The 56,334-nt window shown below is 67.3% G+C and carries 48 protein-coding genes, 4 pseudogenes and 1 other annotated feature (2 of these 53 cut by a window edge); of the genes and pseudogenes, 20 read left to right on the top strand and 32 right to left on the bottom strand.

What is annotated here, in order from left to right; translation table 11 throughout:
• Positions 1-224, bottom strand: a pseudogene (locus ACRQ5B_RS02310) (transglycosylase family protein); it reaches 429 nt to the left of the window's first position.
• 220 nt (positions 225-444) lie between these two features.
• Entirely contained in the window at positions 445-3,084 is a 2,640-nt protein-coding gene (locus ACRQ5B_RS02305; RefSeq protein WP_432396557.1) for an ABC transporter, read from the bottom strand.
• A gap of 48 nt (positions 3,085-3,132) precedes the next feature.
• On the opposite strand from ACRQ5B_RS02305, the gene ACRQ5B_RS02300 reads away from it, so the two are divergent.
• Positions 3,133-4,284: an adenosine deaminase gene (locus ACRQ5B_RS02300; protein ID WP_432396554.1), complete on the top strand. Its 1,152-nt coding sequence runs from the start codon at positions 3,133-3,135 to the stop codon at positions 4,282-4,284.
• Positions 4,285-4,355: 71 nt separating this feature from the next.
• Here the strand turns inward: ACRQ5B_RS02300 and ACRQ5B_RS02295 are convergent, their stop codons facing one another.
• Together ACRQ5B_RS02295 and ACRQ5B_RS02290 are read right to left on the bottom strand one after the other, a co-directional pair.
• Entirely contained in the window at positions 4,356-5,330 is a 975-nt protein-coding gene (locus ACRQ5B_RS02295) for an aldo/keto reductase (protein ID WP_432396551.1), read from the bottom strand.
• A 109-nt stretch (positions 5,331-5,439) separates the two neighbouring features.
• On the bottom strand, positions 5,440-5,880 hold the full coding sequence (locus ACRQ5B_RS02290) for a DUF2177 family protein (RefSeq protein ID WP_432396550.1): 441 nt from the start codon (positions 5,878-5,880) through the stop codon (positions 5,440-5,442).
• Positions 5,881-6,021: 141 nt separating this feature from the next.
• Between ACRQ5B_RS02290 and ACRQ5B_RS02285 the strand changes: the two genes are divergently transcribed.
• Both ACRQ5B_RS02285 and ACRQ5B_RS02280 read left to right on the top strand, forming a co-directional pair.
• Positions 6,022-6,888 carry a DUF1295 domain-containing protein gene (locus ACRQ5B_RS02285; RefSeq protein WP_432396547.1) on the top strand — a complete coding sequence of 289 codons (867 nt, stop codon included), beginning with the start codon at positions 6,022-6,024 and terminating at the stop codon, positions 6,886-6,888.
• A gap of 107 nt (positions 6,889-6,995) precedes the next feature.
• A complete protein-coding gene (locus ACRQ5B_RS02280) occupies positions 6,996-7,865 on the top strand; it encodes a glycosidase (protein WP_432396544.1) in 870 nt (289 codons plus the stop codon).
• Positions 7,866-8,245: 380 nt separating this feature from the next.
• Here the strand turns inward: ACRQ5B_RS02280 and ACRQ5B_RS02275 are convergent, their stop codons facing one another.
• Together ACRQ5B_RS02275 and ACRQ5B_RS02270 are read right to left on the bottom strand one after the other, a co-directional pair.
• The gene (locus ACRQ5B_RS02275; RefSeq protein ID WP_432396541.1) at positions 8,246-9,433 is read right to left on the bottom strand and encodes a mechanosensitive ion channel family protein; all 1,188 of its coding nucleotides are present in this window, start codon (positions 9,431-9,433) and stop codon (positions 8,246-8,248) included.
• 70 nt (positions 9,434-9,503) lie between these two features.
• Positions 9,504-9,773 (bottom strand): YegP family protein, encoded by a 270-nt coding sequence (locus ACRQ5B_RS02270; RefSeq protein WP_356903580.1) that lies wholly within the window; start codon positions 9,771-9,773, stop codon positions 9,504-9,506.
• A 164-nt stretch (positions 9,774-9,937) separates the two neighbouring features.
• Between ACRQ5B_RS02270 and ACRQ5B_RS02265 the strand changes: the two genes are divergently transcribed.
• Entirely contained in the window at positions 9,938-10,255 is a 318-nt protein-coding gene (locus ACRQ5B_RS02265; protein ID WP_432396539.1) for an acylphosphatase, read from the top strand.
• Positions 10,256-10,306: 51 nt separating this feature from the next.
• Here the strand turns inward: ACRQ5B_RS02265 and ACRQ5B_RS02260 are convergent, their stop codons facing one another.
• Positions 10,307-12,061, bottom strand: a complete 1,755-nt coding sequence (locus tag ACRQ5B_RS02260) for a RecQ family ATP-dependent DNA helicase (RefSeq protein ID WP_432396536.1) — start codon at positions 12,059-12,061, stop codon at positions 10,307-10,309.
• 178 nt (positions 12,062-12,239) lie between these two features.
• Between ACRQ5B_RS02260 and ACRQ5B_RS02255 the strand changes: the two genes are divergently transcribed.
• Entirely contained in the window at positions 12,240-13,604 is a 1,365-nt protein-coding gene (locus ACRQ5B_RS02255; RefSeq protein WP_432396533.1) for an MFS transporter, read from the top strand.
• 31 nt (positions 13,605-13,635) lie between these two features.
• Here the strand turns inward: ACRQ5B_RS02255 and ACRQ5B_RS02250 are convergent, their stop codons facing one another.
• The 12 genes from ACRQ5B_RS02250 to ACRQ5B_RS02195 form a co-directional block, all read right to left on the bottom strand.
• Positions 13,636-14,352 carry a YoaK family protein gene (locus tag ACRQ5B_RS02250; RefSeq protein WP_432396530.1) on the bottom strand — a complete coding sequence of 239 codons (717 nt, stop codon included), beginning with the start codon at positions 14,350-14,352 and terminating at the stop codon, positions 13,636-13,638.
• A 50-nt stretch (positions 14,353-14,402) separates the two neighbouring features.
• Positions 14,403-15,629, bottom strand: a complete 1,227-nt coding sequence (locus ACRQ5B_RS02245; RefSeq protein ID WP_432396527.1) for an amidase family protein — start codon at positions 15,627-15,629, stop codon at positions 14,403-14,405.
• Complete coding sequence (locus ACRQ5B_RS02240) at positions 15,626-16,405, bottom strand: acetamidase/formamidase family protein (RefSeq protein WP_432396524.1); 780 nt, start codon at positions 16,403-16,405, stop codon at positions 15,626-15,628. The genes ACRQ5B_RS02245 and ACRQ5B_RS02240 overlap by 4 nt, the downstream gene beginning before the upstream one ends.
• 361 nt (positions 16,406-16,766) lie before the next feature.
• The gene (locus tag ACRQ5B_RS02235) at positions 16,767-17,546 is read right to left on the bottom strand and encodes a FadR/GntR family transcriptional regulator (RefSeq protein WP_432396521.1); all 780 of its coding nucleotides are present in this window, start codon (positions 17,544-17,546) and stop codon (positions 16,767-16,769) included.
• A gap of 89 nt (positions 17,547-17,635) precedes the next feature.
• Complete coding sequence (locus tag ACRQ5B_RS02230; RefSeq protein WP_432396518.1) at positions 17,636-19,054, bottom strand: MFS transporter; 1,419 nt, start codon at positions 19,052-19,054, stop codon at positions 17,636-17,638.
• Between the two features lie 224 nt (positions 19,055-19,278).
• The gene (locus ACRQ5B_RS02225) at positions 19,279-19,857 is read right to left on the bottom strand and encodes a histidine phosphatase family protein (RefSeq protein ID WP_432396515.1); all 579 of its coding nucleotides are present in this window, start codon (positions 19,855-19,857) and stop codon (positions 19,279-19,281) included.
• A 58-nt stretch (positions 19,858-19,915) separates the two neighbouring features.
• Entirely contained in the window at positions 19,916-20,587 is a 672-nt protein-coding gene (locus ACRQ5B_RS02220) for an AAA family ATPase (protein ID WP_432396512.1), read from the bottom strand.
• Positions 20,588-20,761: 174 nt separating this feature from the next.
• The gene (locus tag ACRQ5B_RS02215; protein ID WP_364138547.1) at positions 20,762-21,961 is read right to left on the bottom strand and encodes a TerC family protein; all 1,200 of its coding nucleotides are present in this window, start codon (positions 21,959-21,961) and stop codon (positions 20,762-20,764) included.
• 114 nt (positions 21,962-22,075) lie between these two features.
• Complete coding sequence (locus ACRQ5B_RS02210) at positions 22,076-22,855, bottom strand: DinB family protein (RefSeq protein ID WP_432396510.1); 780 nt, start codon at positions 22,853-22,855, stop codon at positions 22,076-22,078.
• 67 nt (positions 22,856-22,922) lie between these two features.
• Positions 22,923-24,530, bottom strand: coding sequence for an alpha-amylase family glycosyl hydrolase (locus ACRQ5B_RS02205; protein WP_432396507.1), 1,608 nt, complete (start codon positions 24,528-24,530; stop codon positions 22,923-22,925).
• Positions 24,531-24,609: 79 nt separating this feature from the next.
• The gene (locus ACRQ5B_RS02200; RefSeq protein ID WP_432396504.1) at positions 24,610-26,295 is read right to left on the bottom strand and encodes a thiamine pyrophosphate-binding protein; all 1,686 of its coding nucleotides are present in this window, start codon (positions 26,293-26,295) and stop codon (positions 24,610-24,612) included.
• 111 nt (positions 26,296-26,406) lie between these two features.
• Entirely contained in the window at positions 26,407-26,919 is a 513-nt protein-coding gene (locus ACRQ5B_RS02195; RefSeq protein ID WP_432396501.1) for an Lrp/AsnC family transcriptional regulator, read from the bottom strand.
• A gap of 93 nt (positions 26,920-27,012) precedes the next feature.
• On the opposite strand from ACRQ5B_RS02195, the gene hisC reads away from it, so the two are divergent.
• Both hisC and ACRQ5B_RS02185 read left to right on the top strand, forming a co-directional pair.
• Positions 27,013-28,110, top strand: a complete 1,098-nt coding sequence (hisC, locus tag ACRQ5B_RS02190) for a histidinol-phosphate transaminase (RefSeq protein WP_432396498.1) — start codon at positions 27,013-27,015, stop codon at positions 28,108-28,110.
• A 56-nt stretch (positions 28,111-28,166) separates the two neighbouring features.
• Positions 28,167-29,579 (top strand): amino acid permease, encoded by a 1,413-nt coding sequence (locus ACRQ5B_RS02185; protein WP_432396495.1) that lies wholly within the window; start codon positions 28,167-28,169, stop codon positions 29,577-29,579.
• Between the two features lie 410 nt (positions 29,580-29,989).
• On the opposite strand, the gene ACRQ5B_RS02180 is transcribed toward ACRQ5B_RS02185, so the two are convergent.
• The gene (locus tag ACRQ5B_RS02180; RefSeq protein WP_432396492.1) at positions 29,990-31,138 is read right to left on the bottom strand and encodes a hypothetical protein; all 1,149 of its coding nucleotides are present in this window, start codon (positions 31,136-31,138) and stop codon (positions 29,990-29,992) included.
• Between the two features lie 378 nt (positions 31,139-31,516).
• On the opposite strand from ACRQ5B_RS02180, the gene ACRQ5B_RS02175 reads away from it, so the two are divergent.
• Both ACRQ5B_RS02175 and ACRQ5B_RS02170 read left to right on the top strand, forming a co-directional pair.
• Positions 31,517-32,143, top strand: a complete 627-nt coding sequence (locus tag ACRQ5B_RS02175; RefSeq protein WP_432396489.1) for a hypothetical protein — start codon at positions 31,517-31,519, stop codon at positions 32,141-32,143.
• 160 nt (positions 32,144-32,303) lie between these two features.
• On the top strand, positions 32,304-32,564 hold the full coding sequence (locus ACRQ5B_RS02170) for a hypothetical protein (protein ID WP_432396486.1): 261 nt from the start codon (positions 32,304-32,306) through the stop codon (positions 32,562-32,564).
• A gap of 3 nt (positions 32,565-32,567) precedes the next feature.
• On the opposite strand, the gene ACRQ5B_RS02165 is transcribed toward ACRQ5B_RS02170, so the two are convergent.
• The 5 genes from ACRQ5B_RS02165 to ACRQ5B_RS02145 all read right to left on the bottom strand — a co-directional run bounded on the left by ACRQ5B_RS02165 (position 32,568) and on the right by ACRQ5B_RS02145 (position 41,504).
• Positions 32,568-35,717, bottom strand: a complete 3,150-nt coding sequence (locus ACRQ5B_RS02165; RefSeq protein WP_432396483.1) for a UvrD-helicase domain-containing protein — start codon at positions 35,715-35,717, stop codon at positions 32,568-32,570.
• Positions 35,714-38,215 carry a PD-(D/E)XK nuclease family protein gene (locus ACRQ5B_RS02160; RefSeq protein WP_432396482.1) on the bottom strand — a complete coding sequence of 834 codons (2,502 nt, stop codon included), beginning with the start codon at positions 38,213-38,215 and terminating at the stop codon, positions 35,714-35,716. The genes ACRQ5B_RS02165 and ACRQ5B_RS02160 overlap by 4 nt, the downstream gene beginning before the upstream one ends.
• 284 nt (positions 38,216-38,499) lie before the next feature.
• Positions 38,500-39,909 (bottom strand): hypothetical protein, encoded by a 1,410-nt coding sequence (locus ACRQ5B_RS02155; RefSeq protein WP_432396479.1) that lies wholly within the window; start codon positions 39,907-39,909, stop codon positions 38,500-38,502.
• Positions 39,879-40,184 carry a nuclease-related domain-containing protein gene (locus ACRQ5B_RS02150; protein WP_432396476.1) on the bottom strand — a complete coding sequence of 102 codons (306 nt, stop codon included), beginning with the start codon at positions 40,182-40,184 and terminating at the stop codon, positions 39,879-39,881. Before ACRQ5B_RS02150 ends, ACRQ5B_RS02155 begins: the two co-directional genes overlap by 31 nt.
• 21 nt (positions 40,185-40,205) lie before the next feature.
• A complete protein-coding gene (locus tag ACRQ5B_RS02145) occupies positions 40,206-41,504 on the bottom strand; it encodes a TY-Chap domain-containing protein (RefSeq protein WP_432396473.1) in 1,299 nt (432 codons plus the stop codon).
• Here ACRQ5B_RS02145 and ACRQ5B_RS02140 point away from each other — a divergent pair.
• The 6 genes and pseudogenes from ACRQ5B_RS02140 to ACRQ5B_RS02115 all read left to right on the top strand — a co-directional run.
• Positions 41,503-42,767 (top strand): IS3 family transposase gene (locus ACRQ5B_RS02140; protein ID WP_432395381.1). Its coding sequence is split into 2 segments (ribosomal slippage): positions 41,503-41,776 and positions 41,776-42,767, totalling 1,266 coding nucleotides; the frame shifts between segments, so codons are not numbered across the junction. The genes ACRQ5B_RS02145 and ACRQ5B_RS02140 overlap by 2 nt on opposite strands.
• Positions 41,772-41,906: a sequence feature (AL1L pseudoknot), on the top strand. (Overlaps the previous gene by 135 nt.)
• Before the next feature lie 798 nt (positions 42,768-43,565).
• On the top strand, positions 43,566-44,003 hold the full coding sequence (locus tag ACRQ5B_RS02135; protein ID WP_432396470.1) for a hypothetical protein: 438 nt from the start codon (positions 43,566-43,568) through the stop codon (positions 44,001-44,003).
• Entirely contained in the window at positions 44,003-44,422 is a 420-nt protein-coding gene (locus ACRQ5B_RS02130; RefSeq protein ID WP_432396467.1) for a hypothetical protein, read from the top strand. Before ACRQ5B_RS02135 ends, ACRQ5B_RS02130 begins: the two co-directional genes overlap by 1 nt.
• Entirely contained in the window at positions 44,423-45,670 is a 1,248-nt protein-coding gene (locus ACRQ5B_RS02125; protein ID WP_432396464.1) for a site-specific DNA-methyltransferase, read from the top strand.
• A 243-nt stretch (positions 45,671-45,913) separates the two neighbouring features.
• On the top strand, positions 45,914-47,206 hold the full coding sequence (locus tag ACRQ5B_RS02120) for an ISL3 family transposase (RefSeq protein WP_412883490.1): 1,293 nt from the start codon (positions 45,914-45,916) through the stop codon (positions 47,204-47,206).
• A 44-nt stretch (positions 47,207-47,250) separates the two neighbouring features.
• Positions 47,251-47,733, top strand: a pseudogene (locus tag ACRQ5B_RS02115) (zinc-binding dehydrogenase); the annotation flags it as partial.
• A gap of 25 nt (positions 47,734-47,758) precedes the next feature.
• On the opposite strand, the gene ACRQ5B_RS02110 reads toward ACRQ5B_RS02115, so the two are convergent.
• From ACRQ5B_RS02110 to ACRQ5B_RS02100, 3 genes and pseudogenes are all read right to left on the bottom strand, one after another.
• A complete protein-coding gene (locus tag ACRQ5B_RS02110) occupies positions 47,759-48,766 on the bottom strand; it encodes an NAD(P)-binding domain-containing protein (protein ID WP_432396460.1) in 1,008 nt (335 codons plus the stop codon).
• Between the two features lie 108 nt (positions 48,767-48,874).
• Positions 48,875-49,024: an FAD-dependent monooxygenase gene (locus ACRQ5B_RS02105; RefSeq protein WP_432396457.1), complete on the bottom strand. Its 150-nt coding sequence runs from the start codon at positions 49,022-49,024 to the stop codon at positions 48,875-48,877.
• Positions 49,025-49,026: 2 nt separating this feature from the next.
• A pseudogene (locus ACRQ5B_RS02100) lies at positions 49,027-49,415 on the bottom strand (TfoX/Sxy family protein).
• Between ACRQ5B_RS02100 and ACRQ5B_RS02095 the strand changes: the two are divergent.
• A pseudogene (locus ACRQ5B_RS02095) lies at positions 49,339-49,809 on the top strand (SRPBCC family protein); the annotation flags it as partial. The pseudogenes ACRQ5B_RS02100 and ACRQ5B_RS02095 overlap by 77 nt on opposite strands.
• 103 nt (positions 49,810-49,912) lie before the next feature.
• Complete coding sequence (locus ACRQ5B_RS02090; RefSeq protein WP_432398805.1) at positions 49,913-50,056, top strand: hypothetical protein; 144 nt, start codon at positions 49,913-49,915, stop codon at positions 50,054-50,056.
• A gap of 64 nt (positions 50,057-50,120) precedes the next feature.
• On the opposite strand, the gene ACRQ5B_RS02085 is transcribed toward ACRQ5B_RS02090, so the two are convergent.
• From ACRQ5B_RS02085 to ACRQ5B_RS02070, 4 genes are all read right to left on the bottom strand, one after another.
• Positions 50,121-50,894: a DeoR/GlpR family DNA-binding transcription regulator gene (locus ACRQ5B_RS02085; protein ID WP_432396454.1), complete on the bottom strand. Its 774-nt coding sequence runs from the start codon at positions 50,892-50,894 to the stop codon at positions 50,121-50,123.
• A gap of 128 nt (positions 50,895-51,022) precedes the next feature.
• Positions 51,023-52,027: a 4-hydroxythreonine-4-phosphate dehydrogenase PdxA gene (gene pdxA / locus ACRQ5B_RS02080; protein ID WP_432396451.1), complete on the bottom strand. Its 1,005-nt coding sequence runs from the start codon at positions 52,025-52,027 to the stop codon at positions 51,023-51,025.
• Between the two features lie 10 nt (positions 52,028-52,037).
• Entirely contained in the window at positions 52,038-53,231 is a 1,194-nt protein-coding gene (locus ACRQ5B_RS02075) for a four-carbon acid sugar kinase family protein (RefSeq protein ID WP_432396448.1), read from the bottom strand.
• Entirely contained in the window at positions 53,228-54,217 is a 990-nt protein-coding gene (locus ACRQ5B_RS02070; protein WP_432396445.1) for a 2-keto-3-deoxygluconate permease, read from the bottom strand. Before ACRQ5B_RS02070 ends, ACRQ5B_RS02075 begins: the two co-directional genes overlap by 4 nt.
• A 192-nt stretch (positions 54,218-54,409) precedes the next feature.
• Here ACRQ5B_RS02070 and ACRQ5B_RS02065 point away from each other — a divergent pair, with 192 nt between their 5' ends.
• The 3 genes from ACRQ5B_RS02065 to ACRQ5B_RS02055 all read left to right on the top strand — a co-directional run.
• Positions 54,410-55,654, top strand: a complete 1,245-nt coding sequence (locus ACRQ5B_RS02065) for an acyltransferase family protein (protein ID WP_432396443.1) — start codon at positions 54,410-54,412, stop codon at positions 55,652-55,654.
• 234 nt (positions 55,655-55,888) lie between these two features.
• Positions 55,889-56,092, top strand: coding sequence for a cold-shock protein (locus ACRQ5B_RS02060; protein ID WP_208747914.1), 204 nt, complete (start codon positions 55,889-55,891; stop codon positions 56,090-56,092).
• Between the two features lie 142 nt (positions 56,093-56,234).
• Positions 56,235-56,334, top strand: the 5' end (the start) of a protein-coding gene (locus ACRQ5B_RS02055; RefSeq protein WP_432396439.1) for an alkaline phosphatase D family protein. It continues 1,511 nt past the right edge of the window; only the first 100 of its 1,611 coding nucleotides appear in the window; the start codon lies at positions 56,235-56,237; the stop codon falls past the right edge of the window.

Genomic DNA, 56,334 nt, shown 5'->3' with positions numbered 1-56,334 from the left:
CCAGGTGCTCTGGGTGAATTGCAGGCCGCCGGAGAAGCCGTTGCCGGTGTTGGTGCTCCAGTTGCCGCCGCTCTCGCACTGGGCCAGGGCGTCCCAGGTGGAGGTGGACGTGGCGGCGGGGTCGCGGCGCTGGCGGCCGTGGCGGAGAGTGCGACGCCGGCGGCGGAGATGGCGGCGAGGGCGGCGCCGCGGCGCGCGGCAGTGGTGATGGTTGAGGTCTTCATGTGGTTCAGCTGCTCCTGAGGGCCACCTGCGCTCGGCCCGTCCCCGGGCGTTGTCGCGCCACTGCCCGCCCCTGACAATAGAGGTCATCTGCGGTGTCTGCCGATCGGGCAGTTCTGGTGGAGGCAGCACCGGGCATGCGATCGCCCGATTTCGGGCATCCGCCCACGCTAGGGCAGACCCCCGCAGGTTTCAACCCCGCCGCCTGCCCCAGCGCTTCCCTTAGTGCCGGGCGCGGCTTCCGAGGGCGGACTTCAGGTACGGCGCGGTGCGGCTCTTGGCGGAGCGGGCGACGGCGGCCGGCTCGCCCGCGGCGATGATCCTGCCGCCGGCGTCCCCACCGGCCGGGCCGAGGTCGATCACCCAGTCAGCGGCGGCCACCACGTCCATCTCGTGCTCGACCACCACCACCGTGTTTCCGGCGTCGACCAGGCGGTGCAGTTGGGCCATCAGCAGCTCGACGTCGGCCGGGTGCAGCCCGGTGGTGGGCTCGTCCAGCAGGTAGAGCGAGTGCCCGCGCTGGGCGCGCTGGAGTTCGGTGGCAAGCTTGATCCGCTGCGCCTCGCCGCCGGAGAGCTCGGTGGCGGGCTGGCCCAGCCGTAGGTAGCCGAGGCCCACCTCGCGGAGCGTCTGCAGGGCCCGGGACGCGGCCGGCACGGCGGCGAGGAATTCGGCGGCGGCGTCCACCGTCATGCCCAGCACCTCGGCGACGTTCCGGCCCTGATAGGTGACCTCCAGGGTTTCCGGGTTGTAGCGGGAACCGTGGCATTCGGGGCAGGGGCCGTAGCTGCCGGGCAGGAAGAGCAGTTCGACGGCGACGAAGCCCTCGCCCTGGCACGTCTCGCAGCGGCCGCCGGCGACGTTGAAGGAGAACCGGCCGGCACCGTAGCCGCGGGCCTTGGCCTCGTCCGTGCCGGCGAAGACCTTCCGGACTGCGTCGAAGAGGCCGGTGTAGGTGGCCAGGTTGGAGCGCGGCGTCCGGCCGATCGGCTTCTGGTCCACCTTGACGAGGCGGTCGATCAGTTCCAGGCCGGTCACGGGCCCGACGGTCAGCGGTTCGGCGAGCTCCCCGGCATCGTCGGCATCGTCTAGGTCACCGGCGGATCCGGCGGCGGTGGCAGCGCCGCCGCCTGTGCCGCCGGACGTGACGTCGCCGTCAGCACCGCCGTTGTCCCCGTGCAGCCAGCGGCCGGTGACCTCGGCGAGGACCTGGCTGACCAGCGTGGATTTCCCGGACCCGGAGACACCGGTGACGGCGGTGAGGACGCCCAGTGGGAACTCGGCGTCGAGGTGCTGAAGGTTGTGGCGGCTGATGTCGCGCAGCTTGAGCCAGCCGGACGGTACACGGGCGCCGCCGCTGTCGCCGCGCAACCCCGCACCGCCGTCGTCGTCACCGGGCCCCGAACCACCCGGGAACAGGTACGGCCGCGTGACCGAAGCGTCCACGCCGGCGAGCCCGTCCACCGGGCCGCTGTAGAGCACCTCGCCGCCGCCCTCGCCGGCCCGCGGACCCACGTCCACCAGCCAGTCCGCCCGGCGCACCACGTCCATGTTGTGCTCCACCACGAACACCGAGTTTCCGGCGGATTTCAGTTGGTCCAGCACGGCCAGCAGCGGCTCAGCGTCGGCCGGGTGAAGGCCGGCGGAGGGCTCGTCCAGGACGTAGATGACCCCGAACAACCCGGACCGCAGCTGGGTGGCGATCCGCAGCCGCTGCATCTCGCCGGGGGAGAGGGTGGGGGTGGAGCGGCCCAGCGCCAGGTAGCCCAGGCCCAGATCCAGCAGCACGGTGACCCGCTGCAGCAGGTCCCGGGTGATGGCGACCGCCACCTCGTTGGTTTCCCCGGACGACTGTTTCCGGGAGGCCGTCCCGGCGCCGGTCAGCTCGGTGGTGGGGCGGATAATGTCGGCGAGCTCGCTCATCGGAACCGCGTTCAGCTCGGCGATGGTCCGGCCCGCGAAGGTCACGGCCAGGGCCTCGGGCCGCAGCCCGCTGCCGCTGCAGCGCGGACAGGGACCGGTTTCCATGAACTTGAGGACCTTCTCGCGCATGGTGGAGCTCTTCGAGTCGGCAAGGGTGTGGAGCACGTAGCTGCGGGCGCTCCAGAACCGGCCCTTGTACGGCTTGGCGACGCGGTCCCGCTGCGGTGTCACCTCCACCACGGGCTGTTCCTCGGTGAAGAGGATCCAGTCGCGGTCTTGTCTGCGCAGCTTCCGCCAGGGGGTGTCGATGTCGTAGCCGAGGTGGCTGAGGATGTCGCGGAGGTTCTTGCCCTGCCAGGCGCCGGGCCACGCGGCGATCGCACCGTCGCGGATGCTCAGGCTTGCGTCCGGGACCAGCGAGGATTCGGTGACGGTGTGGGCGATGCCCAGGCCGTGGCATTCCGGGCAGGCGCCGGCGGCGGTGTTGGGCGAGAACGCGTCCGAATCCAGCGGGGTGGCCCCGGCCGGATAGGTGCCGGCGCGGGAGAAGAGCATCCGCACCGAGTTGGACAGCGTGGTCACCGTGCCCACGGTGGAGCGGGAGCTGGGGGTGCCTCGGCGTTGCTGGAGCGCGACGGCGGGCGGAAGCCCGGTGATCAGCTCCACCTTGGGGTTGTGGCCCTGCTGGATCAGCCGCCGGGCGTAGGGCGCCACCGATTCGAAGTAGCGGCGCTGGGCCTCGGCGTAGATGGTTCCGAAGGCCAGGGAGGACTTGCCGGAGCCGGAGACGCCGGTGAACGCCACGATCGCGTCGCGGGGGACGTCGACATCGACGTTGCGCAGGTTGTTCTCGCGCGCGCCGCGGACCCGGACGAAGCCGTTCGTGGGAGCCTCGGGTGCCACGCCGGGAAGATCGGAAGCCTGCTGATCATTCTGCATTGTATTGACTCTATCCGGCCCGGCCCGCTGCGGGCATATCCTTACCGAATGGAAAGTTACGACGGCGGCGCCCAGGCGCCGCAGGCAAAGAACGGCGTGCCGCAGGCGGAGAGCGGCGTGCCGCAGGCAGAGAGCGGCGTGCCGCAGGCGGAGCAGACAGCAGAGACCCGGCCCGAGGCGGTGCCCGGGTTCGCGGAGGTCCCGGAGGAGGTCCACGGCCCGCTGCCGGTGGCCGAATTGCACCTGCACATCGAGGGCACCCTGCAGCCGGAGCTGATCTTCGCGCTCGCGGAGCGGAACAACATCGCTTTGCCGTACGCGGACCTGGAGGAGTTGCGTGCCCGCTACGAGTTCACGGACCTGCAATCCTTCCTGGACCTCTACTACGCCAACATGGCCGTGCTGCAGACCGAGCAGGACTTCGCGGACATGACCCGGGCCTACCTGTCCCGCGCGGCCACGGCCGGGGTGCGGCACGCGGAGATCATGCTGGACCCGCAGGCGCACCTCTCCCGCGGCGTCGCCCTGGAGACCTGCGTCAACGGCGTCGCCTCCGTGCTGGCCACCTCACAGGAGGAGTTCGGCATTTCCACCCTGCTGATCGCGGCGTTCCTCCGGGACCTCTCCGAGGAGTCCGCGCTGGAGGTGCTGGAGCAGCTGCTGGCCATGAACGCTCCGATCGCCGGGATCGGCCTGGACTCCGCCGAGGTGGGCAACCCGCCGTCGAAGTTTGAACGGCTCTTCGCCCGGGCCAAGGACGCCGGGCTGCACCGGATCGCGCACGCCGGCGAGGAGGGCCCGCCGTCGTACATCGTCGAGGCGCTGGACGTCCTGGACGTCGAACGGATCGACCACGGCATCCGCTGCATGGAGGACCCGGACCTGCTGGAACGTCTGGTCCAGGAACTGATGCCGCTGACCGTCTGCCCGCTCTCCAACGTCAGGCTCCGCGCCGTGGACACCCTGGCCGACCACCCGCTGCCGGGGATGCTCGCCGCAGGCCTGAACGTCAGCGTGAACTCGGACGATCCGGCGTATTTCGGCGGCTATGTGGACGACAACTTCAGCCAGCTCAGGAGCGTGATCGGCCTCTCCGAGTTCGACTGCGTCCGGCTCGCGGCGAACTCGATCCGCTCCTCGTTCGCCAGTGAGGAGCGGAAGACAGAGCTGCTGGCCGGGCTCGCCGCCTCCGGCCGCTAAACCCGGCCCGGCGCCCCCGGACCGTGCCCGGCAGCGCCGGACCCGGCCCGGCAACGTCGGGTTCAACGGGCTCAGGCGTCGATGCTGCCCATGTCCGGGTAGCGTCCGCCGGCGGCCACGCCGGCCGGTGCCAGCTCCTCCAGTCGGGCCAGGTCCTCGGCACTGAGTTCGACGTCGACGGCCCCGAGGTTCTCCTGCAGCCGGTCGCGCTTCTTGGTGCCGGGGATCGGCACGATGTGCTCACCCTGGGCCAGCAGCCAGGCCAGCGCCAGCTGCGCCGGGGTGCAGCCCTTGGCGGTGGCCAGCTCGGTCACCCGGTCCACGAGCTGCAGGTTGCGGGTGAAGTTCTCGCCCTGGAAGCGCGGGGAGTGGCGGCGGAAGTCGTCCGGGGCGAAGTCGTCCTCGCTGCGCAACTGCCCGGTGAGGAAGCCGCGGCCCAGCGGGCTGTAGGGGACGAAGCCGATGCCCAGCTCGGCCAGCAGCGGGAACACCTTGGTCTCTGGTTCCCGTTCCCATAGCGAGTACTCGGTCTGCAGTGCGGTGATGGGGTGCACGGCGTGGGCCCGGCGGATGGTGTCCGCGCTGGCCTCGGAGAGCCCCAGGTGCTTGACCTTGCCGGCCTGGACCAGTTCGGCCATGGCGCCGACGGTCTCCTCAATCGGGACGGTCTTGTCCACCCGGTGCTGGTAGTACAGGTCGATGTGGTCCACGCCGAGGCGCTGCAGGCTCGCGTCGCACGCGGCCCGGACGTACTCGGGCTTGCCGTTGATGCCCACCCAGGAGCCGTCCTCGCGGCGTTCGTTGCCGAACTTGGTAGCCAGCACGACGTCGTCGCGGCGCCCCTTGATCGCGCCGCCCACCAGCTTCTCGTTGGTGAAGGGCCCGTACATGTCGGCGGTGTCCAGCAGGGTGCCGCCGGCGTCGAGGAAGGCGTGGATGGTGGCGACGGACTCCTGTTCATCGCCCTTGCCGTAGAACTCGCTCATGCCCATGCAGCCGAGGCCCAGGGCGGAGACGGTGAGCGAACCAAGCGTGCGGTGTTCCATGGGGGTTCTCCTGACACTGTGGGAGGGGCCGCGGATCGGCCCCCTGGGGAGTGGGGGTGGCGGCGATCAGGCCACTGTAGCCAGCCTGATTGCCCCGGGCAACGGGTGCTCAGTCCCTGGCGGCGGTCACTGCGCGGGGTCGGTGCAGCCGCAGGATCAGGGCCACCAGCGGGCTGACCGCGGCGCACACGGCAGCGCCCCAGGCGATGTCCGTGACGGCGACGACGGCGGGAAAGTCCTTGAGGACGGCAAACGCGGTGAGGGCCCAGGTGGCGTAGGTGAAGAAGCCGAAGAGCGCCCCGGACCGGGCCCGGCTTCGGAGGCTGGCGCGGGTGTCCGCCGGGCGCACGCCGTAATGGACGATTCCGGCGACGTAGACGAGGTAGAACAGCACGGCGCCGGCGGCGTTGAAGCTGGCCGGGAGCAGGTGGCCGATCTGGCTGCGGTACTGCGGGGTGGCCACGGTGAGGATCCAGACGGCGTCGACGGCGGCAAAAATCACGGCGGTCACGGCGTAGGCGAGCAGCCATTTCCTGAGTGGACGGGTCATGGGAGCTCCTTCGGGGCGTGGTGCGCGGTTGACGGTGGGCGGGGCGTAGCCGGTGGAGACGGAACTTTCCTCAATACTAGTTCGTAGGCTTAGTAGTTAGCGCCGGCACCGGGACCGGGCCGCCAAGGGAAGGAACGCTCCATGAAAGAGTCCGAACGCAAGGCCCTCGCCGCCATTCCGGTGGTGATTCTGCTCGGAGCCGGGCTCGCCTGGGCCGGCAGCCAGAATGGGGCGGTGACCGGCGGGATCCCGGTGTTCGCCCTTGCCGTGGCGGCCGCCTTCGTCATCCAGTGGCTGGCATTCATCCCGGCGTACCTGCGCCAGACGGAGCGGTTCTACGACCTGACCGGGTCCCTGACCTACATCTCCGTCACCGTTCTGCTGGTGCTGCTCACCCCCGGCATCGACGCCCGGGGCTTCCTGCTGGCGGCACTGGTGCTGGTGTGGGCCGCCCGGCTGGGGTCGTTCCTGTTCCGCCGGATCAGCAAGGCCGGCAAGGACGACCGCTTCGATGAGATCAAGCCCTCCTTTGTCCGCTTCCTCAGCACCTGGACCATGCAGGGGATCTGGGTGGCCTTCACCGCCGCCGCTGCGTGGGTGGCCATGACTTCGGCCCACCGGGTGGGGCTGGACTGGTTCGCCCTGATCGGCGTGCTGGTCTGGGTTGCCGGGATTGGCATCGAGGCGACGGCGGACCGGCAGAAGGGCCAGTTCAGCGCGGACCCGGCCAACAAGGGCAAGTTCATCTCCACCGGCCTCTGGGCGAAGTCCCGCCACCCCAACTACTTCGGCGAGATCCTGCTTTGGGTGGGCGTCGCGATCATCGCCCTGCCCGTGCTGCAGGGCTGGCAGTGGGTGGCACTGATCTCCCCGGTGTTCGTCGCCCTCCTGATCACCAAGGTCAGCGGCGTCCCGCACCTGGAGAAGAAGGCGGACAGGACGTGGGGCGGCCAGGCCGACTACGAGGAGTACAAAAAGAACACCCCGGTGCTTATCCCCAAGCTCTGATCCGCGTCATATCCGGTCACGACACCGGCCGAATCGCCGCGCCCGGTCGCGGAAGCCGGGGAACCTTGGCAAAATGCAGGTGGATCAATAGCTGCTAAAGGAGACCCATGGGCGCGAACGCTGCGGAAAACACTAACCTTCGCCTGAAAGCGGTGCTGGACGTCCTGACCGAGGGGGTGTGGTCCGGGGAGAAGCTGAACGCCGGCGTCGTCCTCGGCGAGGCGATCGCCCGGGTCCCGCTCAACGACCACGAGCGCGAACTGCTCAGCGGCGGCATTCCCCGCGGACACAAGGCGCTCACCACCGCGTCCGCAAAGCTGGTGAAGGCGGGTTGGCTGATCAAGGGCCGCTCCGGCTGGACCATCACCGAGGACGGCCAGCGCGCCACGGTCGCCTTCGCGGACCCGGCCACCTTCACCGCCGCGCTCGACGCCGGCACCCCGGTCCCGGCCGACACCCCGCTGCCCGCGGCACCGGCCGGCCATAGCGCCCCGAAGGCCGCCCCACACGGGGCGGAGAAGGCCGTGAAGGCGGTGGAAAAGGTCGCCGAGAAGGTGGCGGACACCGCCGCGAAGCTGGTCGAGGAGGCCGTGGCACCGGTAGCGAAGGCCGTCCGCAAGCGCAAGGCCGCGGAGCAGGCTGCCCCGGCTGAGGTAACGCCCACGGAGGCCGCCGTCGAACAGCCTGCAGAGGTCGCCGTCGCCGGTGACTTCAACGTCCTGCTCGGCGCCCCGGCGAACTGGGCGCCGCAGTATGACGAATCCCAGATGCAACTCGACGAGGCGGACCAGCTCTGGAAGCTCGCGGCGGACCTGCCGGCCGGCGCCTACAGCTTCAAGATTGCCATCAACCGGTCGTGGGACGAGAACTACGGCCGGTTCGGGGCCTTCGACGGCGCCAACCACGAGGTGCACCACCGCGGCGGACCGCTGGTGATCCGCTACGACCACCGCACCCGCGACATCGTCGCCGAGTAACGCGCAGGAACCAACCGGCCGGGGCCCCGCACTGGGGCCCCGGCCGGTTTCTTTCTGGCCTAAAACCGCGTGGGGTCGGGCCCGGGCGGGATTGGCGACGGCGGTGGGACCGGCCCCGGATCGGGGATCGGCAGCGGCCCCGGCGGCGTCGGTCCCGGCTCGGGGCTGGGCCCGGGTGCCGGACTCGGCGTCGGCTGGGGGATAGGCGCCGGGGGCGTTGGAGCCGGCGGTGTTGGCCCCGGCTCCGGTGGGAAGGGGTCCCCGGGCTGCGGCTCCGGCGAGGTGGGGCCGGGTTCCAGCGGAAACGGATCGGGTCCGGGCGGCGGGGGGATGGTCATGTCCCCGATTATCTGCCCGCATCCCCGCGCTGGGAAGAGCCCCTAGTTCTGCGACGCGGCGGACTTGTCCCGGTCCTCGAACACGTCCTCGCCCGGCCCGGCGAAGGCCTTGGAACGCTCCATCGCCTCGAGGGACCCGGTGAAGAGCTGGGAATCGTGCGGGTCGGAGGGGGTGCGCGGATCCGGGGCCACGACCCCGGCCGGAAGCGACTCGAGCCGGAAGTGCGGCAGCGCCGTCGGGTGCTTCTCCTGCAGGAAGAGCACCAGCTCCTCCCGGATCAGGCAGCGCAGGTCGAACAGGGCTGCGCTGTCCGCGGCGCTGACCAGGATCCGGACCCGGACATAGCCGGAGGTCGCGTCGGTGATCTGCAGGATGCCCACCCGCTGGTCCCAGAGTTCGGTGCCGGCCAGGACCCGCTTCAGCTCGGCCCGCATCGCGGCCACGGGCGCGCGCCAGTCCAGGTCGAACTCCACCGTGCCCATCACCTCGGACTGCCGCCGCGTCCAGTTCTCGAACGGCGTGGTGGTGAAGTAGGTCGAGGGCAGGATCAGCCGCCGGTCGTCCCAGATGTGCACCACCACGTAGGTGAGGGTGATCTCCTCGATCCGGCCCCACTCCTTCTGCACCACCACCACGTCATCCACCCGGATGGCGTCAGTGAAGGCCAGCTGGATCCCGGCGAAGACATTGACCAGCGAGGTCTGCGCCGCGAGGCCGGCCACGATCGAGATCAGGCCGGCGGAGGCCAGCAGCCCGGCGCCCAGGGCCTGGACCGCGGGGAAGGTCAGCAGGATGATGCCCAGCGCCACGATCGCGATCAGGGCCGCACCGATCCGCCGCGCCAGGATCACCTGGGTGCGCAGCCGCCGGGCCCGCCGGTTGTCCGCCACATCCACCCGGTAGCGGGTGGTGATCAGGGTTTCGATGATCAGCAGCACGGCGATCGCCAGCCACGCGACGGAGGCGATCAGCGCGATCACCAGGCCGTGGTCCAGCGTGCGGCGCCAGTCGGCGTCGTCCGTGGTGGCGGCGAGGGCGATCCGCACCCCAATCAGGCAGAGCGCGAAGCGCAGCGGCAGCCGGGCCACGCGGGAGGTTTCCCGGAGCGCCTCCTGCTTGCGGTTGAGCCGCAGGACGATGCGGCGCACCAGCCAGGAGGCGGCGAGCCCGGCGACGATGGCCAGGGCCACGGCCAGGAAGGGCATTGCGGAGGAGAGGAACTCTTGCATCTTCCAAGGTGTAGCAAGGATTCCCGCCCGGTTGAAATCGCGGCCCTGTCAACGTGGGGCCGCTCACGGGTTACACGGCGGGCAGATGCCTCCGGAGGTGGTGGTGCCCGGCCCGGGCGGCCTGGCTGCTCTTGGTCCACGTCGTCCCGCCCCAGGGGGTGGCGTGCGATTCCCGAATCAGGCCGGTTCCGGCGCATTCGCGGACGGCCATGATGCCGTCAGCCGCGGAGCGCTTGTCCTCGAAGGGTTTGGAGACAGCGAGCACTGTGCCGTCCGCCCCCAACAGCCGGAACCGGACGTTCGAATCTGTGTCGGTGAAGATCTCGAATTGTCCTGCCATTGTCTTTTTCCTTTCAGGCGATCCGGCGGGTTCACGGGACGTCGGATGGTGTCCGCGGGGCCGCGCCGGAGGGTCTTCTTCCACCCTCCGCAATGCCGCGCGGGGGCTGAAAGGGGCGAAGGTCCCGGATGCCGGACACACCGGGGCGGGGATAGATTGGCTCCATGGCGGAGAAAGCAAGGGAGCGGTCCGGACCCGACGGCGGGGCCGGCGTGCGGCTCACGGCCCGGATCACGGGCATGGTGCAGGCGGTGGGGTTCCGGTTCTGGACGGTGCGGAAGGCTGCCAAGCTGGGGCTCACCGGCACGGTCCGGAACGACGACGACGGCTCCGTGCGGCTCGTGGCGGAGGGGCCGCAGACGGTGGTGCTGGAGCTCCGGGCCTGGTTGCGGTCCCCGGACGCCCCGGGCCGGGTGGACCTCGTGGAGGAGTCCTTCACCCCGGCCACGGGGGAGTTCACGGACTTCGACGTCACCTACTGAGGTCTCGGGGCGCGCCGAGGTCCGGTGGGCCCCGTTGCAGTTGGCCCGGGTTCAGCGGGCGGGCTTCAGCAGCCCCCGCGTGAGGACGGCCGTGCGGGAGAGCGTCTTGTAGCCCTCGGAATCGAAGAGCACGGTGAGGACGTCGCCGTCGCACTGGATCACCTGGCCGGGACCCCACTCCGCGTGGACCACGGCGGACCCCGCCGGGAAGCTGTCCGGCCACTCCTCGCCGCCGCCGTTCGCGGCGCCTTTCGCCGTCCTGGCCGGTGACGTTTCGCCGGCCAGGCAGGTGTCGCAGTTGCCGCAGGGTCCGGGCAGCTCTTCGCCGAAGTAGCCCAGCAGGAACTGCCGGCGGCAGTGGTGGGTCTCGGCGTAAGCGCGGATCATCTCCACCCGGGACCGGTCCACCCGCCCCCGGGTCTCGGCGAGGTCGACGGCCAGGGCCAGCGCCGCCTCCGGGCTGCCGGTGAGCAGCACGCCGTCGTCGTCGCTGTGGAGGAGCCCCGTATCTTGCAGCTGGTTCAGCAGGGCGGTGAGGCGCCGGCCCGGGAAGCCTGTCCGGGCGGCGAGCTCGACGCGGGGGAGCGGGGCGTCCTCGGCGGCCAGGACGGCCAGCAGCACCCGCAGGGAGGGCTGGTCCGGGGCATGGGTGGTGAAGAACCGGCGCAGGCCGAGGTCCTCGGAACGGTAGTGCAGCACCGCCCGGGCCGGCTGCCCGTCCCGCCCGGCCCGGCCGAACTGCTGGTAGTAGCTGTCCAGGGATTCCGGGATGTCAGCGTGCAGCACGAAGCGGACGTCCGGCTTGTCGATGCCCATGCCGAACGCGGTGGTAGCCGCCACCACGTCCAGGGTCCCGGCCTGGAAGGCCTCGTGCACCCGGGTGCGCTCGTTCGCGGGCATCCCGGCGTGGTACGCGGCGGCCCGGAGCCCGTTCCGGGTCAGCTTCGCCGCATACTTCTCGCTGTCCTTGCGTTTGGCCGCGTAGATCAGGCCCGGTCCGCGCAGCTCCGCCACGAATGCGGCGGCCTGCGCGATCACGGCCCGGCGCTTCGCCTTGTCCTCGTGGTGCCGGACCACGGCCAGGCTGATGTTGGGCCGGTCGAAGCCGCGGACCAGCACCAGCGGCCGGTCCAGGTGCAGGCGCCGCTGGATCTCTTCCCGGACCGGGGCGGCTGCGGTGGCGGTGAGGGCCGCCGTCGTCGGGTTGCCCAGGCGCCCGCGGACCTCACCCAGGCGCAGGTAGTCGGGCCGGAAGTCGTGGCCCCAGGAGGTGACGCAGTGCGCCTCATCCACCACCAGCAGCGGGATCCCCAGCGCGGCGAGCCGCTCCACGGTGCTGTCCTTGGCCAGCTGTTCGGGGGCCAGGAAGAGGAAGGCCGCGGAGCCATCTTCCGCCGCAGCCCAGGCCCGGTCCTGCTCCGCGGCGGTGTGGGCGGAATTGATGGCGACGGCGGTGCCCGGCCCGGCGGCGCCGTTGATCCCCTCCAGCTGGTCCTCCTGCAGCGAGATCAGCGGCGAGATGACCAGGGTGGGCCCGGGCCGCGTTCCGGAGCGGTGCAGCAACAGTCCGGGGACCTGGTATATCAGCGACTTGCCATAACTGGTGGGCATGACGGCCAGCAGGTCGCGCCCGGCGGCCAGGGCGGCCATGCCCTCGAGCTGCCCCGCCCGCAGGGTGCCGATTCCGAAGGTCTCCGCCGCGATCCGGCGGAGCCCGGCGTCGCGGGGGTCCGGTTTGCCCGGGCTGGCGGGAGTCGCGGGCGTGCCGGAGCTGCCGACGGGCGGGTCTGCGGTGGCCTGGGTCATGGATGCTCCACGCTGAACGGTTCCGGCGGCCGGCTGCTGCAGCCGCACTCCCAGCGTAACGCGGCCCGCAAGGCCCACACCGGGACCGGGCCGCCGCAATGGAGGCCGCCCGCGGGAGCGTGAGCCCGACCGTGGACACCGTTTCGAATCACCCCGCCGCATGGGACAGACTGTTGCCGTGAGCAACTCTCCCCGGACCGGTCTGGCCATCGCAGGGCTCAGCCTTGGCACCGCGCTGAACCCGTTGAACTCCTCGATGATCGCCGTCGCCCTGGTGGTGCTGCAGGCGGACTTCCAGCTCGACGTCGCCACCGTCACCTGGGTGGTGACCTCGTTCTACCTGACCTCCGCCGCCGGGCAGCCGCTGATGGGCCGCCTGGCGGACCGGTTCGGCCCGCGCCGTCTGTTCCTGCTGGGCATGGTCCTGGTCGCGGCCACCTGCGCCTTCGCCCCGTTCGCGCCCAACTTCGCGCTGCTCTGCGTGGCCCGGGCCTTCATGGCCCTCGGCACCGCGAGTGCGTACCCCAGCGCCGTCGTCATGGTCGCCGCGCTCGCCAAGCAGGCCAACGTGCCCTCCACCCGGCCGCTGGGCCGGATCCAGATGGCCAACACCTCCGCCGCGGCGGTCGGACCGGTGGTGGGCGGCCTGCTGGTGAGCCTGGTGGGCTGGGAGGCGCTGTTCCTGATCAACGTGCCGCTGGCCCTGGCCTCCATCCTGATCGTCCGCCGCTTCGCCCCCGCGGACAAGGCACGCGAGCGCGGACGGGTGGCCGACCTGGTGCGGGACTCGGACCTGCCCGGCATCGGGGCGTTCATCGGCGCCCTGGCGCTGGTGATGATGGCGCTGCTGAACGTGCTCCCCGGCTACCGCTGGTGGTTGCTGGGCGCCGGGGTGCTGCTGGCGGTGCTGTTCACGGTGCGGGAACTGCGGTTCAGCCCGCCGTTCCTGGACCTGCGGCTGCTGGGCCGGAACCGGCCGCTGCTGCTGGTGTACTTGGGCTTCGTGCTGTTCAGCGGCGTCTACTACTTCGCGTTCTTCGGCCTTCCCCAGCTGCTGCAGACCGCCGGCGGGTACGATCCGGGCGTCGTCGGCCTGCTGATGCTGCCGCTCGCGGCGATCTCCGTGGTGGGCACCCCGGCCGCGGTGAAGGCGATCGAACGGTTCGGCGTGCGGCGGGTGCTGATCACGGGCGTCGTGCTGCTGCTTGCGGCGTCCGGGGCCATGTGGTTGCTGACGGCGTCCCTGGCCGTGCCGCTGGTGCTGGCCATGACCGCGCTGCTGGGCGTGCCGTACTGCGTGGTCAGCATCGCCTCCAGCCAGGGCATGTACTCCTCCACCCGGCTGGAGGAACGCGGCGTCGCGGCCGGGATCTACCAGACCTGCCGGTACCTGGGCGCGATCACCGCCACCGTGTTGATCGGCATCTTCTACGGCACCGGCGTGAACCAGGCCAACTGGGGGCTCATGGTGTTCGTCATGCTGGGCCTCGGAGCCGTGGTGCTGCTGGTCTCGCTCGCCTGGCGGGAGCCGCGGACCCGCTAAGGGCCGCAGCCCAGCCGGATGCCGCTGGGGGTCAGCTCGCGGCGGGCTCCAGCTCGGCGTCGTGGACGGCGCGTTCCCGTGCGATCTCGCCGGCGAGCGCCACCAGCAACGTCAGCGCCGCCGTCGCCATCACGCCCAGGCCCGGGTGGATGTGCAGCAGCCCCGCGCCCACGGTGGCGCCGGCCAGGATGAGGACGACGGCGCCCAGCCGGCGGCCGGTGTGCGCGCCGGTGCCGCCGCCCAGCCGTGAGTCGGCGGCCAAACCGGTCAGGGTGGAGGTGACGACCACGGTGGTGACGTCCTTGACGGCCAGATGCCGGGCGGTGGCGGCCTGCATGCCCATCGCCACGGCCAGCGCACCGGTGATGGTCAGGGTCACGGGATCCCCGGCGTGCGGTGCGTGGACCACCAGGACGACGGCGATCGCCGTCATGGTGAGCCCGACGGCGGCCAGCAGCACTGTGGTGCGTCGGCTCCAGCCCGCGGCCACGGGGCGGAGCGTCCGGCCGGCGATCACGGCGCCGGCCATGAAGCAGGCGAGGGCGATGGTGGGCCCCACCACCGGCAGGTTGTCCGCCCCGATCAGCGCCATGCCCAGGATCACCACGTTGCCGGTCATGTTGCCGGTGAACACCCGGTCCAGGCCCAGGTAACCCACCGCATCGATGACGCCGGTGGAGAAGGTCAGGACCAGCATGAGGGTCAGGTTCAGCCGGTCCGGTTCGGTGGATTTCAGTCGCTTGAGCATGGGTTATCTTTCGGTGCGGTGGCCGGACGGGCGGCGTGCGGGAGGCGGGCTCAGCGGGGGCCGAGCCGGCAGGCCAGGCGCAGCAGGTCCAGGTCACGGTGTACGGGTCCCACAATACTCACGCCGCAGGGCAGCCCGGCGGGTGTGACGAGCGGGAGGGAGAGGGCCGGCAGCCCGGCGATGCCCGCGATGCAGGTCAGTTGCATGGTGGCGCGGCGGACCGCGTCTAGGGTGAAGCCGCCGAGCGCGGAGGACTGCGCCACGTCGGTGAGCAGCGGCGCCACGGACGACGCCGACGGCAGCACCAGCAGGCCGCCGCCCACGGATGCGCGGATGCGCTGCCGGGCGGACCGCAGGACGGCCCGCGCCGCCTCCACCTGATCCGCGGAGATCCGCGACGCCGTCGCGAACCTCCAGGCGACGTCGGCGCCCAAGGATTGCGGGTGCGTCTCGAGCCAGGCGCCGTGCTGCTGCCAGGCTTCGAAGCCCTGAACGGTCTGGAACGCGGCCAGCCAGCCGGGCAGCTCCTCCACCGGAAAGAGGTCGGTGGCCGCTGGCGGCAAGGCCGGGGCGGCGGCAAATTCGCGGATGGCCTCGCCGATGCCCGGTTCGGCCAGCGCCAGCAGCTCCGGCGGGGCTGAGATGCCGGTGAACGCGCCGGCCGAAGCGCCCGCCGAAGAGCCGGTAGCGTTCGGCAGCAGCACCCCACCCACTGCGGTGAGGGTGGCGGCGTCGCGGGTCAGCCACCCGACGGTGTCGAACGACGGTGCCAGCGGCAGCAGCCCGTCGACGGAGACCGCGCCGTGGCTGGTGCGGATCCCGTAGAGGCTCTGGTAGGCGGCGGGGACGCGGATGGAGCCGCCGGTGTCCGTGCCGAGTCCCACGTCGGCCTGGCCGAGGGACACGGCGCTCGCCGAGCCGGAGGAGGACCCGCCGCTGATCCGGCCCGGCGCCCGGGGGTTGGGCGGGGTGCCGTAGTGGGCGTTGGTGCCCGCCAGGCTGTAGGCGAACTCGTCGGTCCGGGCGATCCCGGCCACGGACGCCCCCGCCGCGAGCAGCGCCGCGGGGGCGGCCGCCGTCGTCGTCTCCGGCGCGGCCCCGGCCAGCCGCGCCGGGTTTCCCGCGCCCACCGCGAACCCCTCTAGTGCGAAGAGGTCCTTGACCGCCACACTCAGCCCGTCCAGGGGCCCGGTGCCGGTGGGCGGGAGCAGCGGGGTGCCGAGGACGCGCCACACCGTGGGATCGGCAGCGGAGCCGGAAACAGAAACGGACGTCACGGGCGGAAGTCTTCCACCCGGATCCGGGCGTGCACGCCCTTCACCAGGTCCACCACCTGCGAGATGTTGAAGTCCGTGGCGGCGCTCAGGTACGCGTAGGCCAGGCTGGGATCCATGCCGTAGCGGGCCTGCAGCAGGGCGACGGCGGCGCGGACGCAGTTCTGCACCGCGGTGTCCAGGTCCTCGTCCATCCCGGTGGGGACCAGGAACTCGGGGGTCTGCGCCAGCGGCCCGGTGAGGGTGCCGAAGTTCCGCACGGCCTCGTCCTGGGCGACGACGTCGAAGCGGAGCCGGACCCGCAGCGAGGCCTCCATGGCGGTGAGGGAAACCTCACCGTCGCCCTGGGCGAAGTGCGGGTCGCCCACGTAGGCCAGGGCGTCGGCCACCTGGACCGGGAGGTAGAGCGAGCTGCCGGCGGTGAGGAGGTTGATGTCGATGTTGCCGCCGTGCGCTCCCGGCGGGACCGAGTGCGGGCGGCGGTCGCCGTCGACGGCCACGCCCATGATCCCCAGGAAGGGGTTGAGCGGGAAGTGCACGGACGGTTCGGCGCCGGGGCGCAGCGGCAGCCAGCCCGAGGGTGTCCCGTCCGCGTCGTCCCGGACGGTGGCGAAGGCGCTGTAGTTCCCGGCGCCGAGGGGGTATTCGCCGTTCAGCGCGCCGCGGCCGTGCCGGCTGGAGATCACGCCGTAGGGCACCCGCGGGGTCGTCTCCAGCACCGTGATCTTCAGCAGGTCCCCGGGCCGGGCGCCGCGGACAGCAATGGGACCGGTGACCACGTGCGGGCCCAGGTTGGCGGAGAGCCGCCGAATGTCCGATCCGGCCAGGCTGATGGCGTCCTCGAGGACCTGGTGTTCGGGGACCCCGTGCGAGCCGAAGTAGGCCAGTGGGTCCCGGCCCTGATCTTCCAGGATGCCCTCGTGGCTGATGGTGTCGATGGTGATGTCGGTGCCCGGGTCGATGCTGAGGACGGGGCGGTCCCCGGCGCAGGGAGCGCACCCCAGAGGACGTTCTCCCGGCTGGAGGGCAGGTAGGTGGTGTCGTCGGCGATGCCGTCCCAGGACTGCAGGATGCGGGCGGCTGTGTCGGTTCCGGCGGCGGTAGTTCCGGCGTCGGTGCCGGGCTGGATCAGTGAGGTGCTCACGGGTGGGTCTCCGATGGGTTGGTGTATGTGGGCTGGTGGTCGCGGATGAGGACGGCGACGTCGGCCAGGTGGTCGCTCATGGCGATCCCGGCGCCGGTGGCGTCCCGGGCCAGGACGGCGGCGAGGATCCGGCGGTGTCCCTCGATCGAGCAGCGCCGGCCCTCCGCGGTGGCGTGCGAGCGCAGCCGGACCTCGGAGGTCCAGGAGCTGGTGAGGGTCAGGACCGTGGCCATCAGCTGGTTGCGGCCGGCCTGGGCCAGCAGGGTGTGGAACTGGACGTCCAGCCGGAGGGCCTCCTCGGGGGAGAGGTGTTCGCTGGCCGCGGCCAGGGCGTCCTGCAGCTGGATCAGGTCCGCGGCGCTGGACCGGGCGGCGGCGAGTTCGGCCACCAGGGGTTCCAGGGATCCGCGCAGTTCGGCCACGTCCTGCTGCGCCTGCCCGGCCCCGGCGAGCCGGGCGTAGAGCTCGCTCACCGGCGCCGGGGGCTCCGCGACGATGGTTCCGCGGCCGCGGGTCCGCTGCACCAGGTGCTTGGACTCCAGCTCCTGCAGGGCGGTGCGGACCGTGGCGCGGGAGACGGACAGCTGCTCCGCCAGTTCCCGCTCGGTGGGGAGCTTGTCCCCGGGGGTGAGGCCGCGGGAGGCGATCTCCCGTTCCAGGTAGGCGGCCACCTCCGCGCTCATCGAGGCGGCCCGGCGCAGGGTGGGCGCGGTGGCGGTGCCGGTGCCGGTGCCGGTGCGCTGCGGAAGGGGCTGGGTCGCGGGTAGCTGGCTCATGGCGGTTCCTTTCCTTGACGTCCCCCAATTAGCTGGCAGTTGTTGTCGTTTTGGGCTCCCAGAACGACAACTATTGCGAGTCAGTTGGGTCAGGCGGCGGGCTGGGGGAGGGGTTCGACGGCGGGGGCCGGCTGGGCGGCGACCCGTGCCGGCGTCGTGAAGCAGAACGCTACCGCGCCCACCAGCAGCAGCACAGCAGACAGGTAGAACCCGGCCTCCAGCGCTCCGGTGGCGTCGGCCAGGGCGCCGGTGATGTACGGGGCGAAGATCGAGGAGAGCATGCCCGCGAAGTTGAAGTAGCCGTAGGCGGTGGAGTACATGGAGCGGGGGGTGTTCTCGGCCAGGAAGGCGATCAGGATGGGGTCCAGCGCCAGCTTGCCGACCAGGCCATAGACCACCAGGCCGGCGATCATCAGGGAGTAGTTGCCGGTCATCGGGACCAGGATCTGGCACAGGCCGCCCAGGACGGAGAGGACCACGATCAGCGGGCGGGTGTTCTTGAGGCGGCGGGCCCACATGCTCAGCAGGATGGCGCCGGGGATGGAGGCCCAGGGGACCAGGGAGGCGATGATGCCGGTCTGGGCGGGGGCCACGCCGCGGGCCTGCTGCAGGTAGGTGGGCAGCCAGGTCAGCATCGAGAAGAAGCCATACAGCGAGCAGAAGATCAGCACGTAGGTGAGGATGTGGTTGCGGGTGAAGAGGGCCTTGTTGGAGACCTTGGCGGCCGGGGCGCCGCCGTCGTCCGTGGCCTCGGAGGCCAAAGCCTTGTGTTCGGCGTCGATCGGGGAGAGGTAGTAGTTGATCAGGAACGCGACGATCAGGGTGGCGGCGCCGAAGATCAGGAACGAGGCGTGCCACGGCAGGCCCAGGGTGAAGGTGAAGTAGCCGGAGCCGATGAAGCCCAGGGAGATGCCCACGGCCATGCCGCTGTTGATCAGGGCGGCGGAGACCCCGCGCCACCTGTCGGAGATGTAGCTGGAGGAGATGCCGTAGACCGGGCTGTAGAAGGTGCCCTCGCCGATGCCGGTGAAAGCGCGCATCAGCAGGAACACCATGAAACCGGGGGCGAAGCCGCTGAGGATGGTGCCGATGCCGAACACCACGTAACCGGCCACCACCACCTTGACCCGGCTGATCCGGTCCGCGAGGTAGCCGGTGGGGATCTGCATCAGGGCGTAGGTGATGAAGAAGACCGTCGACATGAGGCCCAGCTGGCCCTTGTTGAGTCCCCACTGGTCCTGGATGACGCTCATGACGGGGGAGAGGATGTTCCGGTCCGCGTACATGAACACCCAGCCGAGGGAGAAGAGCAGGGTGACGGCCACGGGGCCGGGGCGCTTGCCGCTGACGGGCAGCAGACGACGGCGGCCCGTGGTGCTGGTTGTGGGGGCGGTGGTGGAGTCTGCGGGAGAGACGACGGCGGAACCGGCGGCGGGGCCGGCCGCACCCGCCGTGCCGGGCGGCACGGTGCCGGCGGTGGCCGGCGCTTCGACGGTGGAAACGTTCACGGGGTGCTCCTCGGGGGCTTGGGACGGCTTGGTTCATTGGTCGAACCAAGGTCCAAGCTAGGACCCCGAAAGGGCGGAAAACCCCTGAAATGGCGGGGGTGAGGAGAGCTTTACTGGCCGGAAACCGGGTTTAACCTGCCGGTTACACGGCTGGTTTTTGGCCGACTCATAGGACCAGTTATGCGTCGGTCATGTTGCCGCCGGCACGAGTGTGACGCGGCGGCTTAGACGATGGCGCTGAGGCGCTCGCCGTTGAAGTATTCGAGCTTCCAGCCGTCGTCCGGGTGGTGATGAGCCAGGTTGAGGGCGGCGTTCTCCACGCTGTCCAGGCGGCGGCCGGCGGCGCGGCTGAGGCTGACTCGGAGCAGGGAACCGTGCGCCACCACCAGGACGTGTCCGCCGCGGTATTCTTCGGCCAGGGCTTCCAGCGCGGCGAGCCCGCGTTCGGCGGCGTCCTCTTCGCTCTCGGCGCCGCGGAAGCCTTTGGGGATGCGCAGTTTGTCCAACTCGGGACCGTCGGTCATGCCCTCGGCGGGGCCGTAGGCGCGTTCGGTGAGCTCGGGGACGCGGCGGGCCACGCTGAGGCCCAGACCGGCGGCGATCAGGTCCGCGGTCTCGGCGGCCCGGCTCAGCGGCGAGGAGACGATCGCGTCCCACCGGTAAGCTGCGAGGGCGGCGACGGCGTCGCGTGCCTGGGCGCGGCCGACGTCGTTGAGCGGGATGTCGGTTGACCCCTGCAGCCTGCGCTCGGCGTTCCAGTCGGTCTGGCCGTGGCGGATGAGGGCGAAGGTAGTGAGGGTCATGGTTCCATTCTGCCGCCCCGCCTCTCGCCCGTGAAAAGCGGCCGGGAAATCAGCACCCCTACCGCATCCCCTCCCGGCGCTCGGGCACCAGCCCGGCCGCCTCCAGCTCCCGCCAGAGGTCCTCGACAATCTGCCCCGAGGACGTCGCGGCGTCGATCCGGACAAAGGATTCGAAGTCATCCAGCGCCCGGTACGCCGCGTCGAAGGTTTCCAGGCCCTCGAGGTCCTCGGTGTCGGTGGCCCGCAGGTCAATCCTGGCGAGGGCGGTGCCGGGCGTGACCTCGAGGTAGAAGACGACGTCGGGGCGGGGCAGGAGCCGCAGCAGCCAGGGCAGCAAGCGTCCGTCCCCCCGGCCCTTGACCCGCTTGAGGGCCAGCTGGCAGTAGAGGTAGCGGTCCATGACGACGATGCCCGGGAACGTGGCGGCGCGCAGCTGCGAGATCAGCACATTGACGCAGCGGATGCCCGTTTCCACCGCATCCAGCACCCCGGCCGGGACGGTGATCCCAAGACGCCGCGACCACGCCGCCAGGGTGCTCCGCCCGCAGGGATTCCTGGCGAGGACCGCCGGGTGCCCGGCGGAGGCGAGCCGCCGGGCCAGCAGCCGGCCCGCCGTCGACTTCCCGGCGCCGTCGATTCCGGTGAGGACGATGACGGTGCCGCGCCGGCGCCGGGACGGACGCCGGCAGCCGGACGCCTCAGTGGTCGCGGGGTGGAGGGGGGAAATCATGGTGGGACCTGCTTCCAGTCAGTGGTGAACCAACTGGAGGTCTCTCCCGGCCGCGGTTGACGGCCCTGCCCGCCGGGGAGTCCGAAGACTCCCGTATTGACGACGGGTCAGAAGCGGGGATACTCCCCTCCAAACTTCTTCAATTAAAACCCCGGGCGGGGTTGGGTGAGTGACCTACCGCAGCCCCTCCCGCTGCAGCGCCTTGTCGTGCTCGGCGTGGGCGCGGCGCAGCAGGTCCTTGAACTCGGTCTCGTGGTGGACCAGGGACTTGTACTTCTCCGGCAGGGCCTGGAGCTGTTGTTCCTCGGCCACCATCTTGGCGAAGATCCGCTCGCGCTCGGTGATGTCGGTTTCGTAGTTGAGGTCCAGGTATTCGACGGCGTGCCGCTTGGCGCCGGAGACGGCGTTCTTGGCCTTGCCCTTGGGGCTGAAGATGGAGGCCAGGACCGTGATGGTGAGGACGCCCAGGATCACCAGCAAGGACGCGCCGGTGCTGACCTCGATCACGTTGACGTGCTCGCCGTCGTTGATGAACGGCAGGTTGTTCTCGTGCAGGGCGTGCAGCACCAGCTTGACGCCGATGAAACCCAGGACGGCGGCCAGGCCGTAGGAGAGGTAGATGAGCCGGTCCAGCAGCCCGTCGATGAGGAAGTAGAGCTGCCGCAGGCCCATCAGGGAGAACGCGGTGGCGGTGAAGACCACGAAGACGTTCTGGGTCAGGCCGAAGATGGCGGGGATGGAGTCGAGGGCGAAGAGGATGTCCGTGCCGCCGATCGCCACCATGACCAGGAGCATGGGGGTGAGGACGCGTTTGCCGTTTTCGACCGTGAAGAGCTTGTCTCCGTCGTAGTTGGACGACGCCGGGAGGAACTTTTTGGTGAGCCGGACAATCAGGCCGTCCTTCTCATCATCCTCGTGGGAGTCGGGCTTGAGCAGGTTGCCGGCGGTGAGCAGGAGGATCAGGCCGAAGATGTAAAACACCCAGGAGAAGCTGCTGATCAGGGCCGCGCCCAGGAAGATGAACGCGGTGCGGGCAATCAGGGAGAAGACGATGCCGAACAGGAGCGCCTTCTGCTGGTCCGCCCGCGGCACCCGGAAGCTGGACATGATGATGAGGAAGACGAACAGGTTGTCCACGGAGAGGGCCTTCTCCGTGACGTAGCCGGCGAAGTATTCGGTGCCCATGTCCACGCCGCCGAAGATCAGTACGCCGACGCCGAACAGCAGCGCCAGGCCCACGTAGATGGAGGACCAGATGGTCGCTTCCTTCAGGCTGGGGGTGTGGGCCTTGCGGACGTGGAAAAAGAAATCGAAGGCCAGCAGGCCCACAATTCCGATGATGGTCAGTATCCAGACGGTCGTGGGAACCTGCATGTTGCCTCATTAGGTGTCGGCCGGGGTGGTCGGCGGGGGCGTGGTACCTAGGCCAACGAACGCGGTTCCCAGTCAGTGCCGGGTTTTTCTCCCGTTTTTCATCAGACTTTATTGCTAGGCGCCTCCGTGCCGGGGGTGGACGCCGGCGCCGTGTTCGACGGCGTCCAGGTCGCGGAGGGCGTAGCGCAGGTGGTCCCACTCCTCGTTGAGGATGGTGTGCAGGCAGGAGCGGACGGTCACCGCGTTGTCGGGGGCCCACGGGTTGCGGCGCTCTTTGTCCAGGTCCGCGGTGGTGACGGTGGTGAGGAAGTCGCGGACCATCCTTTGCCTGTCTCTCCTCGCTTCCAGGACTTCTTCGTAGGACGGCGGTTCGGCGGCGAAGACGGAGAGGTCGTAGCCGTCGGTTTCGAATTCCGCGTTGGGCTGCCCCAGTGGGTGGTACGGCTGTTCGATCCCCAGGATGGCCTTCCGCAGCCAGGTGTCCGTGGCCATCACCAGGTGGCGGAGGCTCTGGGAGAAGGACCACTCGCCGTCCACCTGAACCTCGACCGCGCCGGCCGGCAGCTCCGCGGCACGCTCCAGAGCCTGACGCCACGCTTCCTCCAGCCGGGCCCAGGCGTTTTGGAGTCCGTCAGGGCCCGTCGCGCGGCGACCGGCGCGGCCGGGGAAGCGGCGGTTCAGTTCGGCCTCCACCAGGGGCACGACGTCCACGCCGTTGACCAGCAGCGTGCTTCCGTCCTCGGCCAGCCACGGCGCGTCGATGTCCGCGCCGAGCAGGTCCACGCCCCGCATCACGGCGCCGGACAGGTCGGCCCGAATAAATCGCGCGCCGCGGAGGTTGGTGGCGGTGAAGGTGGCGCCTGAGAGATCGTCCGCGTGGTCGAAGGTTTCCATGGCGGTTACTGTGGCACGGGCTTGACCGGTGATGGAAGAGACGCCCTTGTGACGGGTGGCGCCGTGGTTAGGGCCGCAGGATCCAGGCGGCGGTGTTCGGCTGCAGCCAGCCGTCCTGGTCCAGCGGGGCGGCGCTGAGCAGCACCGTCCCGGCCGGGAGCCGCACGGGTTCATCGCCCATCGTGACGGCGACCAGGAAACGCTCGTTGCGTTCGCAGACCAGCAGATTCCCGGGCTCAACGCGCCAGGTGCCGCCGTCGCCGGCAGTGAAGACGCCGTCCCCCCACAGCGTCCGGCGCAGCTCCAAAGCGGCCTTCGCGAGGCTCAGTGCCGAGTCCGGGTCCTTCTTCTGGAGTTCGACGGCGTGGGCGCCCCACCCTGCGGGCTGGGGGAGCCACGGCTCGGAGGCAACAACCGGATCGGCCAGCGAGAAGCCGTGGCTGCGGCCGGAATCGGCAGTCCAGGGCAGCGGCACGCGGGCGCCGTCGCGGCAGACTCCGCCGCGGGCCCACATCGGGTCCACCCGGGCCTCGAGCGGAACGTCGACCTCGGGCAGCCCGAGCTCCTGGCCCTGATACAGGTACGCCGGGCCGGGCAGCCCCAGCAACGCCACCATCGCGGCGCGCGCCCGCAGCGCACCGGCGTCGCCGCCGCCGAAGCGCGTCACCGTACGGACAATGTCGTGGTTCTCCAGCGCCCACGTCGGCGTCGCACCGTGCACCAGGCGCGCGGCCTCGAGCTCATTGCCGACGGCGGCCCACGCCTCCGGATCCCAGCCGAGCTTCACGAACGCGAACGCGAAGGCCTGCTGCATCTCGTCCGACCGGGTGTAGCGCGCGGCGCGGGCCGGTTCCAGGTTCACCTCGCCCACCAGCAGGCGGTGCGGCTGATACTGCTCGGCCAGGGCACGCCAGCGGCGGTAGACCTCGTGGACTTCCTCCTGGTCGGAGACCTGCGGGTTGGACCGCAGCCCGTCCACCACGCCGCCCTCCGACGGGGAATCCGGCAGCCCCTCGGCCTTAAACAAAGCGTGGGCGACGTCGATGCGCAGCCCGTCGACGCCCTTGTCGAACCAGAACCGCAGCACCCCGTCGAAGTAGTCGCCGACGGCAGGGTTCCGCCAGTTCCAGTCCGGCTGGCCGGCGGAGAAGAGGTGCAGGTACCAGTCGAGATCCGTCCCGGAGGACGGGTTGGCGCGGCTCCAGGCCCGGCCGCCAAAGACGCTCTGCCAGTTGTTCGGGGGAGTGTCGCCCGCCGGTCCCGGGACGAAGTGGAACATCTCCCGCTCCGGCGAGCCCGGCCCGGCTGCCAGGGCCGCCTGGAACAGCGGGTGCTCCGAGGAGCAGTGGTTGGGGACGACGTCGAGCAGGACCTTCAGCCCCAGCGCGTGCGACCGCCCCAGCAGGGACTCGAACTCCTCCAGAGTCCCGAACAGGGGGTCCACGCCGCAGTAGTCGGACACGTCGTAGCCCTGGTCCACCTGCGGGGAGGGCTGGAACGGGGTCATCCAGATCCCGTCGACGCCCAGATCGGCGATGTACGGCAGCCGTGCGGTGAGCCCGGCGAGGTCGCCCACGCCGTCGCCGTCGCCGTCCGCAAAGGAGCGCGGGTACACCTGATAGATGACCGCGGACTCCCACCAGGCGGCCGGCGCCAGGGCGGTTTCCTCCGGCACGCTCATAGGCTGGCGCCCGCGGACCGTAGGCAATCGCGGCGAGCGGCCAATGGACGCGGCGTTGCGGAACGGCTCATCGTCACCCGGCTACCGCTGCCTTCGCGGCCCGCGAGGCTTCCATCCACTCGCTCAGCCACGGTGCCCGGACGCTCGACGTTATCCGGCAGTCGGCCACGAAGGTTCCCCTGGCGCCATTGTCGATCCAGTCGGTGAGCGCGGACAGGTCCTCCAGCGAGCGGATGATCGCCGACTCGGCACCAAGGGCCCGGGCGACGCCGCTGAAGTCCACCTCGGGGATCAGCATCGGCTTTTCGGTCAGGCCCTGGGACCCGTACTGGTGGATTTCTGCTCCGTAGGCGGCGTCGTTGTAGATCACGACGACGGCGCTGCATGCGGCGCCGATCAGCGATTCGAGGTCGGACAGGCCCATCAGGAAGCCGCCGTCGCCGGAGGCCAACACCAGGGTGCGGTCCTCCTCCACGGCGCGGGCTGCCCCGACGGCGCTGGCAAGGCCCAGCCCGATGGTCTGGTAGGCGGTCCCCACCATGACCAGGTCCTGCGGCCGCGGGATGTTCCAGTACATGGGTGCCCAGCCGACGAAGTGCCCGCCGTCCTGGACCACGGTGCGGTGCTCGGGCAGCACCGCGTCCAGCGCCTTGGCGAGGGAGCGCGGGTCCAGCCGGCCGTCCGGGGTCTCCGCTGCGCCGGGGTGGTGGGCCGGTCCCTCAGCCAGGCGTGCGCGGGCTTCCGCGCGCCAGGCGTCGGAGGGGCCGGCGGCGGGCGCCGCCAAATTATCCAGCAGCGTCAGGAGGCGTTCCGCAGCGGCCTGCACGTCCCCGTTGACGAACGTGTCCACCCGGGGGTGCGTCGGCTGCATGGCGGCGTCGATCTGAATGACCGTGCTGTCGGGGCCGATCAAGTGGCCGAACCGCATGGTGAAGGGGCTCAGGCTCGCGCCCGCCACGAGGACGACGTCGGACTCGCCCATGAGCCCGGCGGCGGTGTCGGTGCCGAATCCGCCCGCGACGCCGAGGTAGCCGTCGCCCTCGAGGAGGTTGAGCGCCAGCGCGGTTCCGGCGGTTAGTGCGCCGAGGCAGTCGGCGAGCTTGCGGAGTTCCGGGCCGGCGCCGGCGAGATGGGCGCCGCGGCCGGCGAGGATTAGCGGCCGCTTCGCTCCGGCGAGCAGGCGGGCCGCCTGCGCAAGGTCGCCGTGGCCGCCGCCGTCGACGTCGTCGCTTCCGGCCGGCACCGAGGCCGCCGGAAGCTCTTCATCGGCCGCCTCGACTGCCGCGAGGTCGTAGGGAATGGCAATAACGACGGCGGTGCGCTTGGTGAGGGCGTACTCCACCGCCTGCCGCGTGATGGAACCCGCGGCCTCACGGGTGACGGTGAAGGTGGCGGCGCCCAGGCCCGCGGCGATGGCTGCCTGGTCCACGTCCTGCGGACGGGCGCCGCTGGTGGGGGCGTCCCCGGTGACCAACACCACGGGGATCTGCGCCTGCACAGACTCGGCCAGGGCGGTGAGCGCGTTGGTGTAGCCGGGGCCGTAGGTGGTGGTGCCCGCCGCGAGGCGTCCCGACGTCCGGTAGTAGGCGTCCGCCGCGGCAATGGCGGCGCCCTCGTGCCGGACGGCGGTGAAGCGGAGGCCCAGCTGCTCGGCGCCGTCCAGGAAGTGGACGTTGCCGTTGCCCATGACCCCGAAGAGGTCGGTGAGGTAGCTGCCGAGAACCTGCGCTACGCGGCCCGAGACGGTGAGTGTAGTCATGCGGAAAGCCTGTGCGCTGGATCACGAATCGGCAAGAGCGTGGAATTCGGCTGGGACTTTTGGCAGCCAAAGCCGGTCGAAGTGAAAATCTGCCCATCTGAAGCGGGCGGTTCAGGAGCCCTGTTCGGCGGGCCGCGACTCCTGTTCCGAGAGCCGGGCCAGCAGGCCGTCGTAGCGCGGGGGCAGGAGTTCCAGCACGGAGATGGCGGTGCTGGTCCGCTGGATGCCGTCGATTTCCAGGATCTGGTTGGTGATGCGGTAGAGGTCGGCAGTGCCGCGGGCCACCACCTTGGCCATCAGGTCGGCATCACCGGTGGTGGCGTGCACCTCGATCACCTCGGGGATGTCGGCGAGCCCGTCTTCCACCGCCCCGGTGCGCGTCTGGCTGATGGACAGGGAGAGGAAGGCCATGAGCTCATAGCCCAGCGCGGCGGGGTCCAGTCTGCGGCTGAAGGACCGGAGGGCGCCGCTGCGCTCCAGCCGCGCCAGCCGGGCATGGACGGTGTTCCGTGCGACGTTCAGCGTCCGCGAGAGTGCCAGGGCGCTGGCCTCGGGATCCTTGTCCATGGCCAGGATGATCCGTCCATCGAGGGAATCCAGGGTTCGCGGGCTTGAGTTGGTCATATTTTCACCGCAGTCAGTAGAAGTTGAGCAGAAGTCCCAGTGGCATGAGGGTATCTTGCATTGTGTGGCGGGTCACAATCATGATCGGTCCTCATGACCTCTGATCAGCTCCTGACCGCACCGGCCACGGCACTTCCCGCCCTTCGTGGCGCGGTGGCCGGACTTCCGTCCTACGTCCCGGGGCGCCGGAGCGCCGGCCTGGACATCGCGGCCCTCGCCAGCAATGAAAGCCACTACGAGCCCCTCCCCGCGGCCGCCGCTGCGGTGACCGAAGCGGCCGGCGCCATGAACCGCTACCCGGACAGCGCCGCCGTCGAACTCCGCGAACGGCTCGCACGGCACCTGGGCGTCACCGCCGGGGAGATCGCGGTGGGGCCCGGCAGCGTCGGGGTCCTCCAGCAGATCATCACCGGACTGTGCGACGCCGACGATGAAGTGATCTTCGCCTGGCGCTCCTTCGAGGCGTACCCCATCCTGGTCGAGCTGGCCGGCGCCCGGCCGGTCCGCATCCCGCTGGACGACGCCGAGGGCCACGACCTGGAGGCCATGGCCGCGGCCGTCACCGACCGCACCAAGGTGATCCTGCTCTGCACCCCCAACAACCCCACCGGCGTGCCGATCAGCCACGAGAGCATCGAGGCGTTCCTGCGGTCCGTCCGCTCGGACATCCTCGTGGTGGTCGACGAGGCGTATGTGGAGTACGCCGAAGCCGGCAGTGGCCCCGATTCCCTGGCGCTCTACCGCCGGTACCCGAACGTCTGCATCCTGCGCACCTTCTCGAAGGCCTACGGGCTGGCCGGCTTGCGCGTGGGCTACGCCGTGGCCGCGCCGGCCATCGCCGAGGGACTGCGCCGCACCGCCCTTCCCTTCTCGGTGAGCGCGCTGGCCCAGAAAGCTGCGATCGCGTCGCTGGATGCCGGGGACGAGATGGAATCCCGGGTGGCGGCCGTCAAGGCCGAGCGTGCACGGATGGCCGCGGAGCTGGAAGCGCAGGGCTGGAAACTGCAGCCCAGCCAGGGAAACTTCCTGTGGATCCGTGCCGATGACAGCCTCCGGGAGGCGCTGGTCGACGCGTTCGACCGCGCCGACATCCTGGTCCGCGGGTACCAGGGCGACGGCGTGCGCATCACCGTGGCCGACCCCGCCGCCAACAACCGGGTGCTCCGGCTCCTGGCCGCCCACGCCGGCTGACACCCGACGTACCCCAACCCCTCACTCCGTTCCGCCTACAAATAAGAGGAATCCCCATGGAACAACAGACAAAGACGTCTGCCCGCCTGCTCGGCGCGGCCCTCAAACCCCGGCAGCTGACCATGATGGGCCTGGGCAGCGCGATCGGCGCGGGCCTGTTCATCGGCTCCGGCGCCGGCATCCAGGCCGCCGGCCCGGCGGTCCTGATCTCCTACCTTGTGGCCGGCACCCTGATCATCCTGGTGATGTGGGCACTCGGCGAGATGGCCGCCGCCAACCCGGACAGCGGCGCCTTCTCCGTCTACACCGCCAAGGCCTACGGCCCGGTGGCCGGCGCCACCGTCGGTTGGCTGTGGTGGATCCAGCTGGTGGTGGTCATCGCGGCCGAGGCGCTCGGTGCGGCCGGCCTGCTGGCGACCATCTTCCCGGCCCTGCCGGTATGGCTGATGGCCTTCGTCTTCATTGTCGTGCTCACGGCCGTGAACCTGACCAGCGTGAAGAACTTCGGCGAGTTCGAGTTCTGGTTCGCCCTGCTCAAGGTGGCGGCAATCATCGGGTTCCTGCTGGTGGGCTTTGCGCTGCTCTTCGGCTGGCTGCCGGGCGTGCAGTCGCCCGGCCTGTCCAACTTCATGGGGGAGGGCTTCGCGCCCAGCGGCTTCGCCGGGATCGCGACGGCGCTGTTCGTGGTGGCCTTCGCGTTCGGCGGCACCGAGATTGTGTCCGTGGCTGCCGCCGAAACGGCCGAGCCTGCCCGCAGCGTGAAGAAGGCCGTTCAGACCGTGCTGTGGCGGATCCTGGTGTTCTACATCGGTGCCATCTTCATCATCGCGGCCGTGGTTCCCGTGGGGTCGGACGGGCTGAAGAGTCCGTTCGCCGCGGTGCTGGACGCCGCCGGCATGCCCGGTGCTGCCACCGCGATCACCCTGGTGGCCGTCGCCGCGCTGCTCTCGGCGCTGAACGCGAATCTTTACGGCGCGTCCCGGATGGCGTACTCCCTCGCAGAGCGCGGTGAAGCGCCGCGCGTGCTGGCCTCGGTGTCCAAGGCGCGGGTCCCGGTGGTGGCCGTCCTGGCCAGCGTCGCCTTCGGCATCGTCACAGTGGTGCTGGAGCTGGCCTTCCCGGAGATGGTCCTGCCCGTCCTGCTGAACATCGTGGGCTCGACCTGCCTGCTCGTGTGGACCTCCGCCCTGTTGGCCCAGCTCGCCCTGCGCCTCCGCGCCGACCGTGCGGGCACCGAGCTGCCCCTGCGGATGCCCGGCTTCCCGGCGCTCACGGTCTTTGGTCTGGTGATCCTCGCGGCGATCTTCACGGTGGGCTTCATCGGGGAGGACTCCCGTCCCCAGCTCCTGAGCACCTTCACCCTCGTGGCGCTGCTGGCAGTGGGTTGCTGGCTGAATCAGCGGAAGCGGAAGGTTGCGCCGGTTGAGGAGTCCGCGGACCGCGACAAGGAGGCGGCACTGATCGACTAAATCAAGCTGCTGACCTGTCTCGCGGGTTCGGCGTAGGTGGAGGGCGCGTCCAGCTTCGGCTGGGCGCGCCCTCTTGTTCATCTGAGGTATCCGGCCTTGGCTATGTCGGCTACTCCAGAATGATCGGGCGATGCTGCGGGCTTCACGCTGTCGAGCTAGTCGCCGACGGCGGGGTGCGCCACTCCAGTAGGGCTGGCCGCTGTAGAAGAGGTGCAGGTACCAGAAGCGGTCCGTCGCGGAGCCAGCGTTGTCACGGTTCCAGACCGATCCGCCAGACGCTCTGCCAGTTGTTCGGGGAAGCGTCACCCCCAAGACCGGCACGAAGTGGAACATCTCCCGCATCGGCGAGCCCGCTCCGGCCGCCAGTGCTGTCTGGAACAAGAGGCTTTCTGCCAGTCTTTGCCGCCCCGTTAGTGGCTAGCCCGGCTCTTACACCGATCTCGCAGTTCGGCGATTACTGCGTTCTCAAATTTGTTTGGCGCTCCATCCACAGAAGCCACCCGTTCGGCGATACCAGGGATTTCGCTCAGATCCCCCTGTTCGTTGTCCAGGCGTCGCCACACCTCGGCAGGGTCGATATCGACTAGTCGTGCGAGCTCCTCATCCACTACCTGATGGTGGTCCCGGACCAAACTCACCAGGTTACGGAACAGGAGAGTCTCGTCGTCGGTAATTTTGCCGTCCGCCATAATCACCAGCCACGCAACCCAAAGCATCAGCTGAGGATGCTGACTGCCCTTGATCGTGTTCTCGGCGAGTTCAATCACACGCGCTTCGTTCCGGAAGACGGCTTGTGCGTGGCGACCCGCAAGCAGGGTCGAGTAGCGGTTCATGACCACCGAGAGGGGAACCCCAACTAGGGGGATGCCGATCTTGATGACACTTCGCTGCAGGAGAAACTTGCCGACGAAGGGAAGCCCCTTGGCGGCGGCCAAGACAGCGCCGGAGTAATAGCGCTTGATCAGTGGCCGCACAATAGCCGGGACAGCTCTGGTCACGCCGCCACGAACAAGTTCGCCACTCTTGATCGTGAGCGCCACGCGGATGAGTTTCCATGTGTCTTCAGGGTCGGACAAATCGAGCGGCACCCGATAGAGGACTGCGACGTCGTAGGCCAGACGGAGCTGCAGTTGCGTGACGAACGCGACGTCGACCATAACGGTCGCGATGGCGGCCGGGACAGTCGCAGGCGAGGAGCCCCCGAGGCTACCCATAGTAGTGATTACGGCGGCAGAGTAAGCGCTGGCGGAGAGCCCACCTTCAAGGGCGGCGTACCGAGTCGCTATCTTGATTCGCTGATCAACGATGGCATCCGCGGGCACACCTTGGTAGCGCTCTTGGAAGTATTGCCAATTGACCTTGTCAGTGTAGGAGCCCAGTGCGTGAGCGATGAGCTTGGTGAACCAGCCGCCCGACTTGATGTCGTCGGGGCTTAATCTCTTGATGAACTCCCGCAACTCGGCTCGCTCATCCTCCACGACCTTCCGGTCGGCGTCAGTGGGTTCGTCGCTGTCGACGGTATCGAAATCGTCGACTGCTTCAGTCGGAGTTTCAGGCATGACGTAATCCCCCCTGGTGGGTGCAATGGTGCGCGCGGTTGCCGACAGTCAGGCCGCCGAACTTTTATCAGGCTAACCCAACGAGGTGCCCATCCTTTGGTGCACGCCCCGGAAAGCAGATCTTCCCGCAGGTGCGCCCTCGTCGGACTTTCAAGTGCCGATCGACGGCGCCATGGCCCTGGGTGAGCCAGTCGACAGATTCCTGCTCGACCCGCGGCGCTAAGACCAATTTCTTGGGCGGCTGGGCGTGCCACGACAGAGTGATCTTCGCCAATGTATAAAGTTCGAGGAGCCTTGAGGCGGCGGACGGCCGACATCTTTCCGAAACACGCAATTCGAGGACCCTCCGCGTCGAACGAAACTGGAGATTGAATCGTCATGAAGTTTTTCAAAACGCGGGTGCTCCTTTGGCCGGCCGTGCTGCTTCTGGTGCTGCTCGGCGGGGGCGCGGTAGCTGCATTCGCATCCGGCGGACTAAACGCGCTGGCCCTAAAGTCTCTGTTCAGCAGTAGCTCCAGCGAGCGTGATTCCCAAGTGGTTCGGGCCGTCACACGCGTGCAACAGGTCGCCCTGCTTAGCCTTCACATCGAGGGCATTGATAGGTACGAAAGCAATAGAGAGATTTTCGGCGTTGTCGTGCCTACGAGTGAGAAAACGACGATGCTTCAATATGAATTTGACGCCAAATTGGGTATCGATGGGTCGAAGGTGAAGATCGAACCCACCGGCCCTACATCGTTCAAGGTGACCATCCCGCAGTTCACTGGGATCGGCTTTGACAACCCTGACTTCAAAGACCCGGTAGAGAGCAACAACACGCTCAGCTGGTTGGCCGAGCCAGCCGTTCAAACGCGGATGGTCAACAACATCCTTAGTGATGAGAACAAGCAGAAGTACGTCGCTCAGAATGAAGATGAGTTGAAAGATCAGGCCAAAGCCTTCTACTCGGGAATCATTGCAGGCGTGGATCCTAAAATCACCGTTGACTTTGAGTTCGCGGAGTAGGTGCCCGCAACGTCTTGTCTGCGCGGCACGAACCCGAGTCGCCAAGACTGCTACGCCATGACAGACATCTCCCGCCAAGTTACAAAAACTTCTTAGCTGTGATTGTTTCTGACACCTCAGAATGCCTCGTTCTGTCGGATCGTCGGCCTACAGTGCTCCCATGAGCCCCGACGAAACGGCCCCAAGCCCTAAACCAAAGAAGCGCGCAGTCTCGCGAAAGTGTCCTGTGTGCGGCAGCGAGGCCTGGCGAATCGCGTACGGGATGATCATGCGCTGGGATCAGGACGCGATGCCGAAAACCGAGTTCGCAGGATGCATGGTCATGCTGGAAGCGCGCGTCTACCCCGCCACTGGCAAAGTCGAATTGGGTACGGCCAAATGGGCGTGCCAGAACCCGGAGTGCCGGCACCGCTGGTGGTGAGGCTCAGCTGATCCGGTACATCTTCCCCAGCGCCGGCATGTGGATCAGTGTTTCGACGACGGGACGCCCGGTGATGGACTCAATCGCTTCGGCATACCCACGCATCTGGCCGATGTACTTGTCTCTGATATGGCCAACGGGGTCCTTGCCCGGATAGGACTTGTGGTCCACCAACACGTACCCTGCGGGCGTCTCCAGCAGAAGGTCGATCCAACCCTCCATGAGCTGGTTGTCAGCATTCCGCCAAGCAACCGACTGCTCCGTGGTGACCGTTGCATCGGGGTAGTGCCGGGCGAAGAAAGTAAGCATCCGCTCACCCGCTTCCACGACGACACTGGGCTCGACGGCCGTGGCCGCGCCCCAGCGGTCAAGCAAACGCTGCGCTGCCGAGAGCCGGGCGGAGTCGTCCATCTCGCCGAGAGGCAGGGCGAAGTAACCGTGGATGGCGGAGCCCACCTGGTCCCAGTTGGCCGCGCCGTGCGGAATCAGCTGCGGGCCAAGGGCGGCCGCCTCGATGACGTCGGCTGCAAAGCCGAAGCTCTCCAAAGAACTGGCGGTCACGCGGGCGGGTTTATGTGACACCGACGGTGCGGCGGTTAGGCAGTCCTCGTACTCGACGGCGGAGCCGTCGTCGGTGGCGGCGGGGCCGTCCGCCGGCTCGTAGCTGAACGCCTCCACGGGAAGAGTGTGTGCGCCGTGGCGCCCCTGCACCGTCAAAGTACCTTCCTTGCCGGCTCCCACCGTCCATTCCACAATCGCGCCCGTCCCCAGCGAGTTCAACGAAGCCGGCGCCGGCTTTGCGGCCGCCAAGCAGGTCACGCTGACGGAGCGGGTCAGGCCCACGTAGAGCACCCGTGCCGAGTCAGCCTGGCGCCGTGCCAAGACCCGCTGGGCGACCGCCGAGGATTCGGCCACTCCAGACAGCGGCTTGAATCCCTTGGCGCCGAAGGGCCAGGCCCAGAAACGGATCCAGCGCCCGTTGAGAGGTTCGCGAACGTCGATCTCGTCCGCGCCTTCGACAGTCACGCCCCACGGTTTTGCCACGACCTCGGTGTCGAGGCTTGCCAGCACGACGGCCGGCCATTCCAGTCCCTTGGCCTTGTGGTAGGTCAGCACGTTCACGACGTCGACGCCGAAGTTCTCGCTGCCGGTGCTGTCGACGTCGGCGAGGAACTTCAGTGACCCGCTCAGTGTCACGGGCTTGCTCAGCGCGGCACACGATTCGTAGTACTGCTCCAACAGGGAGCGCAACGCGTCCAGATTCTTGAGCCGGGTCCCCGGGTTGCTCCAGGTTTTGATGAGCCGGACAGCCCCGAGGCGTGCTGTGACCTCCTCCATGATCTCCGTCGGCGTGCACAGCTTGGCCAAGTCGCGGAGCTCAACCAGGCCTGACACCAGCGGGTCGCTTGCCCAGCCCTGGAGCTCTGCTGTCGGCTCCTCTGCATCGAACAGGGACGGGATCCACCGGCCGAACTGGGGATGGTCAGGATGTAGGTGTGCCAGCTCAGCCAAGGCCACCGTGTCGTCGTCGGACGCGACGAAGGCCATCCCGGCACGGACCAGCTGGATTTCCCGTGCGGCGAACAACGAGGAGGTGTTGGTGGTTGCGTTAACACCTAGCGCCGCCAGTTCTCCGGCGATGGCAGCCACGTCTACATTCGTCCGGGCGAGGACCGCGACGTCGGACCCCTTGAAGCCCCGGCGCTGGATAAGATCCACGACGCCGGCGGCGACGGACCGCCGCTGCTCCGGCACGGTTTTCGCTGCCAAGGTCCACGCTTCCCGGGCGCCGCCTACTGCGTTCTTGGGATGCGCGGCTTCCAGCCGGGCTTCCGGGATGGTCAGCCTGACTTCCTTCTCGCTCAACTCTGGGAACATGGCGAGGCTGATGGCGTTGGAGAGATCGATGACCGCCTCCTTCGAGCGCCAGGAATCGTGAAGTTGCGTCTTGTTCTGGACGTGCGCGGCGACGGCTTTCATCAGCTCCGGGTCCGTGCCCCGGAATTCATAGATGGCCTGTTTGGAGTCGCCCACCCAGACCACCTTGTCCACCAGCTCGGCAAACTTGGTGAACAGCTGGAGCTGAAGCGGGCTCGTGTCCTGGAATTCGTCCACCACCATGAACTTGATACGTCCCTTGATGGAGTCGCAGAACCCCTGGTTGTTCTCCAGCAGATCCAAGACGAGGGTTTCCTGATCGGCGAAGTCGATCAGCCCGTACTGCCGCTTGAATTCAGCGAACCGCTCCAGGCAGGATGCGGCGCAGGCAAACACCAGTTCGGTGAGTTCCCGCAGCTCGGTCTGGAAAGCCGGGTTAGAGACCAGCCCGAGTTCGACCGCTGAAATGTAGCTCTCCAGCTGCCGTTTGGCGTTTGCATTGGGGACGCCGGCCGCCTCGATCCAAAAACGCCAAGGGGTGTCCTCCGGCGACGCATTGGTCAGGACTGGCTCCAGTAGGGCGATCGAGGCCAAGAGGTTCTTGGGTGGAGTCTTGCCTGATTCGGCGATTTCAGCAGCCAGCCCGCGAAGGCTCATGAGCCCTTGGAGGAGCTGGTGGGACCAGGAGGCGCGGTCGTCGACGCCCGCCGGGCCCAGTACCTGCTGCAGCCCCTGCCAGGACGCCGCGGCGGAGCGGGTCAGCGCCGAAGGGGCAATCCGGTTGCTGCGGGCGGCGTCGGTGATGTCGCGGACGATCGTGCGCCAGTCGGTGTCTGCTCCCCGGATGTCGGCTTCGCCGTCGTGCCCCAAGCGACGGGCGAGCGGCTGAATCCGCGGAGTGAACTCTGCGAACACGGCGTCCGTGGCGAGCTGGAAGATCCGCAGCTGGTCGTCCTCGGCGATGACCTGGAGGGCCGGCGACAGCCCGGCGTCGATCGCGTATTCCTGGAGAAGGCGACTGCACACGCTATTGACGGTGCCCACCATGCTGACGGACATCTGCCGGGCGGCATCGGGGCGTTCATTGCCGAAGAGCTCGGCCTGGACCCGGTCGATCAGCTCGGCGGCGGCCTTCTTGGTGAAGGTCGTGGCAAGGATCTGGCTGGGCTTCGTGCCGCTGTTGATCGCGCGGGCGATTTCGCCCATCAGGCTGTAGGTTTTGCCGGTGCCAGCGCTGGCCGTGATCATTGTGACGTTCTGCAGGGCGTGGTTCATGACAGGTCCTCCTTGAGGCCGCACAGGACGGAGAAGTCGCAGAAGTTGCAGGAGGGCTTCTGATAAAGCCGGTCATCCGCCGTCGCCGTATCCCGTTGCTCATCGGCTGATCCCAGCTCCTGCCGCCCGGCGGCCACCACACGGCCACCGACCACCTCCGAGATGGAGAATTCGGCGGCGCGGACGGAACGCTGCCAGGTGCTGCGGCTGGACGCGGGACTGACCAGGGCCGGACCGAAGAGTTCGCTGGTGGAAGCGAACTCGCCCTGCTTGAGCATGTAGTAGGACATTGCGGCGTCCTCCTCCGCGGTGGACATGGGATCCGGCCCGTCGTCCAGCGCCCAGTGGTAAAGGGCCAGCTGCATGGCATCGCCCTGGGCGATCTCTTCGCGGCGGTACTTCGGGCGGTTGGTCCATTTGAGGTCGATCACGACGGGGTCTGCGCGCTGGTCCGCGGCGAGGATATCGATGGATCCTGAGACCTGTACTTCAAGCTGGGTTCCGGAGACGTTCAACATGGCCGGCTTTTCGAATTTGTGCTCGGTGGCGCGGATGTAGACACCCTGGGTTTGGAGGGTCTGGAAAAGCTTGATGACCGAGTTCTCGATGACGGGCCGGAGGCCGGCGAGTTTACTGCCCCTGCCGGGCAGGAGCAGTTCCGAGGCGTAGTGCGGAACCAGCTGGTCCAATTTGGCCTGGACTTCAGCAGGCTCGGGCACTGCGCGGTTCGCGGAGTAGAGATCGCCGAAGAGTTCCTCGACAACCCGGTGGACCAGGGTGCCGATCATGGTGTTCCCGGTGGGGACGGATTGTGCGTCGCCCACCCTCAGCCGCCCCTTTTTCTGCAGGACCCACTTCATGGAGCAGCCGATCAGGGTGCTCAGTTGCGAGAAGGAAAGCGCGTCAGGCAGGAAGGCGGGGCGGGGTCCCAAGTCGTACGATGCCGGAACCGGCCGGGATTCGACGGGCTGTACCGCGGTCAACGCGGCGCTCCGGCCAGCGAGGCGCCACACGCCGTCGTGCACCAACTCGGAGGGAGTGGTGCTGAAGGCTGAAATGGCGTGCTCCACGGCCTTCTTGTTTTCCTCCGGGGTTCCCGGCAGGGGAGTGCCGAGCGTGCTGAAGGCTAGTGAGGACAGCAGCGGGTGCACCTTCGTGGGCTCCCCGCTGACCTCCGCGGCGCGCACCAGCAGCAGTCGCCGGCAGCGTCGCGCGGCGTTTACTGCGACTGAGAGTTCCAACTCGGCGAGGTCAGCAGGATCAGGCAGCTCGACGCCGGCGCCCGCGAGTGCCTGGCGTTCGGCGTCGTCCCAGTGCCGGGGCCGGACCTGGCCGTCATCCTGGCACCCCCACCAGACGAGCGCGTCGACGTCATCGCACAGCTCGGCGAGGCTGCGCAGAGTGACCCGCGGCGCCGCCTCGCCGCCCGTCAGGGGACTGGCGCTGGCGGGAATGACGGACTCCAGGATCCGTGCGATGGTCTTGCGCGACACCGGCTCCGGCCCGTCGATCAGTGCCATGAATTCATTGAGCTGGCTGAGGACGGATTCGAGCTGAGGGTACAACTGCACGCGGCGGCTGAGCTGGGCGCGCAGCCACTGTGCGCGTTCGACGACGGCGCTGCCGCTGACCGTTCCGTCGTCGGTCAGCAGCCCAGTGCTCAGCAGTTGGTCCAGCTCCGCCGCGACGGCGGGGCCGAGCGTCTCGTCGGTGCTGATCTTTTGGAGGGCGGCGAGCCATTCCTCGCCACCGGTGCCGGGTTGCTTGGAAAGTGCGTGAAGCAGATGCCGGGCGGCGGCATGCCGGACGGGACCCACGGGCAGGTTCAGGAATTCGCCCAGCAGCTGAACGTCTGCCGGCCCCCAGATCACGTTAAAGAAGAGCGGAATGATCTGGTCGATGGCCCGCCAACGTGAACGGGCGCCGACACCGATCCGCGGCAGGCCGCGGATCGTCAGTTCGTGGTCCAGCAGTGCCGTGCTTGTTGAGGCGACGACGGCGGACCGGGCCGAAGCCGGGTTGTCGGCGGACGCGAGCCACCGGGCCGTGTGCTCGGCGGCTTCCCATTCGGTCTTGGCGACGAGAACGGTCACTTCGCCCACCGGCTCCGTAGGGACCTCCGGCTCCAAGACCGTCACGCCGCGGCGCTCCAAAGCGCCGATAAGGCGCTTCCAAATCGCCGGGAACGAGCCGCGGGGGTGCTGGAGTTCCAGCCGCGAGATTCCGAGTGGCCAGTGGGCTGTGGCTTCGCTCTCGAGCTCATGGATGAGCTCCAGCGGGTAGTCGGCGAACGCCCGATCGAGGGGGAGCCCGCTCTGTTCCAGGGCAGCGAGGGCCTTGAGCTTGGCGGTCGATCCCTCCGGGGCGAGGCCGGACCATCCGTTGAGGACAAGTTCGTCGCGCATGTTCAGCAGGTCGATGGCCGTGGACCACGGGTCGACGGAGAAGGAACCGTGGAACCAAGCTTCCGGGCTGTCCTGTTCCGCGAGCCGGGCCATGAACTGTCTGATCCGTGTGGAGTGGCGGGCATCCGGGCCGGTGAGTCCGAGCCGGGTCTGCAGGAGCTGGGTCAACCCCAACGGACCGAGCCTGACCGCGCCGAGTGCGGACTCACGATAGGTCCACGGAGCGCGGTCCAGATACAGGCCAAACAAAACGTTCACATCATCCCCCGGGACGTGTTGGAGCGACAGTTCCTCGATCATATGGTCCGGGTCGGACAATGAACGGTGCGACGCGTTCGTGGCCAAGACCGCCGACTTCAACCGGCGTCGGACGTGCCCTAAAGCCGACCGACAACAGCGGGCTGCCACACCTCGGCGCGAGCGAGTGCCGCTTTCAAGTCCCGCCCGCCGGCACTCTCCAGCAGTCCCGAATCCCCGACCACAACGAGCAGACTTCGGGCGCGGGATAGGCCCACGTATAGTTGCTCGGCGGCGCGCTCCATGTCCTTGAACCCGTTGACGCACAGCACCACGGCCGAGCGCTCCAGGCCTTTAAACCCCAGGACGTGGCCGTAGAAGACGTCGTTGTTCGCGTGGAAATCGAGCCAGTATTCGGCGATGGACCCGGCATCGAACCGTTCCTGGTGCACCGGATGCCGGGATTTGGTGGTGAGCAGGGCTATCTGGTTCGGGCTCCAGCCTTCGTCCATGAGCGCTTCGACGCACTCGTCGGCCGCATCCAGGGCGTCCTCGGTGGCGCAGTCAACGCGCCGGACGGGCAGGCCGGTACCGCCGCGGAGCGTGAAGTGCTCGCCGGCGAAGCCACGGAAAGTCTCGGCGATCTTGATGGTGTTGCGCAGGTTATCATCGATATGGATCGGGACCAGATCCGCCGTCGGATGCATGTCGTCGGAGCCGGCCCCTTTCCACCGTTGGTAGACGTCCTGACGGTCGTCCATGAAGGCATACACCTCCCCAGCGTCCGGGTCTTTAGTGCAGGCAAGCAGCGACTCCCACCACAGCGGGGCAAAGTCTTGTGCTTCATCGACGACGACGGCGTCTAAACGTTCGTGCGGTTCCATGCGGCCCGCCATTTCCCTGAGCAGGCGCGGCATCTCCTCCTCGAAGTAATCGGTACCGCTTCCGTCCGGGATACCCAAGGCGCGGACGTATTCGTGGAACTCGCCGGTGAAGACTGGCCTGGCTTGGCGCCAGCCGTCGACCTGAAGCTGCAGGTATTGGCTGAGCCCCTTGTTGTAGCAGAAGAGTCCCACCCGCTTCCCCTGTTTGCACAGCAGACGCGACTTTTCCAGGGCGAGCCAGGTCTTGCCGCTGCCGGCTCCGCCGGTGAAGCGGGCGCGGGGAATGGAACGGGTGGCACGCAGGAGGACGGATTGCCGAACGGTGAGGTGCTCCTGGGCGTCTTCGGCCTCGTGCGGATCGGGGAGTGGCCCTGCGTTGGCGTCGAGGTCACCGCAGAGCTTTCGCGCGATTCGTTCGAGGAAGACAGGCGCCAAACTGGTGGCCCCGCTGCCTTCATGCTCGATGGCGTGGCGGACCTTTGCAGCAATTGAGCCCGTGTCCACCCTGTCCAAGATCAGTGCGCGGGGGCACCCCGCCATTGCCCAACCCTGCGGCACGTCCGTATAGGGCAGGCTGACCAAGTACGCGAAACGGCTGCTGAGCTTGGAACCGAGCTGGCCCTCCAGCCAATTCTTCACGGCATGCATCGACGCCTGCGACTGCACCACGGGACTCTGAATGTTGTGGCTGCCCCCTTGTCGGACTGATGCCACTGCCCGTTTTCGACGCCGACCTTCCCGCCTTTGACCTCGATGGCAGCCATTCCGACGCCGGGCCAGAGCACCAGAATGTCGATCTCGTGCTCTGCGCGTCCGTCCCTGACTTGGACGGAGTGGGCGAGGACAACGTCGTCAGGAAGGCTCCTCTTCAGGGCCTTCCAAACCGCTTCCTCGGCCACTTGGCCCTCGCCAAATTCGGGTTCTTCCGGAATGCATTTCATCACTGGCTCCTGGCGGACTGTCTAGGCTGCGTTCTCAAGAGACTGCACGGCACCATTGAGTGCATCCTCCAGCGTGACCCCGCCGTCCGGGCCGGGGCCGGCCGGAAATTGGCCCGTGTGCCAGCGAAATTTGGCTGGGTCATCGCAGCCCCAGCCACCGCTCAAGCCGTCAAGTATCTCGTGTCCGGCGTCTACCGGCGAGATGCCGTCCTTGTGCCAGTTCGGGAAAGTTTTGGTCGGAGCCGACCAGCCATTGCCGGCAAGATAACCAGTATTGATGGGCCACTGCTCAGCGGGCAGAAACTGTTCTGAGACGATTTCGCTCCACACTCCATCGGCGTCCGGGACTGCCTGGGCGTAGGGTGTCAGGTTGTCGGCGTCGTAAGCGTATTGAATGCTGAGGAAAGAACCCGGGCTCATGTTTGCGAGAACTTCGCTGATGAGTTCGCCGGCTCTCGCCCAGCTTTCTTCGCGGGCGTTCTCAGCTCTGTATGCGTCGACAATCCCGTCGAACTCATCCTCGATTTCGGAGGGCACGGACATCCGGATCACGGATTCCCAAGTCCCGAAATGCCGGCGGATAGCGATGGCGGAGGGACGTTCCCGACCGGCGGCTGTTTCGGCAATCACCCAGCTGTCGTAGCTCGATACTTCCTTTGGCGATCCGAACTCTTCGTAGGAGCTCATGAACGCTCTGGCCGCCTCTGCGAAATCTGCCGCACTAAAACGATATCCTCCGGAGGTAAGCTGCAGCCCCGCAGAGTCCAACGCAGCATCCCAGAACCCCCGCCCGAGTCGGCGGCGGAGGTCGTCTGCCGGAACGGGCCAGCTGCCCACATTTGGAGGGGTGACGTCTTGAAGATCACGCGAGATTGCCACGGCTATTTCGTTGTATTCGGAGTACGAAATTCCGGCCACATCGCCGTCGCGGATTGCCTGTGACGTCGATTCAATTACCGCCAAGATTCCGGCGGTCTTTTGATAGGAGTAGCGATCTCCAATATGCTCCCTGAGCGATGTGATGGATGAGACCGGCATCATCCCCAGAGCCAGTTCATAATCTGGTGTCACGCCGCGTTGAATTCCCGTCACGTACAGCAAGCTGAGCACGTCGAGGGGTGATGCAATCACCTCGCCAGCCACACCCTCTTGTTGCAGCACGCGATGCAGGCTTTCCTTGAACATAAACATGCTCCGGAGCATCTCTACGGCGATGTCTACGTCAACAGGTGCGCCCAAGGCGGCCAAGACCTTCGGTATGTCCGTGGTGAACCGTACCGGGTTTGATGCCGCTTCCTTTTTGTGAAGGATGGCGATCATGCCCAAGCGATACCCCCAGGACCAGCGTGAGCGTGCCGTGCGGATGGTCCTGGACCACCTCAGTGAGTACGACTCCGTTTTCGCCGCCTGCTCCGCCATCGGACCCAAGCTCAATATCGGCAGGGAGTCCCTGCGCCGGTGGGTTCTCCAGGCCCAGATCGACGCCGACGAACGTCCCGGCGTCACCAGTGCCGAGCAGACCCGGATCAGGGAGCTGGAAAGTGAGAACCGGGAACTGCGGGAGGCCAACGAGATCCTGAAGAAAGCCTCGATTTTCTTCGCGAGGGAGCTCGACCCTCGCCGCCGCAAATAGCCGGATTCATCGACGAAATGCGTGCCGATGGCCACGGGGTCGAGCCGGCCTGCAAGGTCCTGCGTGAGCAGGGCGTGCAGGTCGCCCCGCGGACTTACCGGTCCTGGAAATCCAAAGCACCCGCTGCCCGGACTGTCACGGACGCTGCTATCGTCAACGCGCTGAAAGACACCGCAGAGAAACCCGAGTCCCTGTACGGACGGCGGAAAATGACAGCCTGGCTGCGCAGAGAGGGCCACGAAGTGGCCAGATGTACCGTCGACCGGCTCATGCGGGATGAAGCCATGAACGGCCTCGTCCGGGGCCGGAAACCCAGAGCCGGTGCGCCAGCGAAGGACTCCCAGCGGGCCCCGGATCTGCTGAACAGGGACTTCACCGCGGCCCGGCCGAACGCCGTGTGGGTCACCGACTTCACTTATGTCAGAACGTGGGCCGGCTTTGCGTACGTGGCCTTCGCGATTGATGTCTTCTCCCGGGCGATCGTGGGGTGGCACGGCTCGACGATCAAGGACACGGACATGGTGCTCACCACCTTGAAGATGGCGCTCTGGCGCCGGGATCAGGCCGGAACGCCGGTCCCTGCTGGCATGGTTCATCACAGTGACGCCGGCTCCCAGTACACCTCGATCCGGTTCGGAGAGGCACTGCTGCTTGAAGGCTTGGCGGCTTCCGTCGGCAGCGTCGGCGACGCGTACGACAACGCCCTCGCGGAATCCACGATCGGTCTGTACAAGAACGAATGCGTCCGCAAAGGCAGTCCCTTCATGACAGGCCCGCTAAAGCAGTTGGCGGATGTGGAGAAGGCGACCATGAACTGGGTCCACTGGTACAACACCAAGCGGCTTCACAGCACCTTGTCCATGATCCCGCCCGACGAGTTCGAGCAGAACTACTATGCTCAAATAGACGCCTCATCAGACGACGAGGCCACCAGCAAGAAGACGGCCTAAAACCCGGTACGGTTCACCTTCTCGTTTTTTCATATCAAAGCGATGCAAGATTTCGACGTGCACTTCACGCTGCCAACAACACGCATCGCGGCACGCGTCGCTGTTGTGCACCATAGGCGACCACGGCTATGGCACCGTTCGAGGCTGACATTGAGGCGGTGTCGCGAGGCATCTAATCAAGGTAGACCCGGACAGCTTGAAAAGGAGCACTTGCAGAGGTGCGTTGCTCGCTGGCCGCCCACGTGGTGTAAGCGGAAGCGACGCCCTGTCTCAAGGCCGCTGGTCGGCAGATCCGCGGCTGTAGCGGTTGCGCAGGCCTCTGAGCTAGTCAGTACCCGGCAAGTTGCCGAGACTGGAGAATGGGGAGGCTCAACATGGGAACACGGTCCTAGTCGGACAAGTTGTAGGGCGTGGACGATTCTGTCCGTGGCATTGATGACGAGCCGGGAGTCGGCGCGTGGGCTCTCACTCCTGCACCCATCGCGGACGCCGCTACGACGAGTCAACTGGACGTTGGAGAACAAGCCGACGTCACTGATACTAGGTGCGGCCTCGCAATCCGGAGTAGTTCGTCGCTGATTCTACTGCGGTGTCGCGGCGAGCCCGGCATCGCCAATTCGGCCGCCACGCTGCGTGGCGTCGTTGGCATGCCCCAGCTCTTGAGAGAATGGGGTGGTGCATGCGCACTCGGCGGCCGGCAGGTAAGACGAAGGACGCCAACCACATTGTCAGAGGCACGCGGCATACTGCTGTCAAGTTAGATCTTGAACTGCCAGCGAGTGTAACCAGGGGGACCAAATGAAGAATTTTCGAGAGCATCGGACAGACGGCGCAAAGTACATAACTCTTGCCCACGGAGACTATTACCCAGACGCTCTGCCAGAGGCGGCGACCCTATATCAGCCTGTAATTGACAGGTTCGGAGAGCTAGTCCGGGCTTCCGCGAGCTCAGAAATTCTGTTCAAGAAGATAAACCGGGAGTCCAAAGACCGCATTCAGCTGTGTCGGATCTTTCGCAAGTACGTAAGCCCTAGCACCCCGGTTGAGATGCTGAAGAAGAAGTCTGCGGAGGCTGAAATCTTGCGAGATTTTGGAAACGCATTCCGTCCTATTGAGGAAGTCAAGACGCTTGTTGAGCAGCGACCCTCTCCCGATGAGGCGCTCTGTGCAGTCCTCTGGGAGTACAAGGACCGCGGCAAGAAGGGGTATGACCTTACGGAGCAGTTTTTGAACTGATGGAAGTCCACCACCCTGAGCTGCAAGTGACCGGTCCGAGACGCGCCGGACGCGACATTCGTTTGGGAGAGATTCTCGAGAAGTACACCAAGATCGATCGACCCATTGACTTTATGATTTATGATAATGATCGCATTTTGGCCGTCGGCTTGGCTCGCTATGACGGCGACCGCGGCGGCGCGCAGGAAGATGATCGAATCGGGCAATATCGGGAGGTTGCCGATGAATTTTTCAAGTATGCCGATAATAATGGGATGGAAGGCGCAAAAATGCTCTTCCTGAATGATGGGCCGGGCCTCCTTTTGGGAACCATGTGGGAGGACTATTCTAGGCTGGAAGAATTTTGGAAAGGCCGTGCGATGGTGGCAACGCTTCGAATGCTGGAAGAGCGCGTTACGAAAGAATGGCTAGGAGTATAAATGGCAACACCTGTTTCACCGCGATTGAAACGCCAAAGCAAGATCGCTGGCGCTGGCTTCACTATAGACTATGCTGGCAAGACTCCTCGGGGACAGATCCTCAATTCAGAGGCTGGCGAATACGAAGTGATTTCTCCATTTGTCAAAGGTCAGAATCATCTTATCTACGGGGACAACCTCCGCGCGTTAGCCCACTTGGTACGCGATCCAAGTGTGCGTGGCAACGTGAAGTTGGTCTACATCGACCCGCCGTTCGCTACTGACGCTGGTTTTGAGTCTAGGTCTCAAAACCACGCCTACGATGACACATTGACCGGGCCAGCTTTCATCGAGCATCTTCGCCAACGCTTAGTCTTCATTCACGAACTAATGGCCTCGGATGGAACAATTTATCTCCATCTAGATGGTCGGATGATATTCCAGGCAAAAATGGTCATGGATGAGATTTTTGGTGAAAAGAATTTTCAAAATCTTATTACTCGGAAAAAGTGCAATCCAAAGAACTATACTCGGAAGAGTTATGGTAATGTCTCGGACTATATCCTTTTCTACTCCAAGACGTCTACGTTCACTTGGAATCGACCGTTTGATGCCTGGGACGATGAGCGATCGCTGAAGGAATATCCGTACATCGATGAACAGGGGCGCCGATATAAGAAGGTGCCGGTACACGCCCCTGGTGTCCGCAACGGAGAGACCGGAGGGCTTTGGAAGGGCAAGAAGCCTCCGCCTGGGAAACACTGGCAATACACGCCTGCCAAACTTGATGCATTGGACGAAGCTGGAGATATCTACTGGTCTCCGACGGGTAACCCTCGCCGAAAGATTTATTTGGAAAAGAGTTTGGGCATTCCAGTCCAAGATATTTGGCTCAATATGCGAGATGCTCACAACCAGAATATCCGGGTGACTGGCTATCCGACGGAAAAGAATGTGGATATGCTCCGTCAGATAGTAGGGGCGTCCTCCAACGAAGGCGATATGGTCTTGGATTGTTACGCAGGATCTGGAACAACCCTTGCCGCCGCATCCGAAATGGGGCGTCGCTGGATTGGTGTCGATCAAAGCGGTGAGGCGATCGAAACGATTCTCAAGCGATTCAAGCATGGAACCGAAATTATGGGGGACTTCGTATCGGTGAAGCCTGCGGCCTTAGCCGCTGACCACGACGAGATCGATGATTTCGTTTTTCTTAAGGATGTTGCGATGACAATTTCTACTCAAGAGGAGTTATTCAAGATCGGATAAACTGCCGCAATGTCGCTTTGCCCGGCCTTTGCGACAGCCCTGTGCAGACGAGGGTACGCCACGTCCATTTGCCCTATGGGTCCCTCCCCGCCGCGGAACCGCCCGATCAGGCTCTCCACCTGCGGGTTAAGGGGCTCTTCGCGGTTCGTGGGGAACTGATTTCGTGTCGTAGCTAAAAAAGGGGCCCGTGGCCCTGCTGGGATGAGTGTGTCTAGCATTCAACCAGGAACAGGACCACGAGCCTTGACTGAGCCTACCTTCGTGGCGTTCGACGCTGCCACCAGCATCTTCAACCTGCCCGACTACCGCGTCCTCTCCGTCACCGTGCTGGAAGACGGGCGCCGCCAGATCATCGTCGAAACAGACCAGCCACCAGGCTGCCCGAGCTGCGGTGTTGTCGCGACGCGGCGGAAGGAACGGCGCCTCCAACGGATCCGGGATATCCCTGTCGCCGGCGCCGTGGAGGTGCTCTGGTCCAAGTACCGCTGGCATTGCGAGGAACCGGCCTGCCCGCGGCTTTCCTTCTTTGAATCCACCGCCCAGGTCCCGCGCCGCGCCCGTTCCACGGGCCGGCTCCGGGACCACGTCGTTGATGCGGTCATCAATTCCGGCAGGGCCGTGTCCGAGACGGCCGCTGCGTTCGCGGTGTCCTGGTGGATGGTCCGTGCCGCGCTGAACGAAGCCTGCCTTCTGACGCTGCCGGACGTGGATGAGCTCAGCCCCCGCATGCTGGGCATCGACGAACACCGGTTCCGATCCGTGCGGTATTTCCGTGACCCGGACTCCAGCTCGTGGATCCGGCACGAGCCGTGGATGACCACCATCGTGGATCTGGACACCGGGCAGGTCTTGGGTGTGGTCGATGGCCGGGACCACAAGGGCGTTGGCGACTGGCTCTTCGCCCGCCCGCTTCAGTGGCGGCTGGGCGTGCAGGTCGTTGCGATCGACCCCTCGGCCGCATTCCGGAAAGCGTTGAGGATGTGGCTTCCCCGCACCGCTGTCGCGGTCGATCACTTCCACTTGGTGTCCCTGGCCAACCAGGCGGTGACAGAGGCCCGGCAGAACCTCTCCCAGCAGGTCAAGGGCCGCCGCGGCCGCGGCATCGACAAGGCCTGGGCCCACCGGATGCTGCTCCTGCGCGCCGGCGACAAGCTCTCTGACCCCGCGGCCCACCGCCTGGCTGAGGTCTTCACCGCCGATGACGCCACCGGCAAGCTCGAGGCAGTCTGGAAGGTCAAGGAAAAGCTGCGGGCGCTGCTGCGCACCAACTCGCTGGCTGACGCCGCCGCGGCGAAAGAGGAACTCATGACCCTCGTTGAAGCCGCCGGAAGGCCGGAGACGAACAAGCTCTACCGCACTGTCTGCCGGTGGTGGAACGAGATCGAAGTCCTCATCGTCACCGGCGCCACAACCGGCAAGGTCGAAGCCAACAACACCGGAATCAAACACATCAAACGCACCGCCCGCGGCTACCGCAACGCAGGGAACTACAAATCGATTATCCTCATGACCAGTGCCGTCCGGACGGCGGCATGACACTCATCCGCGGAATCAATTTCCCCATAAACCTTGAAGAGCCGGTTAAGGGCATGGGCGTCACCACGATCATCAGCGAACTGACCCAGGCGCGGAAGGAAAAGGCCGTCTCCCGCGGGGTGGCGGACCATGTGCTGGACCCCAGCCAGGAGAACGTCCCGGCCCGGGTGCTGGAACTCACCGGCGGTACCGGCGCCGACGTCGCCTTCGAATGCGCCGGCGTGAACGCGGTGCTGGACACCATGCTCGACGCCGTCCGGCCCGGGGGAGTGGTGGTCAACGTCTCCATCTGGGGCGCGCCCGCCACCGTGGACATGCAGAAGCTGGTGCTCAAGGAGATCGACCTGCGCGGCACCATCGCCTACGTCCGGGATCATCCCGCGGTCATCAAGATGGTGCAGGAGGGCAAGGTGGACCTCAAGCCGTTCATCACCGACAGGATCGCGCTGGACGACCTCGTGGAGCAGGGCTTCGACACCCTCATCAACCACAAGGACACCGCCGTGAAGGTGCTGGTGCATCCATAGCGGCCGGAGCGTGAAAGACGCCCCGTCACCGCCCCGCGATATGCCCAGCCACGAACTCCGCGTCGTCGCCCACCACGGACAGCGTGGCGGACAGGTGCTTCGTGAGCCAGGGGAGGCCCACGGCGTAGAGACCCGGGACCTCGATGACGCCGCGGCTGTGCCGCGGGTAGTTCCACTCGTCGAGCACCGGCACGTCCAGGAAGCCAAAGTCCAGGCCGTAGCCGGTGCACCAGATGACCGAGGTGACGCCCTCGGCTTCCAGATTGAGCCGCCGCCCCGATTCTGCGGGGAGCCAGTCGTCCGACGGCATGGGCTCTGCGGGTGGGGCGTCGACGCCGGCCGCGGCGATGTAGGCGTCGGCCATCCGCCCCAGCCGCGCACCGAACCCCGCCTCCACCAGAGCGAGGCGTGCCGGGAGGTCGTCGCTGAAGACGAGAGTGCCGTCGTCGGCTCCCTCAAACCGGCCGTGCAGGCGGACGCCGCGGCGGCCGAGGTCGCGGAGGTGGATGCTGTGGCCGCCGCCGTTGCCGGAGATCAGCGGGTTGCACATGAAGCGCGCGGCCGGTGAGGGCAGCTGGTCCGTCTGGAGGCCGTTGATGCCGAATGCGGGGCCGTGCAGGTTGAGCTGCAGGATCCAGTGGAAAACGTCCTGGCCGCGGTACCGCCGTGGAGCCTCGGGGCAGGTCGCGACGGCAAGGTGGACCTCCCGGCCGGCGTCGAGCAGGTCCTCGGTGATCTGGCCGCCGGACTGCCCGGTGCCCACCACCAGCACCGCGCCGGCGGGGAGCTGCCGCGCGTTGCGGTAGTCGTGGCTGTGCAGCTGGCGGACGTGGGCCGGGAGGGCCGCGGCCGACGACGGGATCCGCGGACGCTGGAAGGCGCCGTTCGCGAGGACCACGTTCCGCGCGTCCCAGCGGCCCTGATTGGTCTCGACCGTAAATCCTCTGTCGACGACGCCGACCCGGGTCACCTCCGTGCCGAGCCGGACCGGCGCCTCGATCCGCGCGGCGTAGTCACGGAACAGCCCGATCACCTCATCCCGGGGGAGGAAAGCGTCCGGCTCGGGACCGTCGTAGCCCAGCTCCGGCAGCAGGAACCCAAAGTTCGGGGTGTTCAGGTAGAAGGAATCCCAGCGATCCTGCTAGGCGCCGCCCAGTTCCGGACGCCGTTCCAGCAGTTGATGGGCGACGCCGTTCCGGCCCAGCCAGTAACTGGTGGCCAGCCCGGCCTGGCCAGCGCCGATCACCAGGGTGTCTGTTTCGTGCACTGATCCTGCGCCGGGGGAGGGCATGGCTACTTCTTCGGAGCTTTCGGGGTTTTTGGTGATTTGGGGGCCTTCGGCGGCAGCCCGGCCACATGCTCGAACGCCTTCTCCACCCAGGCCCTGGCGCGCGCTTCATCGCCGTCGCCCTCACCGTTCCAGATTTCCGGCAATCCCGTGTAGCCGCCCATGGGGCGCTCGGCCGGCCGAACGGAACGGTCCGCTCCGCACTCTCGAGCGTCGCCTTGTCCGCCGCGGAGAGCTTCACACCAATGGTGGGACCGAACAGACCGGCGAACATGTTGCCGTTCACGAACGCCCCGAGATTCCCGAACATCGGCTTGATGACCACCTCGGGAGTCTCCGGCACCACCGCGCGGAAGCGCGCCTTGTCGGCGTCGGACGCTTTCGGCATTTCCATCGGTACCTCCGGGACGCTGCGGGCCACGAACGGGTCTTCCTGCAGGATATGCCCGTGGCCCGGTGCGGTACAGGCCGCCGGTGGGACGCCGGAGCCGTCCGCCGCCCGGATGAGCGAACAATCTGTAAGGATGGACCCCATGACTCAGAGCAACATTCGCCAGTACCAGGAATCGGTCACGGTCAACGCGTCAGCCGAGACGCTTTACGACCTTGTCTCAGACATCACCCGCACCGGTGAGTGGAGCCCCGTCTGTAAAACCTGCTGGTGGGACGACGAGGACAGCGCCCGCGAAGTCGGCACCTGGTTCACCGGCCGGAACGAGCTTCCGCAGCGGACCTGGGAGACCCGGTCGCAGGTGGTGGCTGCCGAGCGCGGCCGCGAGTTCGCCTGGGTGGTGGGCGGGAAGTACGTCCGGTGGGGCTTCACGCTCACCCCGGCCGACGGCGGAACCCCTCCTAAGCGAATCCTGGGAATTCCTGCCGGAAGGGATCGCCATGTTCAAGGAGAAATTCGGGGACAAGGCCGACGCCCAAATCGCCGACCGCACCCAACAGGCGCTGGACGGCATTCCGAAGACGCTCGCCGCGATCAAGCGGATCGCAGAGTCCATCGCTGTGCACCAGGACATCCGCTCCTAGGACTGGCCCTAGTCCTACCGGCCCGACGACGGCGGGTGCAGCGGCGTCGCGTCGGGGCTCCGGCTCACCCGCCAACGGTTGCCACCTCTACCCGGACCCCCGCGTCCCGGAACTTCTGCATCTGACCCGGGTCGGCGCCGTCGTCCGTGACCAGGGTCCAGGGCAGCGCCAGCCGAGCCCAGGCATGGAACGGCCTCAGGCCCAGTTTGGAGGAATCCGCGAGCACGTACACCTCGTTGCCGCGCCGGGCCATCAACTCCTTTAGCCGGGTCTGGGCGTGGTCGGCTTCGCAGATGCCGTCCTCGGCAGTGACGGCGTCGGCGCCGAGGAACACCCGGTCAAAGCTCATCCGCTCCAGGGCGGCCTCAGCCAGCGGACCCACGAAGCTCTGGCTCAGGCTCCGTAACCGGCCACCCAGGCAGTCCACCTCGATGCCCTCAGACTCGGCCAGTTCCTGCATGGTGTTGATGCCCGGCGTCGTCACGGACAGCTTTTCAAAGCCCCGCAGTTCATGCGCCAGGGCGCCGACCGTGGAGCCGGCATCAAGCAGGATGTTTTCCCCCGGCCGGATCACGGACGCTGCCCAGCGGGCAATGGCCTGCTTCTGCTCAAATGCCTCGCCGGTGCGCTGCCGCAGCGACGCCTCCGGGTGCGCACCCAGGGCCATGGCGCCGCCGTAGGTGCGGGCCAGCCGGCCCTGTCCGTTCAGCAACGCCAGATCGCGGCGGATGGTGGAGGCCGTGACCTCGAACCGGTCGGAGAGTTCCTCCACGGAGGCCAGGCCGGTGGTGACGGCGAGGTGGTAGATCTCCTCGCGCCGCGCCTTTGCGCTTAGCATTCCCGGTCTCCTTCTCCTGGCGGTGCTCTCCATGCTAGTTCCAACGGCGTGCTCGGAACGCCGGAACTCCGACGGCCGACCAGCGCTTCCGCGCTGACCGGCCGTCGGGAGGGATTGTCCGCTGTCCGCTAAGCGTCTTCGTCCCGGGCCGGCGCCAGGTCCACTGCCTGCCGCAGGGCTTCCAGCAGCGACTCGTGGTCCGCAATGTTCTTGCCCGCAATGTCGAAGGCGGTGCCGTGGTCCACGGACGTACGTACCACCGGCAGGCCCACGGTGATGTTCACGCCGTTCTCCAGGCCCAGGACCTTGACCGGGCCGTGGCCCTGGTCGTGGTACTGGGCCACCACCAGGTCGAAGTCGCCGCGGCCCGCCAGGAAGAACAGGGTGTCGGCCGGAAGCGGTCCGAACGCGTCGATACCGTCGGCCTGGGCCTTTTCGATGCCCGGCTGGATCTTCTCCGCCTCCTCGCCGTAGCCGAAGAGCCCGTTTTCGCCCGCATGCGGGTTGATGGCGCATACGGCGATCCGCGGGTTCTCGATCCCGGAGGCGCGCAGCAGTTCATAGCCGCGCTTGATGGTCCGGTAGACCAGGTCCCCGTTGATCTTGGCGATCGCGTCGATCAGGCCGATGTGGGTGGTGACGTGGATGACGCGCATCTTCGGTGCCGTCAGCATCATGGAGACTTCCTCCGTGCCGGTCAGCTCGGCAAGGAGTTCGGTGTGTCCGGGGAACTTGTGGCCGGCCGCGTGCAGGGCCGCCTTGTTCAGCGGCCCGGTGCAGATGGCATCCACCTGGCGGTCCAGCGCCAGCGCGACGGCCTTCTCGATGAAGAGGTAGGAACCGTGGCCGGCCGCAGCGGAAAGTTCGCCCCATGCGAGGTCCTCCGGGATGCAGCCGATGTCCAGCACGTCGATGGTGCCCTCCTCGAACCGGGCCTCCGACGGGTCAGCGACTTTCCGCAGGGCCAGCGGGCTGGCGACGATCCCCGAGGCGAGTTCCAGCCTGCGGAGGTCCCCGATGACGAGCATGCGTGCCTTGGACCGGAGTTCGCTGTCGGCCAGGGCCTTGACGATGATTTCCGGGCCGATGCCGGCCGCATCGCCCATGGTGATGGCAACAATCGGGCGTCCCATTATTTGATACTCATTTCAGTCGGTGTAGCAGTGAGAAATTGTGTGGTCCGGGCCAGCGTGCCGGCGTCCCCGAACGCGCCGGCCTTGGTGACCAGCAGGGGAGCGGCCCGGGCAGCAGGCTCATGACGACGCCGGGCTCGACTTCGCCCAGCACGGTGAAGGCGCCGGCGCCGAGCGTCTTCAGGACCGCCGTCGCCGTTTCCCCGCCGGTGAGGACCAGGGCATCGCAGTGCCCGATGCCACCAGCGGTGGCACGCGCCAGGGCCTCTGCGACGACGAGGGCCTGCGACTTGTCGACGGCGCCCATCGGGTCCGGGGTCAGGACCACATCCGTCCTGGTCATCGCCTCCGCAACCAGCCGGGGAACCGCCGGGCCGTCGAAGCTGGTGTGGTCCAGCGTGATGTGTTCCGCGCCCGCCTCGATCAGCGCATCGGTTTGCTGCCGGGCGAGGCCGGAGTAGCTGCCGATCACCGTCAACGTCCGGTTCACCCGCCGCGCCCGTGCCCCGCCGGCGCTGGTTGACCCGCGACCGGCGGCGAGGTGCCCCGCCAGCCCGCCCGAGCCGGCCAGGAACGCCGGGAAGTCCAGCAGTTCCGCGGCCGCAGCGATGACCCTGAGATCGGCATCGACGTCGGCGTCCAGCACGACGGCGTTGATCCCTCGTTCCTGTATCTCCCGCAGGCGCAGCGCCAGGTCCTCCGGGCTCCGCGCGGAACCTCCCGTCATGACCTCAACGGTGAGGCCGCCCTCAGAAAGTGCGCGGGCGACGTCGCCGTCGAAGTTGCCGCCGATGAGCGGGACGCCGTTCACGTGGACGGTGCCGCCCCGGGTGGTCCTTCCGGTGCCGGGAAACGCGGGGGCCACGATGGCCAGGCCGTCGGCGCGGCCCCCGGTGAGCTGCGCCAGGGTTGCCGCGACTTCGACGCCCACGTTGCCCCGCAACAGCGAGTCAAACTTCTTAAAGATTCTGCGCCGCTGTCCGAGGGCGCGCTGCACGGCCGCCGTGACCACCGACGAGGCTTCCCCGGCCGGCAGGTACCGGCTCTCCGTGTTGATCGAAAGGATCTGGGCCTCGGGCCAGTCCCGGTCGACGTCGAGGATGACGGAACTGCTGTGGGTGGGGCCGTAGGCGGCGGCCGCGTCGGCCGCGCCCGTCAGGTCGTCGGCAATGATTGCCCATCGGGCGGCTTCGAAGGTGCTCATACTGCGTGCGAAACCTCGCGTGAGGCCACAACCTCCTTGGCCTTGAGGCGCTTGGCGTACCAGGCAACCATAAGCGGGCAGCCGATGGCGGTGACGACGACGGAAGCTGCAACCAGCACCGTGGCGGGGCCGGCCGCGGGCAGGTAGGCAGGGTTGGCTGCCGCCACCAGCATCGGGACGGTGGCCGCATTTCCGGCGGTGGTGGCGGCCGCCAGTCCGGCGATACCCGAGCCGCCGGTGAGCTTGTCGGCAAAGAACAGCACAGCGCCGCCGGCGATCAGGACGAACAAGCCGAGCGCAACGCCCAGCAGTCCGGCGTTGAGCACCTGCCCGAGGTTGAGGCCGAAGCCAAGGGCGAGGGCGAAGAACGGAATGAGGACGGGGGCCGCGGAGGAGAGGAACTTCCGCATCGCGGGGTCCAGTGCGCCCAGCAGCGCGCCCAGGAGCAGCGGGATGATCGCGCCGACCAGTGCCTGCCAGGGGAAGGCGGAAAGGCCGGCGACGCCGAGGGTGACCATGGTCAGGAAGGGGCCGGACTCCAGCGTCATCACCGAGTACGCCGCCACATCCTTGGGCTTGCCGTACTGGCCCATGAGGGCCATGTACATTCCGCCGTTGGTGTCGTTGAGGGCAGCCAGGATGGCCAGAACCGACAAACCGGTGAGGAGGCCGCCGTTAATGGGCAGCTCGCCCAGGAACCGGCCGGCCACGACGCCGATGATGATCGCGAACAGGACCTTGCTGCCGAAAAGCACGCCGCCCTTCTTCAGGATGTACGGAGTGGCCTTGATGTCGATGCTGGCGCCCATGCACACATAGAACACGGCGAGGATGGTGGTGCCGCCGGTGAAGAGGGCACCCGTGAACGAACCGAAGAACTTGGCCGAATCCGGAGCAAAGGTGCCGAGAAGGGCGCCGATGAGCAGGGGAATCAGCATCATGCCGCCAGGAACCTTTTCCATGGTGGCCTTGATGGGGACAGACATATAGCAACCTCATTGTTGTTAGGGCGGGAGCGAGCCGGTGGGACTCTAAGAATGATCTAGAGCGTAAACCTAGTGCGCGTTTAGCGCAAGAACTGATGCGCGAAACGCGCAACTAGGTTTTTCTTCCCGGTCCAGGCGCCGGCGCCGCGGTTGCCTGGCTGCCCGAATGTAACGAACTGGTAACATGGATCGATGCCAAAACAGCCTGGATCCACCCGAGTCACGCAACTGGACGGCCTCCGCGGGCTCGCCGCCCTGGTGGTGGTCGCCTGCCACGCGCTCTCCACCCTCCCGTGGGTCGGCCGCGTGGTCTCGAACGACCGGTCCACCCGGCTCACCAGCCCCGAGATGTGGGCGGTGTTCTCCCCGCTTCACGTTTTCTGGAACGGCACGCCGGCGGTCCATGTCTTCTTCGTGCTCTCCGGCTTCGTCCTGATCCTGCCCTTCACCAAGGGCCTCCCCGGCAAGCGCTGGGCGCCGTACTACGCCAAGCGGCTCCTCCGGCTCTACCTGCCGGCGTGGGCAGCGCTGGGCCTGGCCGTGGCGCTGATCGTACTCATCCCGCGTACGCCGTCGCCGCTGCAGAGCCCCTGGGCGGACATGTACGTCACCGGCGTGGACCCGGGCCAGGTGGCCAGGGACGCCCTGCTGATGCTCAACGCCAGCACCATCAACACCCCGCTCTGGACCCTCCGCTGGGAGGTCGCCTTCTCCCTGCTGCTGCCGCTGTACGTCGTTGCGGCCCTGCGCTGGCGGCGTTTCTGGCACCTGAAACTCGGCATCGCCTTCGGTCTGGCTCTTATTGGGGGAGTGCAGCACGTGGAGGCCCTGACCTATCTGCCGATCTTCCTGATCGGGGCGATCCTGGGCGTCGAGCGGGAGCGGATCCGGGAACTGACCCGATCGTGGCCGCGGGTCGCGTGGCTGCTGCTGGCCGCCGTCGGGCTCTATCTGGCCAACGCCGAATGGATCAGCCCGGACCGGCCAATCCAGGGCGTCGAGGCCGTCATCACCGTCGGGGCGACGCTCATCGTCCTGGTGTTCCTGCTTTCCGGCGCGGCCAAGAAGCTCGGGGACACCACAGTGGCCCAGTGGCTGGGCCGCATCTCCTTCAGCCTCTATCTGGTGCATCTGCCGATCATCCTGGCCGCAGCCACCCTGCTGCGCGGCGTCTCCCTTCCGCTGGGACTCGTCCTCGGCGTCGCGGCATCTTTCGCCGTCGCCGAGCTGTTCTTCCGCTACGTCGAACGCCCCGCCCACCGGCTCTCCATCGCCGCAGGCCGGTCCGTGGAGCGGAGGCTCAACCGGGGTGCAGGCCGGACGGAAGCGGGCGGAGCGGCCAGCGGCAAGAGTTTGGGAAACCACGGCGCAGCAACCGCGCCGGGCACAGCGCCGTCGGCCGCCGACGCGCCCCGAACCAAGCAGTCCGCCGCGTAGGGCCGGCGCCGGAAGCCGCCCGCGGGGAGCCCGCCGTCGGTCGCCCGCCATGTGGTAATCCACCCCACGTAACTCCTGTACAGTAGATCTTGTTGTTGTGTTTATGCAGTTCGTAGTTCAGGCAGTACGCGCGGTCGAAAGTCCGTGTTCTTCTGAAGCAGCGGTTTTGAGCACCCCACACCGGAGGGCCCGAAAGTCGGGATTTTCCCTCCACCTTCACGAAGGACAAAAATAATGGCTACTGGTACCGTCAAATGGTTTAACGCTGAAAAGGGCTTCGGCTTCATTTCCCCCGATGACTCCTCGCAGGACGTTTTCGCGCACTACTCCGCGATCAACTCCTCCGGCTTCCGCTCCCTCGAAGAGAACCAGAAGGTCTCCTTCGACGTCGAGCAGGGCCCCAAGGGCCCGCAGGCAACCAACATCCAGGGCCTCTAATTCCTTAGAGTTCCGGGACCGTTAGGTTTCGAGCGGGGCCCGTCTCCGGACGGGCCCTGCTTTTTGTGCCCTTAGGACGCCACCCGTGCCCCGTTCACACCGCCGCCACCAGCGGTTCATCCGGACCGGCAACGGTGGAGGCATGACTGAATTCAGCCGCCGCAATGTCCTCAAGGGTGCCCTGGCCGCCGCCGGTGCCGCCGCCGTCGTCCCCGGAACGGCCGGAGCCGCCAGCGCCTCCG

Source organism: Pseudarthrobacter sp. L19 (assembly GCF_050859435.1).
In the GTDB taxonomy this organism is placed as follows: domain Bacteria; phylum Actinomycetota; class Actinomycetes; order Actinomycetales; family Micrococcaceae; genus Arthrobacter.
Note: the sequence above shows the minus strand (reverse complement) of the source record. Positions and strands in the feature narration are given on the sequence as shown.

Excerpts from the sequence above, each read along its gene's own strand:
- ACRQ5B_RS02180 (WP_432396492.1), bottom strand. The coding sequence starts at position 31,138 with ATGCCTGAAACTCCGACTGAAGCAGTCGACGATTTCGATACCGTCGAC.
- ACRQ5B_RS02135 (WP_432396470.1), top strand. The coding sequence starts at position 43,566 with ATGAAGAATTTTCGAGAGCATCGGACAGACGGCGCAAAGTACATAACT.
- ACRQ5B_RS02085 (WP_432396454.1), bottom strand. The coding sequence starts at position 50,894 with ATGCTAAGCGCAAAGGCGCGGCGCGAGGAGATCTACCACCTCGCCGTC.
- ACRQ5B_RS02215 (WP_364138547.1), bottom strand. The coding sequence starts at position 21,961 with ATGCAGGTTCCCACGACCGTCTGGATACTGACCATCATCGGAATTGTG.
- ACRQ5B_RS02200 (WP_432396504.1), bottom strand. The coding sequence starts at position 26,295 with ATGACTACACTCACCGTCTCGGGCCGCGTAGCGCAGGTTCTCGGCAGC.
- ACRQ5B_RS02280 (WP_432396544.1), top strand. The coding sequence starts at position 6,996 with ATGGGCGCGAACGCTGCGGAAAACACTAACCTTCGCCTGAAAGCGGTG.
- ACRQ5B_RS02175 (WP_432396489.1), top strand. The coding sequence starts at position 31,517 with ATGAAGTTTTTCAAAACGCGGGTGCTCCTTTGGCCGGCCGTGCTGCTT.
- ACRQ5B_RS02305 (WP_432396557.1), bottom strand. The coding sequence starts at position 3,084 with ATGCAGAATGATCAGCAGGCTTCCGATCTTCCCGGCGTGGCACCCGAG.
- ACRQ5B_RS02070 (WP_432396445.1), bottom strand. The coding sequence starts at position 54,217 with ATGTCTGTCCCCATCAAGGCCACCATGGAAAAGGTTCCTGGCGGCATG.
- ACRQ5B_RS02130 (WP_432396467.1), top strand. The coding sequence starts at position 44,003 with ATGGAAGTCCACCACCCTGAGCTGCAAGTGACCGGTCCGAGACGCGCC.
- ACRQ5B_RS02250 (WP_432396530.1), bottom strand. The coding sequence starts at position 14,352 with ATGCTCAAGCGACTGAAATCCACCGAACCGGACCGGCTGAACCTGACC.
- ACRQ5B_RS02290 (WP_432396550.1), bottom strand. The coding sequence starts at position 5,880 with ATGACCCGTCCACTCAGGAAATGGCTGCTCGCCTACGCCGTGACCGCC.
- hisC (WP_432396498.1), top strand. The coding sequence starts at position 27,013 with ATGACCTCTGATCAGCTCCTGACCGCACCGGCCACGGCACTTCCCGCC.
- pdxA (WP_432396451.1), bottom strand. The coding sequence starts at position 52,027 with ATGGGACGCCCGATTGTTGCCATCACCATGGGCGATGCGGCCGGCATC.
- ACRQ5B_RS02225 (WP_432396515.1), bottom strand. The coding sequence starts at position 19,857 with ATGACCCTCACTACCTTCGCCCTCATCCGCCACGGCCAGACCGACTGG.
- ACRQ5B_RS02145 (WP_432396473.1), bottom strand. The coding sequence starts at position 41,504 with ATGATCGCCATCCTTCACAAAAAGGAAGCGGCATCAAACCCGGTACGG.
- ACRQ5B_RS02075 (WP_432396448.1), bottom strand. The coding sequence starts at position 53,231 with ATGAGCACCTTCGAAGCCGCCCGATGGGCAATCATTGCCGACGACCTG.
- ACRQ5B_RS02275 (WP_432396541.1), bottom strand. The coding sequence starts at position 9,433 with ATGCAAGAGTTCCTCTCCTCCGCAATGCCCTTCCTGGCCGTGGCCCTG.
- ACRQ5B_RS02235 (WP_432396521.1), bottom strand. The coding sequence starts at position 17,546 with ATGAGCCAGCTACCCGCGACCCAGCCCCTTCCGCAGCGCACCGGCACC.
- ACRQ5B_RS02065 (WP_432396443.1), top strand. The coding sequence starts at position 54,410 with ATGCCAAAACAGCCTGGATCCACCCGAGTCACGCAACTGGACGGCCTC.
- ACRQ5B_RS02060 (WP_208747914.1), top strand. The coding sequence starts at position 55,889 with ATGGCTACTGGTACCGTCAAATGGTTTAACGCTGAAAAGGGCTTCGGC.
- ACRQ5B_RS02090 (WP_432398805.1), top strand. The coding sequence starts at position 49,913 with ATGTTCAAGGAGAAATTCGGGGACAAGGCCGACGCCCAAATCGCCGAC.
- ACRQ5B_RS02270 (WP_356903580.1), bottom strand. The coding sequence starts at position 9,773 with ATGGCAGGACAATTCGAGATCTTCACCGACACAGATTCGAACGTCCGG.
- ACRQ5B_RS02285 (WP_432396547.1), top strand. The coding sequence starts at position 6,022 with ATGAAAGAGTCCGAACGCAAGGCCCTCGCCGCCATTCCGGTGGTGATT.
- ACRQ5B_RS02260 (WP_432396536.1), bottom strand. The coding sequence starts at position 12,061 with ATGACCCAGGCCACCGCAGACCCGCCCGTCGGCAGCTCCGGCACGCCC.
- ACRQ5B_RS02165 (WP_432396483.1), bottom strand. The coding sequence starts at position 35,717 with ATGAACCACGCCCTGCAGAACGTCACAATGATCACGGCCAGCGCTGGC.
- ACRQ5B_RS02195 (WP_432396501.1), bottom strand. The coding sequence starts at position 26,919 with ATGACCAACTCAAGCCCGCGAACCCTGGATTCCCTCGATGGACGGATC.
- ACRQ5B_RS02160 (WP_432396482.1), bottom strand. The coding sequence starts at position 38,215 with ATGGCCCGGCTCGCGGAACAGGACAGCCCGGAAGCTTGGTTCCACGGT.
- ACRQ5B_RS02210 (WP_432396510.1), bottom strand. The coding sequence starts at position 22,855 with ATGGAAACCTTCGACCACGCGGACGATCTCTCAGGCGCCACCTTCACC.
- ACRQ5B_RS02125 (WP_432396464.1), top strand. The coding sequence starts at position 44,423 with ATGGCAACACCTGTTTCACCGCGATTGAAACGCCAAAGCAAGATCGCT.
- ACRQ5B_RS02300 (WP_432396554.1), top strand. The coding sequence starts at position 3,133 with ATGGAAAGTTACGACGGCGGCGCCCAGGCGCCGCAGGCAAAGAACGGC.
- ACRQ5B_RS02150 (WP_432396476.1), bottom strand. The coding sequence starts at position 40,184 with ATGAAATGCATTCCGGAAGAACCCGAATTTGGCGAGGGCCAAGTGGCC.
- ACRQ5B_RS02185 (WP_432396495.1), top strand. The coding sequence starts at position 28,167 with ATGGAACAACAGACAAAGACGTCTGCCCGCCTGCTCGGCGCGGCCCTC.
- ACRQ5B_RS02265 (WP_432396539.1), top strand. The coding sequence starts at position 9,938 with ATGGCGGAGAAAGCAAGGGAGCGGTCCGGACCCGACGGCGGGGCCGGC.
- ACRQ5B_RS02220 (WP_432396512.1), bottom strand. The coding sequence starts at position 20,587 with ATGATTTCCCCCCTCCACCCCGCGACCACTGAGGCGTCCGGCTGCCGG.
- ACRQ5B_RS02170 (WP_432396486.1), top strand. The coding sequence starts at position 32,304 with ATGAGCCCCGACGAAACGGCCCCAAGCCCTAAACCAAAGAAGCGCGCA.
- ACRQ5B_RS02295 (WP_432396551.1), bottom strand. The coding sequence starts at position 5,330 with ATGGAACACCGCACGCTTGGTTCGCTCACCGTCTCCGCCCTGGGCCTC.
- ACRQ5B_RS02105 (WP_432396457.1), bottom strand. The coding sequence starts at position 49,024 with ATGCCCTCCCCCGGCGCAGGATCAGTGCACGAAACAGACACCCTGGTG.